Below are 46,698 nucleotides of genomic sequence, written 5' to 3' on the forward strand. Positions count from 1 at the left end.
TCATGGCCGCCGACCCTCCGCCATGAAAAGATTCACAGCCTCGTAGGGTGGGCAACGGCGCACTTGCGCCGCCCACCATCCCGCTTGCAACATTGGACATAGTGGGCACGCTTCGCTTGGCCCACATACGGCGGCGTGCCTATGGATAGAGACCAATTCCTCACCGCCGCATTACAAAATCCCTTCAACGAGATCATCACCGAGGAATTGTCTCGGCTGTCGCTGCCGGACGCGTGGCTGGTCTCCGGCTGCCTCGTGCAGACGGTGTGGAACGTGCTGACTAAGCGCGCGGTCGATTACGGCATCAACGATTACGACGTGTTCTATTTCGATCCCGATACGTCCTGGGAAGCCGAAGATGCCGTCATCCGCACGCTGGCGCAGCGCTTTTCAAGCCGCGGCATCGCGGTCGAGGCGCGCAACCAGGCGCGCGTGCACCTCTGGTACCCGGAGAAACACGGCCTGCCCTACCCGCAGTTGCGTTGCTCGACCGATGGCATCGATCGCTTTCTGACCAAGAATACCCAAATCGGAGTCCGGCGGACGCAGGATGGGTACGAGGTTTACGCACCGAATGGTTTTGATGACGTCGTGGCGATAATCGCGCGGCCCAACCCGGGACCAAATTTCTCTGCAGCCAATTACGCGGCAAAGGCGGCGCGATGGAAGGCGCTGTGGCCGGAGCTCACGGTGTTGCCGGCGGAATGAAGTCGTAGCCGTCACCGTCGTCCCTGCGAACGCAAGGGACCCATAACCACCGATGTTTGTGATTACGAAGGCTGGGGCCACAGCGCGCACATCAATAGAGATTTGTGGTTATGGGTCCCCGCGTTCCGCGGGGACGACGGATGTGTACGCGGCCGCTATCTCACCACGCCCGAGGTAAACCCCGCCTTCCTTCGCGGCGGCTTGATGTCCTTCTTCAGGAAGCAGTGCGCTTCCTTGCCGGCATAGCCCGGCCGCGCGTAGGTCCAGGCGCGGCATTTGTTGTCGGCGGCGCAGGCTGCCTTGCAGGCATCATCGCCGTCGCCGTCCTTGAGGTCGAAATTCTTGTAATCGCCGCCGACGCGGTCGATTGAGGTTTCAACGCTGTCATTGCGGCGCTCGACCACGCCGGCGCCGCGCACGCCGGAAACGCAGCAATCGCCGCTCTTGACTCGAGGCGGCACGCTGCCCTTCAGCCAGCAGACCGCGCCCTTGATCAAGCCGGTCGGATAATTGAAGCTCCAGGCGCGGCAGCGCCGATCGCGCTCGCAGATCAGCGCGCATTCCGCCGGATCGCCCGAGGTCACGGGAGCGCTGAGATAATCGCCGCCGGGACGGTCGAAATTGGCCTGCGCCAGCGCCGGGCGCGCGCATACGGCCGCCGCCAAGAAGGCGAGCGCCACCATACACGCCCTGAGCAGGCGACCTGTCTCCATCTGCGGTTGCTTTCGAATGCGCGCGTTGTCAGCGCGGGGTGACTTTCCTCGAAAAGCCGTCCCGCCCTCAGCCCATTGATTCAGCATGATTTTTCCGAAAGACCGGCAGGCGGCCGTTCGGATCACGCTGGATCGGCTGTCATTTGAGCGCCATCAACCTGTACGGCGGATGAACGGCCCGAAGGCCAGGCAACCCGTTTAATCAGAACGCGTATTCCTGATAGACCGGCTCCACGGAGCCACCCCAATCGCCGTTGAATTTATCCAGCATCTCTTCCGCTGGAGTGCGGCCCGCTTCGAGGATGCGCTCGAGCGGTTCGAGGTGGCGGCTCTCGTCGCGGCCGGAATGGTCGACGCGGTTGCGCCGCCGCAAGCCCGCATGCGACAGCTTCAGGCATTCCTTAGCAATCTCGAACAGATAGCGGTCCTTGATCCTGGCCTTGAAGCCGAAGCGCGGGACGTCGTCGCGCAACGCCTGACGCTCCGCGGCGGTCCAGTGGCTGACCAGATTCCAGGCCGCGTCGAGGCTGTCATTGTCGTACAACAGGCCGACCCAGAACGCCGGGAGCGCCGGCAGGCGGCCCCACGGCACGCCATCGGCGCCGCGCATTTCAAGATAACGCTTCAGGCGGACTTCCGGGAAGATCGTCGACAGATGATTGGCCCAATCTGATATCGTCGGGCGCTCGCCGGGCAACGAATTGTTGCGGCCCTCGAAGAAGGCGCGGAACGACGAGCCGGCGACATCGATATAGGTCTCGCCGCGCTTGACGAAGTACATGGGCACATCGAGCGCGTAGTCGACCCAGCGCTCGAATCCCATGCCGTCCTCGAATACCCACGGCAACATGCCGGCGCGCGCGTTATCCGTGTCGCGCCAGATCTCGGAGCGAAACGACAGGAAGCCGTTGGGCTTGCCCTCGGTGAACGGCGAATTGGCGAACAAAGCGGTCGCCACCGGCTGCAGCGCCAGCGACACCCGCAGCTTCTTGACCATGTCGGCTTCCGAGGAGAAGTCGAGATTGGTCTGCACCGTACAGGTCCGGTACATCATGTCGATGCCGTACTGGCCGACCTTCGGCATGTAGTTGGTCATGATCTTGTAGCGGCCCTTGGGCATCACCGGGATCTGCGACCGCGACCAGGACGGCGTCATGCCAAGCCCGAGAAAGCCGATGCCCAACGGCGTCGCGATCTCGCGGACCTGCGCCAAGTGCGCCATCAGCTCGGACTGGGTCTGGTGCACGTTCTCAAGCGGGGCGCCCGACAATTCGAACTGTCCGCCCGGCTCTAGCGAGATCGCGCCGCCCCCGGTGACGTCATACAGCCCGATGATGTTGCCGTTCTCCATGATCGGCTCCCAGCCGAGCAAAAGCTGCATGCCTTCGAGCAGCGCGCCGATGCCGCGCGCGCCGTCATACGGCACGGGCTGGCGGCCCTCCAGCGTGAACGGGGTCTTCTCATGCTCGGTGCCGATCCGGAACTCGGACGGCGGCTTGATGCCGGCCTCGAACCACGCGACGAGTTCGTCACGCGATTGCAGCGGCGTCATATCGATCTGGTCACGCGCCATGAAAAAATCCGGATATCTGGCGATTCGACCGAACGCGCCGTGTGGCTGAAGGGGTGCGGACGGCGGCGTCCGCACCAACGAAACGTATCAAAGATGTCATCGCGCCGGCACGCCGTCGCGGGCAGCGGCCGCCTTGACGTCGGAGCACGAGCAGCCCAGCCGGTCGAGCAGACCGCAAAGCTTCGTGGCGTCGGCATCTGATAATTTGGAGCCGACGTGCTTTTCGATCGCCGCCGAATAGGCGCCCCACATCTTCTTCTGCAACTCGCGCCCGGCTTCGGTGATCTCTACGAACTGGCCGCGCTTGTCGATCTTGCATTCGCGCCGCGCCGCCAGGCCCTCGTCCACCAGGCGGTCAATCAGCCGCGAGGTGGAGTATTGCGGGATCAGCATCTGCTTTTCCAGCTCTACCGGGCGCATCTCACCGGACGGGGCACGCGACAGTTCCAATAGCGCATCGTACCAGGCCAGCGGCGGAAAGCCCGCTTTCTTCAAATCCTGTTCGACGGCATCGAGCACCCGGCTCTGCACCCGCATCAGGCGGATCCAGGCGGCGGTCGCCTCGGTCGATGGTTTGCGTTTCATGGTCCGGTCCGTATCTGTCAAGGATCAGTGTACCGCACTAAATGCATCTGCATCAATCTTGACTATTCCATGCAGATGCATTTAGTCATCCCGCCAATAATATCGAGGGAAGGAAAAAGCCAATGAAACTGTACTATTCCCCGGGCGCCTGTTCGCTGTCCCCCCATATCGCGCTTCTCGAGGCCGGTCTGCCCTACGATCTGGTGAAGGTCGACCTGCGCGCCAAGAAGCTTGAGAATGGTGACGACTTTTTGAAGGTCAACCCGAAGGGCCAGGTGCCGGTGCTGGCGCTTGATTCGGGCGAACTGGTCACCGAGGGGCCGGTCATCGTCCAGATGATCGCCGACAGGGCGGGCAAGAATCTGGTGCCGCCCCGCGATTCGGACGAGCGCTACAAGCTGCTGGAATGGCTGAACTACATCACGACCGAGCTGCACAAGAATCTCGGACCGATGTTCTCGCCGGCGCTGGCCGACGACGCCAAGGCGTTTTTCAAGGATCGCGCCATGGGCAAGTTCAAATACCTTGAAACGGCGCTGGCCGGGCGCGACTACCTGATGGGCAAGCAATTCACCGTGGCCGACGGCTATCTGTTCACCATGCTGATGTGGGCGACCGACCGCTTGAAGTTCGATCTCTCCGATATGCCGAACCTTCTTGCCTACAAGGCCCGCGTCGCTGCGCGCCCGACGGTGCAGGAGGCGATGACCAAGGAAGGGCTGCTGAAGGCGGCGTGAACGTTCGACAGAGACAAGAGACAAGGGCCGGATCGACGATCCGGCCCTTTTTGTTTTCGTCATTCCGGGGCGATGAAGCATCGAACTACGATGCGCAATTGCGCACCTGAGGTCTGGTCCTTCGGACCATCCCGGAATGACGAAGGAGAGCGTTACGCCGCCTGCTTCTTCGGCGGGAAGCGGCCGTAGAAGGTCTCGCCGCTCGCCGCCATGTCTTCGAGGAGCTTCGGCGGGGTGAAGCGGGAGCCGTACTTGGCTTCCAGCTTGTGACAGAGCTCGACAAACTTCCGCGTGCCCATGAAATCGATATAGGACAGCGTGCCGCCGGTGAACGGCGCGAAGCCGAAGCCCAAGATCGAGCCGACATCGGCCTCGCGCGGGTCGGTGATGACGTGGTCCTCCACCGTGCGCGCGGCCTCCACCGCCTGCACCACCAGGAAGCGCTGCTTCAATTCCTCGATATCAATCGTATCGGGGTCGAGCTGCTTGGGCTGCAGCGCGGAAAGTCCGGGCCACAGGCTCTTCTGACCCTTGCCCTTCTCGGGGTAATCGTAAAAGCCCTTGGCATTCTTGCGCCCCAGGCGGCCCTGCTTCTCGACCAGTTCCACCATCAGCTTCTTCTGGTCGGGGTTGATGGCGTTGGGGCCGAGATCAGCTTCGGTCGCCTTGATGACCTTCAGCCCGAGGTCGAGGGCGACTTCATCCGACAGCGACAGCGGACCGACCGGCATGCCGGCCATCTTGGCGCAGTTCTCGATCATCGCCGGCGGCACGCCTTCGAGGAACATCTCGTTGCCTTCGGCGATGTAACGGCCGACGCAACGGTTGGCGTAGAAGCCGCGGGAATCATTTACGACGATCGGCGTCTTGCCGATCACCCGCACATAGTCGAGCGCGGCGGCGAGCGCGACATCGCCGGTGTTCTTGCCGAGAATGATCTCGACCAGCATCATCTTCTCTACCGGCGAGAAGAAATGGATGCCGATGAACTTGCCCTGATCCTTGAAGCTTTCGGCCAGCGAAGTGATCGGCAGCGTCGAGGTGTTGGACGCGAAGATCGCATCCCCCTTCAGGTATTGCTGCGCCTTGGCGAAGGTTTCCGCCTTGACCTTGCGGTCCTCGAACACCGCCTCGATGACGAGGTCGCAATCCCCTAGCGCGGCGTAGTCCGCTGATGGCGTGATGCGCGCCAGCAGCGCGTCACGGTCGCCTGCTTTGGCGCGGCCCTTGGCGATCTGCTCGTCGATCACCCTCTGCGCATGGGCCTTGCCCTTGTCGGCGCTTTCCTGGTCGCGGTCGATCAGGACGACGTCGAGGCCGGCGCGGGCCGAGACGTAGCCGACGCTGGCGCCCATGAAGCCGGCGCCGATCACGGCGATCTTCTTCACCTTGGTCGGCGGCACGTTCGCAGGCCGCCGCGCGCCCTTGTTCAGTTCCTGCATCGACAGGAATAGGCTGCGGATCATCGCTGCGGCTTCCTTGGAGCGCAGCACTTGTGTGAAGTAGCGCGACTCGACGCGGAGCGCGGCGTCGATCGGCAACTGCAGACCCTCATAGACGCAGCTCATGATGGCGCGCGCCGCCGGATAATTGTCGTAGGTCTCGCGGCGGTAGATCGCATTCCCCGCCGGAAACATCATCATCCCGGCCTTGGAGAACACCGGTCCGCCCGGCAGCTTGAAGCCCTTCTCGTCCCAGGGCGCGACCGCCTTGCCGCCGCCCTTGATCCAGTCCTTCGCCGCCTTGATCAGGTCGGCTGCCGGCACGATGGCGTGGATCAGGTTCAGCGACTTGGCCTTCTCCACGGTGACCGGGTCGCCCTTGAGCAGGATCGTCATCGCATCCTGCGGTGGCACCAGGCGCGGCACGCGCTGGGTGCCGCCGGCACCAGGGAACAGACCGACCTTCACCTCGGGCAGGCCGAGCCGGGTCTTGGGATTTTCAGCCGCAACGCGGTAGTGGCAGGACAGCGTCACCTCAAAACCGCCGCCGAGCGCCAAGCCGTTGATCGCGGCCGCCCACGGCTTGCCGCAGGTTTCGATGCCGCGCAGCACCAGCGAGAAGCGCCGGCTCTGGTCGAACAGCATCTGGTTGGCGGCAACCTCGCCCTTTTCCTTGAAGACTTTCGCGTATTCCTTGTTCATGCCCTCGAGCATGGAAAGATCGGCACCGGCGCAGAACGCTTCCTTGGCGGAGGTGATGACGACGCCCTTTACCGCGGCGTCCGCCGTGGTCTGTTTCAGGATCTCCTCGAGTTCGGTGGTCGAGGTTTCATCGAGCACGTTCATCGAACGTCCGGGGATATCCCAGGTGACGAGCGCAATGCCGTCGGCGTCGGTGTCTAGTTTGAAATTCTTGAAGGCCATGTAGTTGCTCCCTCGGTGCCGGCAGCCGATATCAGGCGCGGCGGTTGACTTGGATTTCGTAGGGTGGGTTAGCGAAGCGTAACCCACCACTTCTCTCGCCGTGGCACGGGTGGGTTACGCCTTCGGCTAACCCACCCTACGGCAGCTAGACTCTTTCGATGATCGTAGCTGTCCCCATGCCGCCGCCGATGCACAACGTCACCAGCGCGGTCGATTTGTTGGTGCGCTCCAACTCGTCGAGTACGGTGCCGAGGATCATGGCGCCCGTTGCCCCTAGCGGATGACCGAGCGCGATCGCACCGCCATTGACGTTGATCTTCGAATTGTCAATCTCGAACGCCTGCATGTAACGCAGCACGACGGAAGCAAAGGCCTCGTTGAGTTCGAACAGGTCGATGTCCGACTTCTTCATGCCGGAACGCTCGAACAGCTTTTCGGTGACATCGACCGGACCGGTCAGCATCATTGCGGGCTCCGAGCCGATATTGGCGAAGGCACGGATTTTTGCGCGCGGCTTCAGGCCGTGCTTGGCGCCTGCTTCCTTGCTGCCGAGCAGCACCGCGCCGGCGCCATCGACGATGCCGGAAGAATTGCCGGCATGGTGGACGTAATTGACGCGCTCGATTTCGGGGTGCGACTGGATCGCGACCGCATCGAAGCCACCCATCTGCCCGACGACGGTGAACGACGGCTGCAGTTGCGCCAGCGACTGCATGGTCGTGGTCGGGCGCATGTGCTCATCCTTGGCGAGGATGGTGAGGCCGTTGACGTCCTTCACCGGAACCACGGACTTGTTGAAGCGACCCTCGTCCCAGGCCTTGGCGGCGCGCTGCTGGCTCTGCACGGCATAGGCGTCGACGTCGTCGCGCGAAAAACCGTATTTGGTGGCGATCAGATCGGCCGAGACGCCCTGCGGCATGAAATAGGACGGCACCGCCATCGACGGGTCCATCGGCCAGGCGCCGCCGGACGCGCCGATGCCGACACGGCTCATCGATTCGGCGCCCCCGCCGATCACGAGTTCATGCTGGCCGGCCATGATCTGGGCGGCGGCAAAATTCACGGCGTCGAGGCCGGAGGCGCAGAACCGGCTGATCTGCACGCCGGGGACACTTTCGCCGAGGCCCGCCTTCAGCGCCGCGAAGCGAGCGATGTCGCTGCCGGCTTCGCCGACCGGATCGACCACGCCGAGGATGACGTCGTCAATAACGTCTTCAGCGAGGTTGTTGCGTTCCTTCAGCGCCTGCAGCGGCACCGTGGCGAGCGCCAGCGCCGTGACCTCGTGGAGCGCGCCATCGGGCTTGCCGCGGCCGCGCGGGGTGCGAACGTGATCGTAGATATATGCCTCAGGCATGACGCCCTCCTGGTATGAGGATCATAATATTATAGGCAGATCGAACGGGAAACGGCGAAAAATCAGAAGGCTTCCGACGCCAGTTCCATGGTGGTCGCGCAACCGGACTGAATGCGCGCAAGATGGACGTGGGTTTCCGGCAGCATCCGCTCCATGAAGAAGCGGCCTGTCACCAGCTTGGTCGTCAGATAGGGCGTGGCGCCATCAGCCGCAATCTTGTCCTGCGCCACCTTCGCCATCCGCGCCCACATGTAGCCGAAGGCGACGAGGCCGAACAATTGCATGTAGTCGGTGGCGGCGGCGCCGGCGTTGTCGGGCTTGGTCAACGCGTTCTGCATCAGCCAACCGGTAGCCTGCTGCAGATGACCGAGCGCGGTCGAGAGCGGCGCGACGAACGGCTTCATCGCTTCGTCGCCGCCGTGCTCCTTGGCAAACGCTCCGACCTCGGCAAAGAATGCCATCACGGCGCGGCCACCATTCCGCGGCAGCTTGCGGCCGACCAGGTCGAGCGCCTGGATGCCGTTGGCACCCTCATAGAGCATGGCGATGCGCGCATCGCGCACGAACTGCTCCATGCCGTGCTCGGCGATATAGCCGTGGCCACCATACATCTGCTGCGCCAGCACCGCGTTGGAGAAGCCGACGTCGGTCATCACGCCCTTCATGACCGGAGTCATCAGGCCCATATGGTCGTCGGCGGCCTCTCGATCCTTCGGATCGGAGGAGCGGTGGGCGACGTCGCTCTTCAGCGCGGTCCACACCACCATGGCGCGCGCCGCCTCGTTGAAGGCGCGGATGGTGAGCAGCACGCGGCGAACATCCGGGTGCACGATGATCGGGTCGGCCGGTTTCTCAGGCTCCTTGGCGCCCGTGAGCGAGCGGCCCTGCAGGCGCTCGCGCGCATAGGCGACGGCGTTCTGATAGGCGACTTCGGACTGCGCCAGCCCCTGCACGGCGACGCCGAGGCGGGCCTCGTTCATCATCACGAACATGCCCTGCATGCCCTTGTTCTCTTCGCCGATCAGCCAGCCGGTGGCGTTGTCGTAGTTCATCACGCAGGTCGAATTGCCGTGGATGCCCATCTTGTGCTCGATCGAGCCGCAGGACACGCCGTTGCGCTGCCCCAGCGAGCCGTCGGCGTTGACGAGGAATTTCGGCACCACGAACAGCGACACGCCCTTGATGCCGGCGGGAGCGCCTTCGATGCGCGCCAGCACCAGATGGATGATGTTCTCGGCGAGGTCATGCTCGCCGGACGAGATGAATATCTTGGTGCCCGTGATCTTGTAGCTGCCGTCGGCCTGCTTCACCGCCTTGCTGCGCAACAGGCCGAGATCGGTGCCGCATTGCGGCTCGGTGAGGTTCATGGTGCCGGTCCACTGACCCGCCACCATCTTCGGCACGAACATGTTCTTCTGTTCAGGCTTGCCGTGCACCAGAAGCGCAGCCGTCGCGCCCATGGTCAGGCCGCCATACATCGAGAACGCCATGTTGGCCGCACTCTGGAATTCGGTGACAACCTGGCTCAACGTCACCGGCAGCCCCTGCCCGCCATATTCCGCCGGCGCCGACAGACCGAGCCAGCCGCCTTCGGTTACCTGCTTGAAGGCTTCCTTGAACCCCTTCGGCGTCGTCACCGAGCCATCGTCATGCCGCTTGCAGCCTTCGAGATCGCCGACACGATTGAGCGGCTGCAACACCTCTTCGGAAAGCTTTGCGGCCTCGCCCAAAATCGCCTCGCGCACATCGGCGGAGGCGTCGGTGAAACCGGGCAAATTGTCGTAGCGGTCGATCTGGAACACGTCGTTGAGTAGGAACGTGACGTCTTCCACGGGGGCTTTGTAGATCGGCATGATGTTCTCCCGGCAGGGGCAGGCTTGAAAACTGGCGGCGGCGCTTGACGTAAAACTGTGCGGCGTTCCGGAAAGCGACCTTATCCGGTTCGCGATGTCCTAGGGAGTGACCAGGCCAGCAAATATCCCGACAGCCATTGCGACATATAAAGACGCCGGGGATGGTGACGACCTTGATCTCTCGCCCCTCGTCACTGCTTGGCGAGTTGCTCCCCCATCAAGCGGTGTAGCAGATTGATTCCCTTCAGCGGACGCACCATCACCTTGAAGTGCGTGATCTTACCGTCATCGCTGAACGTGATGATGTCGACGCCGTTGATCTTGATGCCCTCGATCTCGTTTTCGAATTCGAGGACCGCACCGTTCGGGCTGCGCCATTCGCCTGTGTATTTGAAGCCGGGGCCGCCCAGCACCTTCTCGGCGCTCGCCAGATATTTGAAGGTGATGTCGCGCCCGCGCTGCGGCGTATGAACGACAGGGCTTTCAAACACCGAATCCGGGTGCAACAGATCCCATAACGCTGCCGTGTCATGGGACTTCATGTAGCCGTACCACTTGTCGAGGCCGCTCATGGTCATCATGTCTCCTATGCGGGCGATGACGGGCTGCGCCGGAGAATGGGCTTCTCCGGATCTTATGCGCGTTGACGCATATGCAACTTTATGCATAATGTCAAATTACAATGAAAAGCCGGAGGCCGGCGTTTTGGCGCTTGGTGACGCGATCCTTGCCTGCCTGACCGAACGTCCGATGACGGGCTACGAGCTCGCCAAGACGTTCGACAACTCGATCGGGTTTTTCTGGAAGGCGGACCACCAGCAGATCTACCGGGAACTCACAAAACTTCGCGACCGCGGCCACATCCAGGGCCGCGAGGTGGTGCAGTCCGGCAAGCCGAACAAGCTGGTCTATACCCTCACCCCCGAGGGGCGCGCCGCGCTCCGGCATTGGGCCGCACGGCCGAGCGTTCCGGCTTCGATCAAGGACGACCTCCTGGTGCGGCTCTACGCGCTCGACAGCGTCGACATCGAACCGTTGCGCACAGATCTGATGGCGCGGCTGGAACACCACCGCGACCGCTTCGCCCGCTACGAACGCCTGCTCAGCAAGCGCTTCCCTGACGGCACGGCACCGCCGGCCGATGTCGGAAAATTGCTGGGACTTCGCGTTGGCCTCGCCCACGAGCGCGCCGTGGCGGAATGGTGCGAAGAGGCGATCGAGGCATTGTCGGCCCTGTCTTCCGGCGCGGAGCGGACCAACGTCGTACCGATCGAGGACGTCAAGCGCGAAACCAATAGCTAACGCCGGCTGATTTGGCCGCCTGGTAACTTTTGGGGCCGTCCGTCCCATTCCTTAACCGCTTCTTTACCGTAACGCGAAAAAGTCAGTTCCGAGGCAGGCGACCCGCGCGAAAATACGATTGTCTCTTCAGTGGGACGCGCGGGGAGGCTGATGGCGCGGGTGGGGCGCCGTAGCGGAACCGGACGAGAGCATGAATTCGCGCGTATCGTGGAGTGTTGACGGCATCGATCCATCGGTGCGCGACAGGGCCGAGGCGGCTGCACGCCGCGCCGGCATGTCGCTGAACGAATGGCTGAATTCTACCGTCGGCGAACCGGCCCCGCCCGGTTTCGGCGCGCCCTCCGGTCAGCGGCCGGCGACGCCGGGCCGGCAGATCCCCGACGTGGCCGACATTCACCAGCGGCTGGATTCGATCACAAAGCAGATCGAGCAGATTTCGCGGCCTGCAGTCCGCGGCGAAGCCGCTCATGGCGAGCCGACGGTGGCGCGCCAGCTAAACGAGGCCATTTCGCGCCTCGACGCGCGGCTGTCGCAGATTTCGAATCCCGTGCCGGCGCGTCAGGCGCAGATGCTGGAAAGGCAGCGTCAGACCGATTTGGTCGAGCGTGCCGCGACCCAGGTCTATCGCCCGGCGCCGCCGCTTAGCCCGGCCTCGATGGATTTTGCGATCGCCGAAATCGCCGCGCGCCAGCACGAACTCGATACTCCGCCGCCGCGGCCGATGCCGCCGCGCAATGCCGCGCCGACCGCCCCTGCCGCCCAGCCCCATTCTGCGCAGCCCAAATCTGTGCAGCCAATGACGCAGGCCGCGCCTGCGGGGCCGGACTTTTCTTCGCTCGAACGGCACCTGATCAAGATCACGAGCCAGATCGAGGCGCTGCAGCGTCCCGATCATATCGAACAGTCGATTGCGGCGTTCCGCAGCGAGCTTGCCGAAATCCGTCAGGCCATCACCGAGGCGGTGCCACGCCGGGAGATCGAATCGCTCGAGAACGAAATCCGCTCGCTGTCCCGCCGCATCGACGATAGCCGCCATAACGGCACCGACGGCCAGATGCTGGCCAACATCGAGCGCGCCCTTGGCGAAATCCGCGAAGCGTTGCGCTCGCTGACGCCGGCCGAGCAGCTCACCGGCTATGACGAGGCGATCCACAATCTCGGCGCCAAGCTCGACCTGATCCTGCGCTCGAACGACGATCCGTCGACGGTGCAGCAGCTCGAAAGCGCGATCGCGGCGCTGCGCGGGATCGTCTCCAACGTCGCCTCCAACGACGCGCTGGCCCGCCTCGCCGACGACGTGCACACGCTGTCGGCCAAGGTCGACCAGCTTTCCCGCTTTGACGGCAACAGCGATGCCTTCGGTATTCTCGAACAGCGCCTGGCCGCGCTGACCTCGACGCTGGAGTCCCGGCAGCCGCCGGCCGCAAGCGAGAATTCGGAGTATGTCGAAAACGCGCTGCGCTCGCTGTCGGAGCGGCTCGACCGCATTCCGGCCGGCGACGACAATGCGTCGGCATTTGCCCATCTCGAACAGCGCGTCTCGTATCTCTTGGAGCGCCTGGAAGCCTCCAACGATCGTTCCGCAGCTCCGGCCATCGACCTCGGGCGGGTCGAGGAAGGCCTGCACGATATTCTGCGTTCTCTTGAACGCCAGCACGCCAGCCTGGTCGCACTCGCCGAATCCAACCGCAATTCCGGCAGTGCATCGCAGCCGACTGACTCGGGCATCGTCGACCTGGTCAAGCGCGAACTATCCGACATCCGCTTCAGCCAGTCGGAAACCGATCGCCGCACGCAGGACTCGCTGGAGACCGTTCACAATACGCTCGGCCATGTGGTCGATCGCCTGTCGATGATCGAAGGCGATCTGCGCGGGGTTCGCGGTGCGCCGGCCACGTCCGCCGCTCCGCTTGCAGCGACCGAAATGAGCGAGCAAGCGCCCCGCCCGACCACGCCGCTGATGACCTATCCGCAGCAATCGAAGCCGGAATTGCCGAACCCTGCCGCGCTGCAGGGGAATGCTCCGGAGCCCTTTGCCGCCGCCCCGCGCGAATTCCACGCCGTGCAGCCGGCCGCGCCGGTTGCGCCGCCACTCCCGCCGCGGGCGATCAGCGAAATCCTGGAGCCGCATGCGGCCGCGCCGCGCACCGCGATCGCGCCGGAATTGCCGCCGGATCACCCGCTCGAGCCCGGCACGCGGCCGCCGCCGCGCGTCGCTTCGCCATCCGAACGGATCGCCGCTTCCGAAAACGCGATCAACGAGATTGCTTCCGCACCGAAGGAGCCGGTCAGCTCATCGAGCTTCATTGCCGCTGCGCGCCGCGCCGCGCAGGCCGCAGCCGCCACGCCCCCGCCCGAGAAAGCCGGACGTTCGGCTGCGAAGGCCGCATCGAAGGACAAGGGCGGCGACAAGGCCAAGGCCGGCGACAAGAACGCGTCGAACATTTCCACCAAGATCCGCTCGCTGCTGGTGGGCGCGAGCGTGGTCGTGATCGTGCTCGGCACCTTCAAGATGGCGATGACGCTGCTCGATACCGGCAGCGTCCTGCAACTGCCGATGATGGAACAGTCCAGCGAACCGGCCGCACCGGCGCAGGCCCCCGCACCCTCGGAGAGCAGCGCAAGGCCCGCTCCTGCGATGCCCGCACCGCAGGCGCCCTCGATGATCTCGCCGACGCCGGTCGAGAAGCAATCGAACAATTCTTCGGCGCCGAACACGTTGGACAGCGCGCGGGTCGCAGCTCCGCCGCAGGCCACGGCATCCCCGGTTACGGCCAGCGATATCACCGGCGCGATTCACGCGATGCCGGCCAGCGGCGCCAAGCTTGCGATGATCGCGGTGCCGCCGAGCGAGCGGTTGCCCGATGGTATCGGCGGGCCGGTGCTGCGCGCCGCCGCGCTGAAGGGCGACCCGGCCGCGGCTTACGAGGTCGGTGTGCGCTTTGCCGAAGGCAAGGGCATCGCCCCGAACCTCGACGAGGCCGCCAAATGGTACGACCGCGCGGCACAGGCCGGCGTGGTGCCCGCACTGTTCCGGCTCGGCACCTTCTACGAGAAGGGCATGAGCGTGAAAAAGGACCTGGATATCGCGCGGCGTTACTACCTGCAGGCGGCCGAGCGCGGCAGCGCCAAGGCGATGCATAATCTGGCCGTGCTCGACGCCGATGGCGGCGGCAAGGGTGCCAATTACAAGAGCGCGTCGATCTGGTTCCGCAAAGCCGCCGATCGCGGCGTCGCCGACAGCCAGTTCAACCTCGGCATCCTCTATGCCCGCGGCATCGGCGTCGAACAGAACCTCGCCGAATCCTTCAAATGGTTCAGCCTCGCAGCCGCCCAAGGCGATACGGATGCCGGTCGCAAGCGCGACGATGTTGCCAAGCGCCTCGACGCCCAGTCGCTGGCAGCGGCCAAGCTTGCGATCCAGACCTTCACCGTGGAGCCGCAGCCGGACGATGCCGTTAACGTGGCGTCGCCCGCCGGCGGCTGGGATTCGGCCCCCGCACCTGCCACGGGCAAGCCCGCCGCCAAACCGGCTGCGACCAAGCGCACCGCCGCCGTTCACTAAGCGCTTACCGTCGGCATCGCCGCCATATCCTCGGCCATAAATTCGTATTAGTGCTCTGGCCAGCTTGATCCTGAACGGGTCCGGCTTGCAAAGAGGATCGATTGTCAGCCGGCGACAACCAGGACGGGGAAAATCGTTTACGCAGCTCGCCGACAGGCCCTGCGGTCGCACCACCGCGCCTCCCGGCCGGTCAGGCCCCGGCGCCGCCGCCCCAGCCACCCCGGCGCAAATGGCATTTTTGGACGGTGGCAATCTTCATCCTGCTGGTTGCCGGCGTGTGCATTCGCGCCTACCGGGAGCTGTCGCAGCCGGAGGCCTGGCACTACTGGAAGGACCAGTACGTCTCGCCAAGCCTGACATCGCAGGTGATCGATACGCTCCATCTCGACGGTTCGAGCCGGGGGCGCCGCGCCCTGTTCGTCAGTGGCACGATCGGCCCCGCTGCGGCGAGCTGGTTTCGCAGCAGGCTGGACCAGGCCAACCTCGCACCCGGTGACATCGTCTTGTTGGCCTCCCCCGGCGGTGATTTGAACCAGGCCGTGATCATGGGCGAGATCATCCGGTCGCGGGGGCTAGCGACAGCGGTCGGCAGCGCCGACGATGTGGGCCGCATCAAGCCCGGTTACTGCGCCAGCGCCTGCGTGCTGGCCTATGCCGGAGGCAAGGCTCGCTACGGCGTATTGGGCTCGGCATTGGGCGTTCATCGGTTTGTCACGACCAAACCCGTGAGCGATCCCGTCGCAGAGGCCCAGCGGATATCAGGCGCGGTGTTGGGCTACATGACCAAAATGGGGGTTTCATCCTCGATCGTGGAAGCGATGTCCGAGACCAGGGACATTCGCTGGCTCAGCCCCAAGCAGGCTCTTGCGATGAACCTCGTCACCGACCCGCTCGGAACGCCCTGAGCCTGCCGCTCGCCGAGCGCCGGCCACGTACGGCAAAAATTTGCCTTCCCGGGCATTTTTAGTCCCTCACGCTGCCGAATTCAGTTATGCAAAGGCGCGGGAACCGGCCCTGCGCACGCAAAGGTGCATGCGCGAACCGGATTTCCACTGCCGGCAAATACAAGAGAAACCATGCCCTGAACGGCCCCTCGGCCGTCTCTTGCGGCAAAGCTACAAAAGCAGACGCGCGTGCAGCTCTATCTCCCGATCGCCGACATTCCGGTCAATGTTTTCCTCATCCTGGCGATGGGCGCGGCGGTCGGGTTCGTCTCCGGCATGTTCGGGATCGGCGGCGGCTTTCTGATGACGCCGCTGTTGATCTTCGTCGGCATTGCGCCCGCGGTCGCGGTCGCCTCGGTCGCCAGCCACATCGCGGCGTCCTCGTTCTCCGGCGCGATCTCCTACTGGCGGCGGCGCGCCATCGATCCGGTCCTGGCGGTGGTGCTGCTGAGCGGCGGCAGTTTGGGCACGGCGCTGGGGGTCTGGACCTTCACGCTGCTGCGCTCGCTCGGTCAGCTCGATCTCATGATCGCGACGTCTTACGTGATCCTGCTGACCACCGTCGGCGGCCTGATGTTCTGGGAAGGCCTGCGGGCGCTGCTAAGGGCCCGCCGCGGCGGTCCGGTCACCACGCGCCGCCCGGGCAGCCATGTCTGGATTCATGGCCTGCCGTTGAAGATGCGCTTCAAGCGCTCGAAAATCTATCTGTCCGTCATTCCGGTCGTCGTGATCGGCCTGCTCATTGGCTTCATCGGTGCCGTGATGGGGATCGGCGGCGGTTTCATCCTGGTGCCGCTGTTGATCTATGTGCTGCGGGTGCCGACCTCGACCGTGATCGGCACCTCGATGGTGCTCACCCTGGTCACGATGGTGTTCGCCACCATGCTGCATGCCGTGACCAATCATCTGGTCGATGCGGTGCTGGCGCTGATCCTGATGGTCGGCGGCGTCACCGGCGCCCAGTTCGGTGCCCGCGCCGGGCAGAAAATCCGCGGCGAGCATTTGCGGCTGCTGCTCGGGCTACTGGTTCTCGCCGTGGGCATTCGTTTCGCCGTTGAACTGGTGATCCGGCCCGAGGATCTCTTCACCGTGCGGGAAACAGGAGTGACGGGATGACCGCACGCCTCGCCCGCACGCTCGGATGGCTTGCGCTGGCCGCGGTGCTCGCGGCGTCGCCGGTTCGCGCCGAACGGCTAATCGTTTCGGTGTCGAACCATCGCGTCACCGTGACGCCGAACTATTCCGGCGAGGAGCTGGTGCTGTTCGGTTCGGTCGAGAAGGACGCCAGCACGCCGGCCAATCGCACCTACGATCTCGTGGTGACGGTTGCCGGCCCGCGCGCCGACATGGTGACGCGCCGCAAGGAGCGCCGGTTCGGGATCTGGATCAACACCGACTCCCGGCAGTTCCTCCAGGTGCCGACCTATCTGGCGCTGTTTTCCAACCGCCCGTTCGACGCCATCGCCTCGCCCGAGGTGCAGCGGCGGCAGCAGCTCGGGCTGAACAACGTGCTGCTCACCCAGCGCGTCGGGCCCGACTACGCCGACGTCGTGCCGGACGATGCGTTCCGCAGCGCCTTCGTGCGGCTGCGCAAGCAGCATGGCCTTTATCGCGAGGAGACCTCGGCGGTGACATTCCTGACGCCGACGCTGTTCCGCACCGGCATTCCGCTGCCTGCGGAAGTGCCGATCGGTCTCTATAATGTCGAGATCAAGCTGTTCGCCGAAGGCGCGCTGGTGGCCAAGACCGACACTGCGTTTGAAATCGTGAAAGTCGGCTTTGAACAATTCGTCGCGACTACCGCGCGCCAGAACGGGTTTGTTTATGGGCTCGTCACTGCGTTCATGGCGCTGATGACGGGATGGATGGCGTCGATCGTGTTCCGGAAGGATTAGGCGTCAACGCGTAGGTTGGGTGGAGCGAAGCGATACCCAATATCGGATAGTCAACTCGGCGTGAACATGATGGGTTTCGCGGAGTTTATCATCGGGCCGGCCGAAGGCCGGACCCGCTGGCTCTACCCGTCCTACGATCTCCCGACAAAAAACCCGATTCCCATCGCGACGACGCTGAGCAGCATCGCCGCGGTGGACAGCCATCCGAGCCAATAGAGTGGGCCCTTGATGACGTAGCGGTCCATCACGTCCTTGCGGCGGACCATGAGCATCAGCAGCATCATCACCGGCACGGCGAGCACGCCGTTGATGACTGCGCTCCAGTACAGCGCCGAGATCGGGTTGATCGGCGTGAAGTTCAACGCGATGCCGATGCCGGCCGAAAGCGCCAGCACCGCGTAGAACGCGGCGGCGGCTTTGGGCTTGCGTGCGAGCCCGACCGGCCATCGCCGTCCCTCCCCGACGGCATAGGCGGCGGCGCCGGCGAGCACCGGAATTGCCAGCAGTCCTGTGCCGACGATGCCAAGCGCAAAAATCGTTTCAGCGAACGCGCCGGCTATCGGACGCAGGGCTTCCGCCGCGTCCGCCGAGCTCTGGATATCCGTCTTTCCGGCCGCATGCAGCGTCGCCGCGGCCATTACGATGATCGACAATGCGATCAGGTTGGAGAACGCCATCCCAACGATGGTGTCGGCGCGAATGCGATTGAATTCCTTCTGCGCGCCGTGGTGCTTTTCGACCAGCGGCCGCTTCGCCTTGTCGACGCGCTGATCTTCGGCTTCCTGCGAGGCCTGCCAGAAGAACAGATAGGGCGAGATCGTGGTGCCCAAGATGGCAACGATGGTGGTGAAATAATCGACACTCCAAGCCGGGCGCGGAATGAGAATGCCGGCGAGCGCCTCACCCCACGAAACCTTAGCAAAGGCGAGCGCGGCGACATAGGCGAACAGGCTGAGCGTCAGCCATTTCAGCACTAACACGTAACGCCTGTAATCGAGGAAGATCTGCGCCGCGACCGAGGTCACGCCGAACAGCAATACATAGAAGATGCTGTGGCCGCCGATTAGCAGTTTGGTGGCGTCCGCCATCGCGCCGAGATCGGCGCCAATATTGATGGTGTTGGCAATGAACAGCAGCGCCACCACCACATTGAGCAGCAATGGCGAATAATGCCGGCACACGTTGCCTGCGATACCATGCCCGGTGACGCGGCCGACGCGTGCGGAGATTTCCTGGATCGCAGCCATCAGCGGAAACGTCAGCAGCATGGTCCAGCCGATGCCGTAACCGAGCTGTGCGCCGGCCTGGCTGTAGGTGCCGATTCCCGACGGATCGTCGTCGGACGCGCCAGTGATCAGGCCGGGCCCGAGTGCTCTCAGCGCATCACGGAAGCGAAACGAACGATGTGCCTTGGCCTGCGCTGCCGGATTGTTATTGCCGGTGCCCGTATGCGCGTGGCGCTTCCGATGCGACTTGTTGCGAACTGACATGCCAAGGGTCCAGCCCCAGCGACAACGAACCTAACGGGCACAGGTTCCGGACCACGAGCTTGTCCGTTACCTCCTGGTGGTCCTTCACGCGGCGCATAGCGGCTCGATGATTGTGGCTACGCCCGGCTCCAGAATGCGTAAACGCGGTCCAAACCCCAGCGTATCGAAGGTAGCGCGCAGATCGTCCGCACTCTCGCGGAAATGCTTCCACCCTTCCGTATGCACGGGCACGATCACCGCGTCCGGGAATGCGCGCGCGGTTTCGATCGTATCATTGGTGTCCATCGTGATGTGGAAGGGGCCGCGGGTTTGCGCCGCGCCCGCGAACGGCAGCACCACACCGGCCTTGAACCGCCTCGCCACTTCGGCAACGCCATCGTACCAGACGGTGTCGCCGCTGATGTAGATCGGACGGCTGCCCAGCTTGCTCGACGAAACCACGAAGCCGATCACGTCGCCCGCGAGCGGTTCGATTCCCGCCGGGCCGTGACGCGCCGGCGTCGCGGAGATGATAAGCGAATGACCATTCTTGCCGGTCAGTTCGGTCGAGGCCCACGGCGCAAAGCCTTCGGCATGGCCGCCGAGCCGCTTTGCGCCAACCTCCGTCGTCAGCACTCGCTTGGCGGATTTGAGAAAATCGCGCCCCGAATGATCGAGATTGTCCGAGTGCTGGTCGTGGCTGAGCAGCACGGCATCGACCTCGCCGACATCATGCGCGCTGACGGCGGGACCGACCAGCTTTTCCAGTCTTACGTGCGGCAGTTGATAGGCGCCGGGCTCGTCGAAGGTCGGATCGGTCAGCAGCCGGAAGCCGTCGACTTCGATAAGCGCCGTCGGGCCGCCGATCAGGGTGATGGTAACTGTCATGACTTGCTCCTTCTACTATGGCGTTTTCGAACGAAGCGGATTCCGGTTCGTGTGAGGAATACGCGTCAAAAGCGAAAACTTAGAGCTTCGCTTCTGATTTAATCAGAACCGAAGCTCGGGATTGACCGGCCGCCGCAGCGGGACGTGTCACCAGATAAATGCCGAGGGCTACGGGAACGATGCCGAGCAGGTCGCGGAATTCGACGTGTTCGCCGAGCACGAGAAAGGCAAACAGCATGCCGAGCGGCGGCATCAGGAAGTGATAGGCGCTCGCCGCCGTCGCACCGCAGACCTTCAAGAGGTGAAACCAGAGCAGGTAAGCCAGGATCGATCCGCCGAGCACGAGGAAAGCGAACGCACCGGCGAGCCGGGCGCTCGGCACGATGTCGCCGACACTGGAAAGCGTGAACGCAAACGGCAGCAGCACGACACCCGCGGCGAGATTCTGCACGCCATTGCCGACCCAGAGACTTCCTTTCGGCGCCAGCACCTTGAACAGGATGGTGCCGACGACGATCGAGGCCAACGAGGCCAGCGTGAACAGGATGCCGTGAAAGCTATCCGTGCCGACCGACATGCGGTGCCAGACGATGAAGGCGACGCCGGAGATGCCGAGCAAAAGTCCCGCTACCTTGCGCCAGGTCAGCGCCTCGCCGAGAAACAATGCCGCAAGTACAGCAGTGAATATCGGATTGGCGCTGACAATCAGGCCACCGAGGCCGGCCGATACCGTCTGCAGCCCGGTGTAGCCGAGACCAAGATAGAGCGCGTTGTTGGCGACGCCGAGGATGGCGAAGATTCCGGCGTCGCGCCAGGTCAGCGAGGACCATGCCTCGCCGCGCAGCGCCGTGATGCCGAGGATCATGACTCCCGCGAGCGAAAATCGCGCCGTGAGCAGGATCAGCGGCGGGCAGTCGGTGACGCCGACCTTGCCGGCGACGAAGGCAAAGCTCCAGAGCAGACAGAACAGGCCGATATAAAGCGGTAGCAGATTGAGGCCGGCGCGGGGCACCGCGGCCGAAGGGGCGAGCGACATGGATAGTCTCCTTCACCCACGATCTAGGGCCGCGCCTTGATATTTGGAAATTAAATGATAAACTGACGTCCAGTGGATTTGTAAATGGAGCGTTCACATGCTCGATCTGGAGCTGCTGCGCAGTTTCGTGTCCGTCGTTGACGCCGGCGGCTTTACCCGGGCCAGCGAGCGCGTCCACCGCACGCAATCGACCGTCAGCCAGCAGATCAAGCGGCTGGAAGACGACATCGGCCAGCCGCTGTTGAACCGCAACGGCAAGGACGTGACGCCGACCGAGGCCGGCGAGCGGCTGCTTTCCTATGCGCGGCGGCTATTGTCGCTTGCCGAGGAAGCCCGCGACGTGGTGGCACGGCCGGAAAGCGAAGGGGCGATCAAGCTCGGCATTCCCGAGGACTTCGCCGCCTATCGTCTCGCCAAGTTGCTGGCGACGTTTTCGCGGTCGCGGCCGGGCCTGCGGCTCGACGTGCGCGCCGACCAGAGCACGTATCTGCGGCGCGACATCGAACGCGGCGATCTCGATCTGGCGCTGCTAAAGCGCGACGCCGGCGAGAAAGGCGCGATCGCGGTGTGGCCGGAGAAAGTGCATTGGGTCACCAGCAAAATCCATCCGGTCGATATCGACGCTGGCTCGGTGCCGCTGATCGGCTTTCCCGCCGGCTGCCTTTATCGTTCGCGCGCGATCCATGCGCTGGAAAGCGCCGGGCGCTTCTGGCACATGGCCTATACTTCTTCCGGCCTCGCCGGCATCCAGGCCGCGGTCGCCGCCGGATTGGGATTGAGCATTCTCTCCGACATCGCGATCCAGGCCGGCCATCGCGTGCTCACGGCGAAGGACGGTTTTGCGCCGATCGACAAGACCGAACTGGCGCTGGTGGCCTCGCCCGACGCCAGCCCCGCAACGCTGCGGCTCGCCGACCGCCTCGCCGAGTTCTGCGACAGCGTCGACGCGAAGGCGGCGTAGCGAGCGGCAACGACGGTGCACTCGCTCGCCCCGCCCTTCGCGGGGAGAGGTGAGGGCGCGTGCGCAGCCGGTTGGTCGCTCAATAACATTTTGACGCGGCAATCGCGTGCAGCCGGTTGTCGCCGAGCACATGCGCCATCAGGCCTGGCGTCGGAAAAATCTTCGCAAACGCGGGATCGCGGATGCTCAGGCCCCCGGTATAGGCGCCGAAGGCGGGCATCACGGCGCGCTCGCCGTCACTGGCAAAGCACCTCCGCTCCATCGATCGTCCCCGGGTGGCGACGCGCGCCTTGGGATGCAGATGGCCGGCGATTTCACCCGCCGCCCCCGTCGGCTCATGGCGGAACACGATCGGCCCGATCGCGACTTCGTTCGCCACCGTGCCGCCGAGGTCGCCCGGCAGGGCCGGATCGTGATTGCCCGATATCCAGATCCAGTCGCGCCGCGCCTGCATCGCTGACAGCGCGTCGCGATCCGGCGCGGACAGCCGCTGATGCGCGTCGCGATCGTGAAAACTGTCGCCGAGCGCAATCACCATGCGCGGGTCGTGCCGGGCAATGACGGCGGCGAGCCGGCTCAGCGTCGCCACGGTATCGTAAGGCGGCAGCAGCACGCCGCGCGAGGCGAAGCTGGAGCCTTTTTCCAGATGCAGGTCGGAGACGACGAGCAGGCGCTGCTCCTGCCAGAACAGCGCGCCGGAGAGGTCGGCGCGGAACGTCACGTCGGTAACCATGACCTTCGAGGCGCGCATCTGTTGATCGTCTCCCGAAGACTGCGCCCCTGCCGTCACGTGCCTTCCCGCTTATCCCATCGCCTCTTTGACGAGTTCGTCGGCGGCCTCCGCCAGCAACTCGTCGCCTGCTTCGCCATAAACTGACTCGCGGCCGATTTCCAGCATCACGGGAACGGCGAGCGGCGAAACGTGTTCGAGTTCCCGATGGCTGATTCGGCCGTGAATACGCGAGAGCATATCACCCAGGCGCTTGAGATCGAGCAGGCCTGTTGCGGCATCGGCGCGCGCGGCGCGCAACAGCACGTGGTCGGCCTGATGCTTGCGCAAGACGTCGTAGATCAGATCGGTCGAGAACAGCACCTGGCGGCGGGATTTTTCCTCGCCGGTAAAGCGCCGCGCGATCAGGCCGGAGATGATGGCGCAGGTGCGGAAGGTACGCTTCATCAATGCGGATTCGGCGAGCCACGCCTCGAGGTCGTCGCCCAGCATGTCCGGATCGAACAACGCGTTGAGATCGAGCTTGCCGTGCCGGATCATGAACGACATATCGCCGAGGCCCCATACGGCAAGTGCATACTCGTTGGCGACGAAGCCGAGCGGCCGCACCCGCGCCCGCTCCATCCGCCGTGTCAAGAGCATGCCGAGCGTCTGGTGCGCCAGCCGGCCCTCAAAGGGATAGCAGACGAGGTAATGCTTGTTGCCGCGGGGAAAGGTTTCGATCAACAGCTCACGCACTGCCGGCACGCGGGAAAAATCCCTCTGCAGCGACAGCCAGTCACGCACCTGATCGGGCAAGGCATTCCACGCGCGCCGGTCGTCGAGCAATTTGCGCACGCGCTCGGCGAGATAGGTCGAAAGCGGAAACTTGCCGCCCATATAGGACGGCACTTTCGCGTCCTTGTCGTTGGCGCGCGAGACATAGACCTGATCTTCGGCCAATGCCTCGTAACGGACAACTTCGCCGCCGAACACGAACGTGTCGCCGATGACGAGGCCTTCGATAAAGGCTTCCTCGATTTCGCCCAGCATCCGCCCGCCGCGGCCGAGCGCACCGGTCGAGCCGGACCCGCCGCTGCGCGAGCGCACCAGGCGAACCTTCAGCATGGTCTCTTCGACGATGGTGCCGACGTTGAGGCGATAGCTCTGCCGCACTTTTGGATTGGCGACGCGCCAGCGACCCTGCTTGTCCTGCTTGATGCGCGCAAAGCGTTCGTAGGTCTTCAGCGCATAGCCGCCGGTGGCGACGAAATCGACGACATCGTCGAAATCGGTTCGCGTCAGCAAGGAATAAGGCGCCGACGTCAGCACTTCCTCATAGAGTTCGTCAGAAAAAAACGGCTCGCCGCAAGCGCAGCCGAGCACGTGCTGCGCCAGCACATCGAGCGCGCCAGTGCGTAACGGTGGCGTATCCTGCGCATTCTCCGCAATGGCATCGATCGCGACGCGGCACTCCAGCACCTCGAAACGGTTGGCCGGGATCAGGACTGCGCGCGATGGTTCATCCAGTCGGTGATTGGCGCGCCCGATCCGCTGCATCAGCCGCGAGGCCCCCTTCGGCGCGCCGACATTGATGACGAGATCGATGTCGCCCCAGTCGATGCCGAGATCGAGCGAGGACGTGCAAACCACGCCGCGCAGCTTTCCCGCCGCCATCGCGTCCTCGACCTTGCGGCGCTGGGCGACGTCGAGCGAGCCGTGATGTAGCGCAATGGCAAGGCCGTCGTCGTTCATGCGCCAGAATTCCTGGAACAGCATTTCAGCCTGGCTGCGGGTGTTGACGAAGATCAGCGTGGTCTTGTTGCGCCGGATCAGATCATACATTTCGCCGAGCGCATGGCGCGCGGTATGGCCGGCCCACGGCAGCCGCTCCTGTGTGTCGAGCATCTCGACGATGGGCGCCGCCGCGCCACCGGCCACGACGATATCGGCTGACACGTCCTTGCCGTCGCGCTGCGGCATCAGAAACCGCGCCAGCGATTCCGGCTCGGCTACCGTCGCGGATAGTCCGATCGCGCGCATCTCCGGCGCCAGGCGCCACAACCGCGCCAGGCCAAGCGACAACAGATCGCCGCGTTTCGAGGTGACCAGAGCGTGGAGCTCGTCGAGCACGATGCGCTTGAGGGAGGAGAACAGAAACGGCGCATCGTCCGACGACAGCAGCAGCGCCAGTTGTTCCGGCGTGGTCAGCAGAACATCCGGCGGATAGCGCCGCTGCCGTTGCCGCCGCGACACCGGCGTATCGCCGGTGCGGGTCTCGACCTTGATCGGCAGCCCCATCTCGGCAATCGGCGTTTCCAGATTGCGCGCGATGTCGACCGCGAGCGCTTTCAGCGGCGAGATGTAGAGGGTGTGGAGACCGCCGGTGCGTTTCACGCTGCGGCCGGTGGAGACGATTTTGCCGCTTGCGATATGTGCCCCCTCCCCCACAAGGGGGGAGGGAGGAGCATGCACCGCCGTTGAGGATGCACTCAACTCCACCAATGTCGGCAGAAAGCCCGCCAGCGTCTTGCCGGCGCCGGTCGGCGCGATCAAGAGCGCCGAACGGTCGTCGCGGGCCTTTGCCAGCAGCGCCAATTGATGCTCGCGCGGCGACCAGCCGCGCGCGTCGAACCAGCGCCGGAAGCGGTCGGGCAGCAGCGCAGCCGTTTCAAGCGGCGCGAGGGGCAAGGGATCGGGCGACGGCACGGCAAAGAGGTAAGCCGTTGGAGCGGGTTCGTCGAGGGCCTCGGAAGTCACCTCGCCCCGCTCTTCGCGGCCCTCTCCCTCTCCCCGCGAAGGGCGGGGAGAGGGAGAGGTAGCCCTACTCCGTCACCGGCTTGTCGGAAATATCCCAGTCCTTGCCGTTGAAGATCGAGATGTAGAGCGTCTTCATCGGCGTGTAGTCCTCCGGCGTGTAGCTGTAGTTCACGCCGTCGAGGAAATAGGGCGAATGGAAGCCCGCCAGCGTCGTCGCCTGCTTGAGCACATTGGCGCGAGTGAGTTCATCGCCGCAACGGCGCAGGATCTCTGCCATCGACGCGACCTGGCCATAGCCGGCAAAGGCGATGGTGTTGTCAGGGTCGACATTGGGCAGATATTTCTTGCGCAACTCCTCGAACGCCATCACGTCGGGATCCTTCTCGAAGCGCGGCACGCCGACTTCCTTGGCGTAGCGGATGGCAACGATGCCGGTGGCATTCTCGAAACCGGCGGCACTGAGAATCGAACGGCCGGTCGATCCCGCCGACAACAGGTGCAGCGGCTTCCAGCCGAGTTCAGCCACTTTGCGGATCGACTGCGACGACGCCTTGCCGGTCGAGATATTGTAGAAGACGTCAGCGCCGGATTTAGAGAGATTGATGATCTGCGAATCGATCGTCGGCTCCGTCAGATCGTAGGTCTGCTCCATTATCACTTTGGCCGTGCCGCCGGCATCCGCCAGCACCTTCTTGAAGGGACCGAGAAAATCGCGGCCGAAATCGTCGTTCTGGTAGAGGATGCCGATTTTTGCGTTCGGCTTCACGCTCACGACATGCCGGGCGAGAATGCGCGCTTCGGTCGGATAGAGCGGCAGGCCCGCCATGGTCCACTTGAAGTTCTTCGGGTCGTTCCATTTCGACGCGCCGGTATTGAGCAGCAATTGCGGCACGCCCTTCGAATTGAGATATTTGTGCACGGCAGTCTGCGGCGCGGTGCCGAGCGAGCCGTACAGCGCCAGCACCTCCTCCTGCTCGACCAGCCGCCGCGTAGCCTCGACGCATTTCGGCGCGCTGTAACCATCGTCCATGGAGAAGAATTTCACCTTGCGTCCGTTGATGCCGCCCTTCTCGTTCAGCATCTCGAAATAGGCTTCGCCGACGCGGCCGAGCACACCGTAGAGCGAGCCGGGACCGGAATGCGGCACGGTCTGCCCGATCTTGATTTCGGTGTCGCTCGCACCCGGATCGTATTTTTTCTCGGCGGCCCAGACGAACGGGGCGGGCAGCGTTGATGCAAAAGCGGCAGCGAGCGCGGTCGCGCCGAATTCACGGCGAGTCTGTTTCTTGTTCATTGTGGTTTCTCCCTTATGGGAGCTTTGATCAGGCATTCCGGTGTCCCTGGCAATAGCTGACATGTCGCACGCAATCCCGCCATTCGCGGTGTGCGTAGCGCCTAGACTCAAGTTTTCGCGGCGACGACGACCAGGCCAGGAACCGGCGCATGATCCTCGTTGCGGGCAGATAATTCTTCGAGGCGGGATAACCGCAGGCCGCACCCCTCGACTGCCGCGCGCACGTAAGCCGCGGCGTGCGCGTAGCGGAGGCCGTGCCCGAGCCTGACCCCCTCACCGTCATGGGTTTCCGTGGTGAAGGCGATGAGACCGCCCGGCACCAACACGCGCGCTGCTTCAGCCAGCACGGGAGCGATGTCGGCGATATAAACCATGGCGTCCGCGGCAAGGATCAGGTCGGCGCTGGCCTCCCTCCTCGCGCGCAGGCCCTGCAGCATGTCCGCGACCTCCAGCTCCGCATAGAGGCCAGTGGCGCGCGCCCGCTCGACCATGCGCGGCGACAGATCGACGCCGATGAAATGATCGACTTCCCTGGCAAACGCCGACGCCGCCAGCCCGGTGCCGCAGCCGAGGTCGATCGCGCGCTTGAAGAATGCCGGCTTGCGCTCGGCTGATCGCACCGCCAGCACCACCTTGAACAGCAGGGCCGGGCCGCGATAGCCGAGATCGTCCACCAGCGAGGATTCAAACCGCGGCGCATACTGGTCGAACAGCGTTTGCACATAGGCTTGCGGCATGGCGGTCAATGGTTCGGCGCCGAGCCGCATCAATCGAAGTCCGGCGCCACGGCGGTCGCCGGGATCGCTGGCCTGGGCCTGGCGAAACGCCGAGATCGCCGCGTCATGCTCACCTAGTTGCTCGCGGATATCGGCGAGCGTGAACCAGGCGGAGGTGAAATTCGGCGCCAGTTCAATCGCCTGCATCAGCAGATCGGCGGCGGCCGCAAGATCGCCCTTCAATTGCAGATCGCGCGCGAATTCGAACCGGCGGTCGGCCATCAGATCGCCGGAAGACAGAAACAGGCGGGCAGGCATGGGTTCCGAAGCTTGTCATTGCCCGGGGCTTGACCCGGCAATCCATCATAAAAAGTAGACTGTTCAAAAGATGGATGCGCGGGTCAAGCCCCCGCATGACAGCTAAACATCACACGGCTGAACATCGCGGGGAGACGCCCTATATAAGCCGGATGCGTCCGCATGACATCCTGTTGCCAGTTGCCGCCGGCCTGTGCTGCAAGCCGGGCGGCTTCCATATCGATCCCGTTCGCCCGGTCGAGCGCGCCGTAATTACCCATGGCCATTCCGACCACGCCCGGCCGGGCCATGGCGCCGTGCTCGCCACGCAGGAAACGCTCGACATGATGCGGCTGCGCTATGGCGACAATTTTGCGGGCAGCACGCAGGCCATTCGCTATGGCGAAGAGGTCAGCCTCGGCAACGTCAAGATCAAGTTTCACCCGGCGGGCCACGTACTGGGCTCGGCGCAGATCGCCGTTTCCTACAAGGACCTCTGCATCGTTGCATCCGGCGACTACAAGGACGCGATCGATCCGACCTGTACGCCATTCGAAGTCGTGCCCTGCGACGTCTTCATCACCGAGGCCACCTTCGGCCTTCCGGTGTTCCGCCATGGCGATGCGGCGGACGAAGTGAAAAAGCTACTCGCGTCCGTGGCGCTGTTTCCGGAACGCGCGCATCTGGTCGGGGCCTATTCACTCGGCAAAGCGCAGCGCGTGATCGCGCTGTTGCGCAAGCAAGGCTATGACGCGCCGGTCTATCTGCATGGCGCGATGGAAGGGATCACGCGCTACTATGAGAGCCGCGGCGTTGCGCTCGGCGAGCTGCGGCTGGTGAAGGGCATGAAGAAGGCCGATCTCGCCGGCACCATCACGCTGGCGCCGCCGACGGCTACCTCTGACATTTGGACGCGGCGATTTCCCGATCCGGTCACGGCGTTTGCCTCGGGCTGGATGCGGGTGCGGGCCCGCGCCCGCCAGCGCGGCGTCGAACTGCCGCTGGTGATTTCCGACCACGCCGACTGGGACGGGCTGACCGCCACCATCGCGGCCACCGGGGCCGGCGAGGTCTGGGTCACGCACGGCCAGGAAGACGCGCTGGTGCATTGGTGCAGGGTGCGCGGGCTTGCCGCGCGGCCGCTCGATCTGGTCGGCTACGGTGACGAGGAGGAACACGAGTTGGTGGCGGCCGACGAGGCCGAGACATGAACCGCTTTGCCGAACTGCTTGACCGACTCGCCTACGAGCCCGGCCGCAACAACAAGCTGCGGCTGATCACCGCCTATTTCCGCGACACGCCCGATCCCGACCGCGGCTACGCGCTGGCGGCGCTGACCGGCGCGCTGTCGTTCAAACATGCGAAGCCGGGGCTTGTTCGCGACCTGATCATGGATCGTACCGATCCGGTGTTGTTCGGACTGTCTTACGATTATGTCGGCGACTTATCCGAGACGGTCGCGCTGATGTGGCCCAAGGGCGGAGAAAACTACCGCGAGTCTTTGCTGGGCCACCCCACTCCCCAGCCCTCCCGCGCAAGGGGGGAGGGAGCGCAGCTGCACGCTGGGCTGCCACCGCGAACAAAATCCAGAGCCACAATCGAGACTCTCGCCGTTCCCTCCCCCCTTGCGGGGGCCGAGGCGAGCGAAGCTCGCTCTCGAGGTCAGGGAGAGGGGTATCCCACGGGTGGTCTCAACGTTGACCCGCGACGCCACAACAACCCGCCTCCCCCCACCCTCTGCGAAGTCATCACGACGCTTCGCACGCTCGGCAAGACCGAACTGCCAAGCCAGCTCGCGCGCTGGCTCGATGAGCTCGACGAGACCGGCCGCTGGGCGCTGCTAAAGCTCGTCACCGGCGCGATGCGGATCGGGATTTCGGCGCGGCTGGCGAAGACGGCCGCAGCGGCTTTGGGCGACAAGGACCCCCACGAGATCGAGCTGATCTGGCCGGGGCTCGCCCCGCCCTATCTCGACCTGTTCGCCTGGCTGGAAGGCCACGGCGAAAAGCCGGTCAACCGCGATCCGGCGCCGTTCCGCCCGGTGATGCTGGCGCACGCGATCGAGGATACAGATTTCGCCAGTCTCGATCCGGCCGATTTCATCGCGGAATGGAAATGGGACGGCATTCGCGTGCAGGCAGTAAGCGGTCGCGATGAGCGCGGGCACACGCAGGCGCGGCTCTACTCGCGAACTGGCGAGGACATCACCAACAGCTTTCCCGACCTCCTGCCGTCGCTGCATCTGCCCGGCGCGATCGACGGCGAACTGCTGGTGCTGCGCGATGGCCGCGTGCAGACCTTCAACGTATTGCAGCAGCGGCTCAATCGAAAAGTCGTCTCGCCGAGATTGACCAAGGATTTTCCGATCCACCTGCGCGCCTACGACCTGCTCGGCGACGATGAGAACGACCTGCGCGAATTACCGTTTGTCGAGCGCCGGGCGCATCTCGAGGCGTTCGTCAGGAAGCTGAACGATCCACGCATCGATTTGTCGCCAACGATCGTCTTCGACAGTTGGGATGCGCTGATCGCCGCGCGTGCCGACCCCGCCAGCGCCGGAGCCGGCGAGGATGCCGATGCCGTCGAGGGCGTGATGCTCAAGCGCCGCGACGCGCCCTATCTGCCGGGCCGGCCCAAGGGCCAGTGGTGGAAATGGAAGCGCGATCCGCACATCATCGACGCCGTGCTGATGTATGCGCAGCGCGGCCACGGCAAGCGCTCGTCCTATTATTCGGATTACACGTTCGGCGTCTGGACCTCGGGGGAAGATGGCGAGCAACTGGTGCCGGTCGGCAAGGCCTATTTCGGGTTCACCGATGAAGAACTGTTGCAGATCGACCGTTTCGTCCGCCGCAACACAACCGAAAAGTTCGGCCCGGTCCGCCATGTCGTGCATGAGCCGGACCAGGGGCTGGTGCTGGAAGTGGCATTCGAGGGGTTGGCGCGCTCGCCGCGGCACAAATCCGGCGTTGCGATGCGGTTTCCGCGCATCAGCCGGCTGCGCTGGGACAAGCCGCCGCGCGAGGCCGACCGGCTGGAAACGCTGGAACGGATGTTGAAGGACGTGACGGCCAATTAACATTCCGCAGGCGCAGGGCCATTGACCGATATGAGCGGGTTCCCCATGTGCTCCGCGGTGCCTATAATGCGGACGACCCGCAAGGAGAAACCGATGCCCAACGACGTCCGAGACCTGCCGGCCAGCCATGACGGCCTGTATCGTTTTCTCGGCGGCTCGCCGCTGTCGGTGGCGTTCCGGCTGATCCTGTTGTCGATCCTGGTCGGCGTGGTGCTCGCCGCCATCGGGTTCGATCCCTGGAATATCCTGCACAGCATCCGCATGCTGTTCCAGCGGCTGTGGGATCTCGGGTTCGACGCCGTCAACTGGCTGTGGCGCTACTTCCTGCTCGGCGCTGTGATAGTGGTCCCGATCTGGCTGCTGTCGCGGCTGTTCGGCGCCCCGCGCGGGCGATAGTTACTCGTTGGGCGGTGGCGGCCGATGCAATTGCGATTTGTCGGCTGCGGCGATGCGCTCGGCTCCGGTGGCAGGTACAACACCTGCTTTCACGTCACGGGTAGCCGCGTCAATTTCCTGATCGATTGCGGCGCGTCGTCGCTGCCGGCGCTGAAGCGGCTCGGCATTGCGCGCGACGAGATCGATCTGATCCTGATCACGCATTTCCACGGCGACCATTTTGGCGGCCTGCCGTTCCTGCTGCTGGATGCGCAGTTCACACGACGTTCGCGCCCGCTCGTCATTGCCGGCCCGCAAGGGACCGAGACAAAACTCGCTAGCCTGATGGAAGCGCTGTTCGAGCATTCATCGAAGACAAGACAGCGTTTTGATCTCTCGGTTGTCGCGCTTGAACCGGAGCAAAGCCGCACGTTCGGCGACGTCAAAGTCACGCCCTATCCCGTCGTTCATGGCGAATCCGGTGGGCCATTCCTGGCGTATCGCGTCGAGGCGGAGGGCCGCGTCATCGCCTACAGCGCCGACACCGAGTGGACGGAGACGCTGATCCCGGCGGGGCGCGACGCCGACCTGTTCGTCGCCGAGGCATATTACTTTGACAAGATCGTCAAGAACCATCTGAGCCTGAAAACGCTCGCAGCGCATCTGCCCGAGATCAACCCGAAACGGCTGGTGCTCACGCATATGAGCGACGACATGCTCGGGCGGCTGGGCGAACTGCCCTATACCGCTGCCCATGACGGCATGGTCGTCGAGCTCTAGGTATGCATTCGCCCCTAGCTCCGTCGAAAGTCACCACGGCACAGGTGCTTGCGATCGCGGGTCCCGCGATGGTCGCAAACCTGACCACGCCGCTGATCGGTATCGTCTCGACCACGGCGATCGGGCGGCTCGGCGACGCCACGCTGCTCGGCGGCGTGGCCTTGGCCTCGGTACTGTTCGACTGCATGTTCTGGCTGTTCGGGTTCCTGCGCATGAGCACAGTCGCCTTTACGGCGCAATCGCTCGGCGCCGGCGAGACGACGGAGCTACGCGCCATCCTGGCACGCGGGCTGATCGTGGCGGCACTGGTCGGCGCGGCGCTGATCGCTCTGCAGATCCCGCTCGCCACCGTTCTGCTCAACACCATGGGCGGCAGTGAGAGCGTCACGCTCGCAGCGAAAACCTACTTCGTCATCCGGATCTGGTCGGCGCCGCTGGCGCTCGGCAATTATGTGGTGCTGGGATGGCTGGTCGGGCAGGCCCGGGCCAAGCTGGCGCTCGGCACGCAGATCACGATCAATCTCATCAACGTGGCGGCGACCGTCGTGCTGGTGCTGGCGCTCGACTTCGGAATTGCCGGTGCTGCAATCGCCGCGCTGATCGCGGAAGCCGCAGGCCTGATGCTCGGATTGCAGATCGCCCGCCGGCTTTCGAAAGGGCAATTCGGGGTTTCCCGCGCGATGCTGTTCGATCCGGCCAAGCTGATGCGCATGCTCTCGGTCAACCGCGACATCATGATCCGCACCGCGTCGCTGATCGCGGCGTTTTTGTTCTTCACCGCACAGGGGGCGCGCGCCGGCGACCTGACGCTCGCCGCCAATGCCGTGCTGAACAATTTTCTGCTGTTCGGCGCCTTTTTCCTCGATGGCCTCGCCAACGCCGCCGAGCAGCTCTGCGGCCGGGCCTATGGCGCCCGCAACAAGGCGGCCTTCGCAGGCGCCGTCAAGCTCGTCGTCATGTGGGGCTTTGGCTTCGCGCTCGCGGTCGCCGCCTTCTTCCTGCTGTTCGGGCCCGCGTTTGTCGACATGATGACGGCAAGCGTGGAGGTGCGGCGCATCGCGCGCGACTATTTGCCGTTCGTGATTTTTGCGCCGTTGCTCGGCGTGTTCGCCTTTGCCTTTGACGGGATCTACATCGGGGCCACCTGGGCGCGCGACATGCGCAATCTGATGGTGGCTTCGCTGGTGATCTTCCTCACCGCGTGGTTTGCGCTGCGCTCGTTTGGCAATGCCGGACTGTGGGGCGCGCTACTGGTTCATTACGCCGCGCGCGGTGGGTTAGAGGCGCTGCGGTATCCGGCGCTGTTGAGGAAGTCGTTTGGATGAGAAGCGCGACCTCGCCCGGCGCTTGCGGGGAGAAGGTCGGGCTGAGGGCCAGGGAGGCGCTTGCGCGAAGAGCCTACCTCACCGGCCAGTCCTCGGCGGTAATCGTCGCTGCATCCGCGCCCACGATCTCCGACAGCGAATCACGCCCCGTGCGCAGCAAGGTCGAGGCGAGATCGTTTTTGATGTCGTCGACGAGACCAAGTCCCTTGTAGACCAGCGACGAATAGATCTGGATCAGGCTGGCGCCGGCGCGGATTTTGGTCAGCGCCGCGCCGCCGGAGTCGATGCCGCCGACGCCGATCAACGGAAACGCGCCCTCGGTGCGGACATAGGTCTCCGCCACCATGCGGGTCGATAGTCGAAACAGCGGCCGTCCGGACAGTCCGCCCTGCTCTTTCGCACGGGCCTGTTCGCGCAGTATCGAAGGGCGCGCCAGCGTGGTGTTGGCGACGATCATGCCGTCGACGCGGCGCGAGCGCGCGATGTGCACGACGTCGTCGAGTTCGGCGAGGCTGAGATCGGGCGCGATCTTCAGCAGCACCGGCGAATCCCCGGCATTCTTCCGCACCCGTTCGCGCGCATCGATCACCTTGGCGAGCAGTTCGTCGAGCGCTGCCGCTTGCTGCAAATTGCGCAGGCCCGGCGTGTTCGGCGAGGAGACGTTGACGGTGAAATAGCTCGCGACCGGAGCAAAGGTCTCGATCAGCTTGACATAATCGGCCACACGGTCGGAGGAATCCTTGTTCGCCCCGACATTGACGCCGATAATGCCGCCATGGTGGGCGCGCGCCGCCAGCCGGCGCAATGCGGCTTCGGCGCCGTCATTGTTGAAGCCCATGCGGTTGATCACGGCTTCATCCCGCTCGAGCCGAAACAGCCGCGGCCGCGGATTGCCGCCCTGCGGCTTCGGGGTCACCGTGCCGATCTCGACAAAGCCGAAGCCGAGCCGCAACAGCGCGTCGGGCACTTCCGCGCTCTTGTCGAAGCCCGCGGCCATGCCGATCGGATTGGGAAAATTCAAGCCGAAGGCGCGTACCGCCAGTTTGTGGTCGTCGGCGCGCGGCCTGACCGACGGCAGTAGCCGCAGGCCCTGGATCGCCATGCGATGCGCGTCCTCCGGATCGAACCAGCGCAACAGCGGCAGCGAGAAGGCGTCGAAAGCGCGGATCACGGGAGTAGCTCCGGAATGTCGTGCGTGCCATCGGATCGCGCGCGCATGTTGAGAATGCCGGTCACCGCGCCGAGATCGAGTTCGCCGTAGAGATGCGGAAACAGCTCGTCGTTGCGCGAACGCTCCCAGCGCAACGCATCCCCCAGCGCGTCGGCGTCGACCGCGACCAGGAACAGTGCGGTCTGGCCGAAATAATGCTTGCGCGCGGTCTCGGCGACCTGGGACGCGGTCGAAAAATGAATGAAGCCGTCGCGCAGATCGTCGCTACTTCCCCGGTAGACGCCCTGCCGTTCGGCCTCGCGCCAAGCCGAGGCGGGAGTGATTTTATAGATCGTGGGCACGGCTTTCCGGACTTCCTGCTTGTCGTTGAGTCTCTTGGGATTTTCCCGGAAATGGCCGGGTTGGCGGCCGACCGTAAAGGCGGCTCGCGCCTAACTCAAGCGCTGCGGTTACAGACTTCGGCTGGAAGAATTTGCGCGAGCCGGCCAAATGAGGCAATAATTCCTAGATCGCTTCAGGGATTTTCGATGGCCAGACAGGCCAAGGCGCAACGCATTCTGACCCACAGCCAGATCTGGACCGCGCTCGACCGGCTGGCGGAACGTGCCGGCATGTCACCCTCGGGTCTTGCCAAGCGCGCCGGCCTCGATCCCACCACGTTCAACAAATCCAAACGCATCGCCGCCGATGGCCGCGAACGCTGGCCGTCAATGGAATCAGTTTCCAAAGCGCTGGCCGCGACCAATTCGTCGGTCGAGACCTTCGTGCAATTGATCGGCGATGGCACGCGCAGCCAACAGTCGGTGCCGCTGCTCGCCCTGGCGCAGGCCGGCGGCGGTCATTTCGACGATTCCGGCTTTCCCGCCGGCAAGGGCTGGGGCGAGGTGGCGCTGCCGTCGACGAGCGACGAGCATGCCTACGCGCTGGAAATCTCGGGCGACGCGATGAGGCCGACCTATCGCGACGGTGACATCATCGTGGTGTCGCCGGGCACGCCGATCCGGCGCGGCGATCGCGTGGTGCTCAAGACGTCAGACGGCGAACTGATGGTCAAGGAATTGAAGCGCCGGACCACCAAGACCCTGGAACTGCAGTCGCTCAATCCAGCGCATGCCGATCGCACGCTTGAGGCCGACGACGTCGCCTGGATCGCCAGGATCGTGTGGGCGAGCCAGTAGGGCGGTGTCATCCCTGCGAACGCATACGAACGCAGGGACGACGGAGAGCCGGGGCGCGTAACTTACGTCGCGTAATCAGGCTCTTTGCGGTCCAGCATCCGCTTCAAGGCATCGAAATGCCGCTGGGCGGGAGTCGGTCCCTTGTAGAGATGATCGTCCTTGTAGTCGCGCTTGGTCTTTTCCACCACAGGCGCAGGGAGCTGTTTCAGCTTCTGCCCGGTCCACATCGCATAGATCTGCACCTGGGCGGCGCGCTCGACGTAATACAGCATGTCGTATGCTTCGGCGACGGTCGCGCCGACGGTGGAGATGCCGTGATTGGCCATGAATAGCACGGTCTTGTCACCGATAACTTTAGCGAGCCGCGCGCCTTCGGCCGGATCGAGCGCCGGGCCGGTATATTCGTCGTCATAGGCGATGGCGCCCGACAGTCCGACCTCGGTCTGGCCGATTTCCTTGATGCGGGGGTCTTCCAGCCGCGTCAGGGCGCTGGCGTGCGGCATGTGGGTGTGAAACACCGCTTTCGCCTGCGGCAGCGCCTTGTGGATCGGCGCGTGGATGCAATAGCAGGACCGCTCCACCTCGCCTTCGCCGCTTTTGACCTCGCCGTCGTCGATGCCGACTTCCATGAAGCAGGAGGCCGTGACTTCGGACCAGTGCGTGCCGAACGGGATCTGGTAGTAGCGGTCGCTCTTACCCGGCACCACGAATGTCAGATGGTTGAAGATGCCTTCGGAAAATCCCTGGATGAAGGCCAGCCGGTGCGCGGCCGCGAGATCGACCCGCGCCTGCCATTCCTCGGCGCTGTACTCGCTGAGCGACTTCGGCGAAACCTGGAACTGCATGAGCTTTCTCCCTAATGCGCTTATTTGCTGGCCCCTCGGTGGAGCTTTGACGGCTGTTATGCGCAGTAGTGTAGCGCAATCCGGCGCCGCCATGGCTGAAATTGCGGCGGACCTGCCATCCCGGTTTGCGGGTCCGAGCCGCAGCCAGGCCCTCCGGTGCCGTCCCGGCCTTGAGCCTGCGTTCGCAGGGACGACCGAGACAGCTACGCACTCCTTGCGAGCGCGCCGTCGATCATCGCCACCGCATTCCCAGCGCCGTACACCGCGACGAACGAGCCGAAGCGCGGGCCCTTCTCCTGGCCGAGCAGCACCTGGTAGAGCATGTTGAACCAGTCGAGGGAGACACCGGGCCGGCCGTCCTTGCCCTTCTTGACAGGATCGAGGAACGGCTCGCGGCGGCCGATCTCATAGACCACGTTCTGGATGTCTTCGGCGCTCGATCCCGCCGGCATGTTCGACAGCGCGTCGCGCAGATCCTGCAGCGCGGCGCGCTCGCTGTCGGTCGGCTCGCGGAACTTCTTGGTCGGCGCCACGAAGTCGCGATAGTAGTTGATGGCGTAGCCGACCATCGCGTCCAGCTTCGGGTGCGTTTGCGGCGTGACGCCCGGACGATAGCGGCCGATAAAGCCCCATAGCGTTTCGGCGTTCTCCGCATTTGACGACGACACCAAGGTCAGCAGGAGCTGGAAGGTGACGGGCATGTCCGCCTTCGGCGGCTTGCCGGAATGGATGTGCCAGACCGGATTGGCGAGCTGCTGCTTGGCATCCTGCCGCGTGAAGCCGTCGAGGAACTGCTGATAGTCGTCGACATTGCGCGGGATGACGTCGAAATAGAGCCGCTTCGCCGCCTTCGGTTCGCGATACATGAACAGCGACAGCGATTCCGGCGAGGCGTAACGCAGCCATTCGTCGATGGTGAGCCCGTTGCCCTTCGACTTCGAAATCTTCTGGCCCTTTTCGTCGAGGAACAGCTCGTAGTTGAAGCCCTCCGGCGGCGTGCCGCCGAGCGCCGAGCAGATCTTGCCCGACAACTTCACGGAGTCGATCAGGTCCTTGCCGGCCATTTCGTAGTCGACGCCAAGCGCAAACCAGCGCATCGCCCAGTCAGGCTTCCATTGCAGCTTGCAATGCCCGCCGGTGACGGGGACCGTGACGCGCTCCTTGGTCGCGGGATCGTCATAGGAGACGGTGCCGGCCTTCACATCGTGCTCGATGATCGGGACATACAACACCATCCCGGTGCGCGGGCAGATCGGCAGGAACGGCGAATAAGTCGCCGCGCGTTCCTCGCGCAAGCTGGGCAGCATGATCTTCATGACGGCGTCGAGCCGTTCCAGCATGCGCAGCAGCGCGGCGTCGAACCTGCCCGACGTGTAGTAGTCGGTCGACGAGGCGAATTCATAGTCGAAGCCGAAGGTATCGAGGAACGCGCGCAGCCGCGCATTGTTGTGCGCGCCGAACGACGGGTACTCGTTGGAGAACGGATCTGGTATCCGCGACAACGGCTTGCCGAGATGTGACGCCAGCATCTCCTTGTTCGGCACATTGTCCGGCACCTTGCGCAGGCCGTCCATGTCGTCGGAGAATGCGAGCAGCCGGGTCTTGATCTTGTCCTCGGTCAGCACGCGAAAGGCGTGGCGGACCATAGTGGTGCGCGCGACCTCGCCGAAGGTGCCGATATGGGGCAGGCCCGAGGGACCGTAGCCGGTCTCGAACAGCACCTCGTCCTTCGGATTTTTCTTCAGCCGCGCGACAATGGTCTTGGCCTGCTCGAACGGCCAGGCGTTGGATTGTTCGGCGAGCGCACGCAAATCGCTCGGGCTAAAGGCATGGTCGATGACGGACATCAGAATGGCTCTCTCCGGGGGCCGGGAAACGGCTGGTTATAGCCGTCATTGCGAGCGAAGCGAAGCAATCCATAACGGCTTGCTGAGACATGGATTGCTTCGTCGCTTCGCTCCTCGCAATGACGGGAAGCGGTCAAAACGGACTGATCGAAAAATACCGCAGCCACAGATCGGTGAAGCGGCCTTTTTCCCAGATTCGGAACAGCGCCCAGTTCAGCGACGTCCGCAGCAGATCATTGCCCTTGCGCACCGCGATCCCGATGCCTTCGCCGAAATAGCGGCTCTCGACGAAGGGCCCGCCGGAAAAGGCGCAGCATTCCGCGGAATCGGTGCCGTTAATCCAGAACGCCAGCGAGATCGCATCGCCGAAGATGAAGTCGACCTCGCTCCGCCTGAGCGCCAGCCGCAGCGCGTCGTCGTTGGGATAGGATTTGATCTCGGCGTCGGTGAACATCGCCTTCAGATAGGCCTCGTGCGAAGTGCCGGCGATGACGCCGACCTTCTTGCCTTCGAGATATTCCGGGCGGATCTCCGGCATCACGGCGTCGCGCCGCGACACGAAGCGCGCCGGCGCGCGGTAATAGGGATCGGTGAAGTCGAGCCGGGCGCGCAGGGCCGGCGTCACAGCCATGGAAGCGATAATGGCGTCGCCGCGATTGCTAGTGATGGCGTCGACCAACGTCTCGAACCGGCGCATCTGGATGGTGCAGGAAATCTTGATCTCGTCGCACAGCGCGCGCGCTAGATCGACGTTGAAGCCGGCGGGATTGCCGTCGGGACCGGTAAAGTTGAACGGCGGGTAATCGGTCTCGGTCAGGAACCGGATCACCGTGAGGCGCGACATGTCGGGCCGGTCCGGGCGCCGCCGCGGGTCCCAGAAGCCGGGCACCGCCTGCGGGGCCGCCTCGACCGCGGTGCGGGGTTGGGTTTGCGCCTGCGCCGCATTACCGCCGACAGCCGTCAACGCGCACGCGATCGACAGCCCGACCAGCCACGTGCTGATGGTTCGATGCAGTCCTGCATTGGTTAACTGGACGTTAAGATATGACATCTTCGGCAATGGCTTTGCGGAATTTCACGGCCTTATAGACCATCCGGCCCGCGATGCGAGGCCGTTTTCGCTCCTCGGCCAGCTTGCCGCTCAGAGATACCGTTTCAAATCCTTCGCGGCTTCCTCGGGCGTCCGTTTCAGGTTGAAGGGCGCTACGAAATTGCCATCGCGATCCATCAGATAGACCAGCGCGGTGTGATCCATGGTGTAATCGCCGTCCTTGAGCGGGACTTTTTTTGCATAGACCCGGTAGGCCGAGAGCACCTTTGCGATCGCCTCCGGATTGCCGGTCAGCCCCTTCAAATGCGGGTCGAAGCTGGAGAGATAGTCCTTCATCGCGGCCGTCGTGTCGCGCTCGGGATCGACGGAGACGAACCAGGCGTTGACGCGATCGGCATCGCTGCCCATTGCCTTCAGCACTTCCGATATCTCGAACAGCGCGGTCGGACAGACATCTGGGCAATGGGTGAAGCCGAAGAAGATCAGTGTCGGCTTGCCCTTTAAATTCTGCTCGGTGACGGTCTGGCCGGCCTGGTCGGTCAGTTGAAACGGTCCGCCGATCGCGGCCGGCGCCGTGACGGTTCGCAAGCCGCCCATTGCCCACAGCATGATCGTCAGCCCGACCGCGAGGCTCGCGGCGAAGGCAGCGATAATCACCAGCGGGCGAATGGTCCGGTCCATGTCAGGAATTCCTTATTGCCCGGTCAGAAGCAGGCCGAGATGCCGGCGGCGATCATTTCGAAAAACACCGTGGTGCCGTAATGGAACCACAATGCAGCCGCGCCGAGCACGGCCACCGCACCGAGGCCGGCAGCGCTCCAGACGATGACGGACGCGACCCTGCCCTGACGCGGGGCTGCCGCCATCATTCGGACTTGCGTGGAAATCGGCTGAACCATGGGGTTCAGATAGGGCCAGTTCCCGATGCAGGCAAGCGGAATGGCCGCGCCCGACATCACGTCACGCGGAGGGCAAGTCGGGCGAGAGGTACACAAAAAAGCAAATGGCCGGAACAAGTCCGGCCACCGCGTTACTTTTGGCGAAACGCCCGCTCGGTTCAGCGCGAAGCGGGCTTGTTCGAGGACGCCTGGGCGTCGAGATAGCAGGGCCTGTACATCGCCTGAAGCTGCTTGCCACGCAGGAAGAGCATGCGCTGGGTCAGGCCGCCACGCGCCGCGATCCACCTCCGTACCGGCGGCGGATACATCGAATACAGCATCTGGGTTGCTTCAGGGTTGGTGATGGCACGGCCGTTGGCGCCGAAATCCCAGGCGGCATGGAAGCCGAGATTGGCGTGCGAGGTAACGCAGATCCGATCATGGGGAACCGCGCCGAGCACGATGGTGCAGGCCGAGGCGCACAGGCCGTCAATGATCACGGTTTCGCCCGAGGTGCGCAGGCCCTGGTATTTGTCGACATAGGTGCCGATCCGGCCGCCGCGATCGTCGGCTATCCGCACCACTGCCTGGCTCGCCCCCACTCCTGCCAGCAGCAGTACCGCGGCAAGCAACCCCGTCACCAGCTTCATATCCCGCCCCAGGTCCAAAAATGTCGAAACCGAATCTGATCGTCTTCGTGATGCAAGGCGTAGCGTCGTTTGAGATCGTGATTTTGTCTAGGCAGCCACAGCTAGTCAAAACAAATTCAAATTAAGTGTTGCTTGGCCGCTGCACCCGCCGCGCGCAAAGGTCCCAAACTGGAACAAACGACTCTTGCCGAGGTGGCGATGCGTTACAGCAGAGTCCGATTGCCGTTGACCGCGCGCGAGGACGCGGGCTTGAATCAAAACGGCACGGGGGAGGAAACGATGGCTGACGATGCAGACGTAATTGTGGTCGGCGGTGGCTTGGCGGGGCTGGTCGCGGCGACGGAGATCGCTGATGCCGGCAAGCGCGTCATTGTCGTCGACCAGGAAGGCGAACAAAGCCTTGGCGGACAAGCCTTTTGGTCGTTCGGTGGATTGTTTCTGGTCGACTCTCCCGAACAGCGCCGGCTCGGCATTAAGGATTCGTTTGATCTCGCATTGCAGGATTGGATGGGCACCGCGGGCTTCGACCGCGACGACGACCATTGGCCGAAGCGATGGGCGGAAGCCTATGTCGCGTTCGCGGCCGGCGAGAAGCGGGACTGGCTGCGTGCGATGGGCCACCGTATTTTTCCGGTGGTCGGCTGGGCCGAGCGCGGCGGCTATGACGCGATGGGCCACGGCAATTCGGTGCCGCGCTTTCACGTCACCTGGGGCACTGGCCCCGGTATCGTCGAGCCGTTCGAACGCCGCGCGCGCGAAGCGCAAAAAAATGGCCGGTTAACGTTCAAGTTCCGCCACCGCGTCGACACACTCATGATGACGAACGGCGCGGTCGAGGGAGTCGGCGGCTCGGTGCTCGAGCCCGATAGCGTCGAGCGCGGCAAGAGTTCCTCGCGCCAGGTCGTCGGCGATTTCACGCTGCGTGCGCAGGCCGTGATCGTCGCTTCCGGCGGCATTGGCGGCAATCACGACATGGTCCGGCAGAACTGGCCGAAGCGGCTGGGCGCGCCGCCGAAGTTCATGATCTCCGGCGTGCCCGAACATGTCGACGGCCGCATGATCGGCATCACCGAGGCCGCTGGCGCGCGGCTGATCAACCGCGACCGGATGTGGCACTATGTCGAGGGCATCCGGAACTGGAACCCGATCTGGCCGCGCCACGGCATCCGTATCCTGCCCGGCCCTTCCTCGATGTGGTTCGACGCCGCGGGCAAGCGTCTGCCCGCGCCGCTCTTCCCCGGCTCCGACACGCTCGGCCAGCTGCAATACATCATGTCGACCGGCTACGATTACTCCTGGTTCATCCTGACCCAGAGCATCATCAAAAAGGAGTTCGCGCTCTCCGGCTCCGAGCAGAATCCCGACCTCACGGGCAAGAGCTGGCGCATGACGATCAAGCGCGCCACCAACAAGGGGGCGCCGGCGCCGGTGGAAGCGTTCAAGCAGAACGGCGCCGATTTCATCGTGCGCGACAATCTCGGCGACCTCGTCAGCGCGATGAACGCCCTCGCCGGCAGCGACCTGCTCAAGCACGATCACATCAAGGCGCAGATCGAGGCGCGCGACCGCGAGATCACCAACCCCTACGTCAAGGACGCGCAGGTGATGAACCTGCACAATGCGCGCCGCTACATCGGCGACAAATTGATCCGCACCGCAAAGCCGCATCGGATTCTCGACCCCGAGCACGGCCCGCTGATCGCGGTCAAGCTCCACATATTGACGCGCAAGACGCTGGGCGGTTTCGAAACCGATCTTGACTCGCGCGTGTTCGGCACCAACGGCGAGATCATCAGGGGCCTGTACGCCGCCGGCGAAGCCGCCGGATTCGGTGGCGGCGGCATGCATGGCTACCGCTCGCTGGAAGGCACCTTCCTCGGCGGCTGTCTGTTCTCGGGGAGGAATGCGGGACGCGCGGCGGCAAAGGCGGCTTCCTGATTTCTCGCCGCGATGGCCGGGCTTGTCCCGGCATGGCGGCTCCAAGCTCAATGCAAATAACGCAGTGGCGCACAGGACACGAGCGCGCTAAGTAACCGCCGCCCCTATCAGGAGAACAATATGACTATCCAGCGCTTCGAAACCGGACCTCGCATGAGCCAGGCCGTCGTCCACGGCAACACCGTTTATCTCGCCGGCGTCGTTGCCGGCAAGGCCGCCGGCAAAAGCGTGACCGAGCAGACTCAGGACATTCTCTCGATCATCGACGGCCATCTCGCCAAGGCCGGCACCGACAAGTCGAAGCTCTTGTCGGCCACGATCTACATCACCGACATGAAGACCTTTCCCGAGATGAACGCCGTGTGGGACGGCTGGGTCTCGGCCGGCAACACGCCGGCGCGTGCCACCGTCGAGGCCAAGCTCGCCGCCCCGCAGTACAACGTCGAGATCATGGTCGTCGCGGCGAAGTAATGTCAGCCAGCCGCTAACCGTCTTGCTGCCCCGGATTGCAGGCGCAATCCGGGGCATTTTCATCTGCCTCTCACGCGCTGATCCGTGTGCCCGTGACATCGCCGATATCAGCCTGAAGCCACCGCGCGATCCGGCGCCAGGAATGGCGCAAGGCCCTGCGTCCCATGAAAAGGCCGAGGTGACCGCATGGCTCGGAGGCCCGTTCCAGCCATGCAGGCGGCGTGCCCAAAAGCCGCGCGGTTGCGAACGCCTGATCGGGCGGGACGACGATGTCGTTCTCCCCCGCCAGCAGGAAGACCGGCACGCGCACCTCGGCAGGATCGATCCTGCGGCCGAGCGCGACGAAACGCCCCTCAGCGATCTGGTTCTCGCGGAAAACCCGGCCGGTCACCTCGAGATAATAGGCTCCCGGCAGATCCAGCGTCTCGCGGTCCCAGCGCTTGAAGCGGTCCAGCAGCATGCGGGCCTCGTCCGATCCATCGCGAAGATTCCTTTGCAGCACGGCTTCGACGTCATGCTGGCTGAACGGCGGGTTCCAGAACTGCAGCATGTGCTCGCCGCTCACGATTCCCTCGCCCTGCTGCACCATCTGCTCGAAAGCCGCCTGCGGAAGTGCGGCGACCATCTTCGAGAGTTCGGACGGCGTGGAAACATCGACCGGCGCACCGGCGAGCACTAGCCGTCGCACCTTGCCGGGAAAGCGAACTGCATAGACCAGCGACAGCCATCCGCCCTGGCACAGGCCGACAAGATCGACCGGCGCGCCGATCTCGTCGATCGCCACATTGAGTTCGGCCAGATAATTATCGATCGACAGATGGCGCATTTCCAACGTGGCCGAGCGCCAGTCCGTGATATAGATGCGGTTCATGCCGTCGCGTTGCAGCGCCCCTACCAGACTGTGGCCCGGCGCGAAGTCCGTGACCAGTGCGCCGTGCAGCGCATAAGGCGCGCAAACCAGCACCGGCTGCCCCGCATTGCCTCGCGAAAACGCCCGCAGCCGCATCGAGGGAAGTTGCAGCGCCACAACGTTTGGCGTGGTCCAGGCGAGCGGCATCTGCTCCGGCGCGTGGGAAGGCGCAGGCTTGGGATCAGCGAACCATTGCGCGTAGCTGTCGAGCGCCAACCGCGTGGCCTCCAGCGGCCATAGCCACACCTGCTGCGCCCAATCGGCGCCCGCATGCTGCTCCGGCGTCTCCGGCTTCTTGGGTTTCTCTGCCACGCCCGTTCCCCGATTGATCGTCCCACCATGGTGAGGACGGCAAGAGCTGAGGTCGCATGCTTTTACGCCAGATCCAGCGCAGGCCCTAGCCCGATCGATCGTCGGAAATAGGTCAGCACCGCATCCGCAAGGCGCATGATTGCCAAAATCGAAATCCTTGACCTCTGAGGTAATCGATTGGCGCGTCGGATTTTTCGATAGTCGGTCAGCCGGCCTATTCGGCCGGAACGAAGGAGAGCATGATGACCGACATCAACAAAATCGCCCGCAGCTACATCGATCTGTGGAACGAGCGGACGCCAAGCCGCCGCCGCGAAATTCTCAGCCAGAACTGGACCAGCGACGCCCGGTATATCGACCCGCTGATGTCGGGCGATGGGCATGACGGCGTGGACGCGCTGATCGCGGGCGTGCAGCAAAAATTTCCGGATTTCAGGTTCAGGCTGATCGGCGAGCCCAGTGGCTTTGGCGACCACGTCCGCTTCTCCTGGGGCCTCGGCCCCGACGGTGGCGACAGCCCGATCAAGGGCACGGATTTCGCAGTCCTCAGCGACGGCCGCATCCGCAGCATCACCGGCTTCCTCGACCAGGTGCCGGCGGGGGCGTAGCCGACCGACCGTCATCTCACACAGCCCGCCACTTACGAAGCTGTCATCCCCGCGAAGGCGGGGATCCAGTACGCCGCGGCTTATCGGTTCAATCACTGCTGTCTCTGGAATACTGGGTCACCCGCCTTCGCGAGGGCTTTGCGGAAGTCGGTCATTTTGTTCTGGCTTCGGAATGGCGAGCCAGAGCAAGGATTCTGGTTATTTCCCCGAAGGGATTGGGGGACGTGGGCCGGTTCAGATGGCCTGGGATGTCATTCTTGCCCATCGTTGGAGGTTGATTGCCACGGCAGCGAGCTGGAATGCGGTGGCGTTACGGAGGAGGCCCCGATATCGGGCACGCGTAAAACCGTAGACACGCTTGATCAGGGCAAAGAGCGGCTCCACCGGAGCGCGACGATGCCTGAGGACCGCATTCCGACGCACGGCCCATGCTCCCAAACGATGCCAGCGGCCGTTCCTGCGCATGATGCCATCACGGATACCCATCGCCTTCAGTCGCGCTCGGCGAACCTGGCTGTCGTAAGCTTTATCGGCATAAACCGTGTCCTCGTCTCCGCAGATCAGGGCATCGGCTACCACGGTGTCGTTGACGTTGGCGGGCGTGAAGTCGAGGCGGCGAATGATGCGGCTGTCCTGGTCCATCGCCACATGCATCTTGTAGCCGAAGAAGTACTTGTTCTCTTTCCGCGTCCAAGTGGCGTCAGGGTCGTGCGGGCTTTTGACCAGTTTGCTGGCGGGCCGTCCGTCAGTATCCGGTGGCAATGCGCCATCCGGTGGTTCCGGCGGGTTGACGGCCGAGCGCACCAGCGAGGCATCGATCAGCGTGCCACGCTTCAAAACGAAGCCGGACTTCTCGATCTGCGCTGTGATCAGGCCAAAGGCGCGTTCAGCCAGACCGCTCTTGGCCAGTTGCTCCCGGAAGCGCCAGAGCGTGGAATGATCCGGCACCGGCTCGCTCAGCGACAGCCCCAGAAATCGCCGGAACGACAGCCGGTCCAGCAACGCCTCCTCAAGCCCGGGATCGGACAGCCCATACCATTGCTGCAGCAGCAATGCCTTGAACAGCGCAAGCGCTGGATAGCCTGGTGCCCCCATCGATCCGCTGCGCAAGCCACTCAGCAAGGCCTCGACCGCTGGCCAGTCCACCAATTCCGCCATCCGCTGCAACGCTGCGTTGGCCCGCGCGGCTTCGTTCACCAGACCGTCCGTAAAGCTCAACTGCCCGATCTGCCGCTCCGCCATTAGCCTCTCCCGCGAATCTCTCCCCTAAAGAGAATCATTCGCGCACGACTTATGCAAAGCCCTCGCCTTCGCGGGTGACGACAGTTGAATATGCGTTCGCGATCTCGCGACATTAGCTGCCCGAGGTTGGCCTAAGAATCTCCCGCCCCCTGGAAATACAGAGGGCGCAGGGAAGACCGGGTGCTGGCTGCACCCGCGGTCTCGTGTGCAAAGTGCGCATAAGGAAACGCACACGAGCATACAGGTACAGCGGGAGCGTCCCGGCCTTCCCTGCGCAATGGCTTTACGGCTTACTTCGTGCTCTTGTGTCCGC

41 protein-coding genes are annotated in these 46,698 nt (G+C 63.9%); 17 read left to right on the forward strand and 24 right to left on the reverse strand.

Annotated features, from left to right (window positions below; genetic code table 11):
• Window positions 1–141 precede the first annotated feature (141 nt).
• Window positions 142–708: a nucleotidyltransferase family protein gene (locus tag CQ13_RS28815; RefSeq protein ID WP_057846209.1), complete on the forward strand. Its 567-nt coding sequence runs from the start codon at window positions 142–144 to the stop codon at window positions 706–708.
• 155 nt (window positions 709–863) lie between these two features.
• Here CQ13_RS28815 and CQ13_RS28820 read toward each other — a convergent pair whose 3' ends face one another.
• From CQ13_RS28820 to CQ13_RS28830, 3 genes are all read right to left on the reverse strand, one after another.
• Window positions 864–1,391 carry a PAN domain-containing protein gene (locus tag CQ13_RS28820; RefSeq protein WP_156433975.1) on the reverse strand — a complete coding sequence of 176 codons (528 nt, stop codon included), beginning with the start codon at window positions 1,389–1,391 and terminating at the stop codon, window positions 864–866.
• Between the two features lie 232 nt (window positions 1,392–1,623).
• Window positions 1,624–2,994: a glutamate--cysteine ligase gene (locus CQ13_RS28825; protein ID WP_057846211.1), complete on the reverse strand. Its 1,371-nt coding sequence runs from the start codon at window positions 2,992–2,994 to the stop codon at window positions 1,624–1,626.
• Window positions 2,995–3,090: 96 nt separating this feature from the next.
• Window positions 3,091–3,579: a MarR family winged helix-turn-helix transcriptional regulator gene (locus CQ13_RS28830; RefSeq protein WP_057846212.1), complete on the reverse strand. Its 489-nt coding sequence runs from the start codon at window positions 3,577–3,579 to the stop codon at window positions 3,091–3,093.
• 122 nt (window positions 3,580–3,701) lie between these two features.
• On the opposite strand from CQ13_RS28830, the gene gstA reads away from it, so the two are divergent.
• Window positions 3,702–4,316: a glutathione transferase GstA gene (gene gstA, locus CQ13_RS28835; protein ID WP_057846213.1), complete on the forward strand. Its 615-nt coding sequence runs from the start codon at window positions 3,702–3,704 to the stop codon at window positions 4,314–4,316.
• Window positions 4,317–4,468: 152 nt separating this feature from the next.
• On the opposite strand, the gene CQ13_RS28840 is transcribed toward gstA, so the two are convergent.
• From CQ13_RS28840 to CQ13_RS28855, 4 genes are all read right to left on the reverse strand, one after another.
• Window positions 4,469–6,682: an FAD-dependent oxidoreductase gene (locus tag CQ13_RS28840; RefSeq protein WP_057846214.1), complete on the reverse strand. Its 2,214-nt coding sequence runs from the start codon at window positions 6,680–6,682 to the stop codon at window positions 4,469–4,471.
• A gap of 145 nt (window positions 6,683–6,827) precedes the next feature.
• The gene (locus CQ13_RS28845) at window positions 6,828–8,036 is read right to left on the reverse strand and encodes an acetyl-CoA C-acetyltransferase (protein WP_057846215.1); all 1,209 of its coding nucleotides are present in this window, start codon (window positions 8,034–8,036) and stop codon (window positions 6,828–6,830) included.
• Between the two features lie 62 nt (window positions 8,037–8,098).
• Window positions 8,099–9,889 carry an acyl-CoA dehydrogenase C-terminal domain-containing protein gene (locus tag CQ13_RS28850; RefSeq protein WP_057846216.1) on the reverse strand — a complete coding sequence of 597 codons (1,791 nt, stop codon included), beginning with the start codon at window positions 9,887–9,889 and terminating at the stop codon, window positions 8,099–8,101.
• Between the two features lie 191 nt (window positions 9,890–10,080).
• Window positions 10,081–10,467 carry a nuclear transport factor 2 family protein gene (locus CQ13_RS28855; protein WP_057846241.1) on the reverse strand — a complete coding sequence of 129 codons (387 nt, stop codon included), beginning with the start codon at window positions 10,465–10,467 and terminating at the stop codon, window positions 10,081–10,083.
• 127 nt (window positions 10,468–10,594) lie between these two features.
• On the opposite strand from CQ13_RS28855, the gene CQ13_RS28860 reads away from it, so the two are divergent.
• The 5 genes from CQ13_RS28860 (at window position 10,595) to CQ13_RS28880 (ending at window position 17,595) form a co-directional block, all read left to right on the forward strand.
• Window positions 10,595–11,191, forward strand: a complete 597-nt coding sequence (locus tag CQ13_RS28860) for a PadR family transcriptional regulator (protein WP_057846242.1) — start codon at window positions 10,595–10,597, stop codon at window positions 11,189–11,191.
• A 190-nt stretch (window positions 11,192–11,381) separates the two neighbouring features.
• On the forward strand, window positions 11,382–14,756 hold the full coding sequence (locus CQ13_RS28865) for a tetratricopeptide repeat protein (RefSeq protein ID WP_057846217.1): 3,375 nt from the start codon (window positions 11,382–11,384) through the stop codon (window positions 14,754–14,756).
• A gap of 101 nt (window positions 14,757–14,857) precedes the next feature.
• Complete coding sequence (locus CQ13_RS28870) at window positions 14,858–15,661, forward strand: COG3904 family protein (RefSeq protein ID WP_057846218.1); 804 nt, start codon at window positions 14,858–14,860, stop codon at window positions 15,659–15,661.
• 228 nt (window positions 15,662–15,889) lie between these two features.
• Window positions 15,890–16,816 (forward strand): sulfite exporter TauE/SafE family protein, encoded by a 927-nt coding sequence (locus tag CQ13_RS28875; protein WP_057846219.1) that lies wholly within the window; start codon window positions 15,890–15,892, stop codon window positions 16,814–16,816.
• Complete coding sequence (locus tag CQ13_RS28880) at window positions 16,813–17,595, forward strand: TIGR02186 family protein (RefSeq protein ID WP_057846220.1); 783 nt, start codon at window positions 16,813–16,815, stop codon at window positions 17,593–17,595. Before CQ13_RS28875 ends, CQ13_RS28880 begins: the two co-directional genes overlap by 4 nt.
• 131 nt (window positions 17,596–17,726) lie before the next feature.
• On the opposite strand, the gene CQ13_RS28885 is transcribed toward CQ13_RS28880, so the two are convergent.
• From CQ13_RS28885 to CQ13_RS28895, 3 genes are all read right to left on the reverse strand, one after another.
• Complete coding sequence (locus CQ13_RS28885) at window positions 17,727–19,085, reverse strand: NRAMP family divalent metal transporter (RefSeq protein ID WP_057846221.1); 1,359 nt, start codon at window positions 19,083–19,085, stop codon at window positions 17,727–17,729.
• Window positions 19,086–19,169: 84 nt separating this feature from the next.
• Window positions 19,170–19,952, reverse strand: a complete 783-nt coding sequence (locus CQ13_RS28890; protein WP_057846222.1) for an MBL fold metallo-hydrolase — start codon at window positions 19,950–19,952, stop codon at window positions 19,170–19,172.
• Between the two features lie 79 nt (window positions 19,953–20,031).
• Window positions 20,032–20,988 (reverse strand): DMT family transporter, encoded by a 957-nt coding sequence (locus CQ13_RS28895; protein ID WP_057846223.1) that lies wholly within the window; start codon window positions 20,986–20,988, stop codon window positions 20,032–20,034.
• Between the two features lie 97 nt (window positions 20,989–21,085).
• On the opposite strand from CQ13_RS28895, the gene CQ13_RS28900 reads away from it, so the two are divergent.
• Window positions 21,086–21,949 carry a LysR family transcriptional regulator gene (locus CQ13_RS28900; protein WP_057846224.1) on the forward strand — a complete coding sequence of 288 codons (864 nt, stop codon included), beginning with the start codon at window positions 21,086–21,088 and terminating at the stop codon, window positions 21,947–21,949.
• Between the two features lie 79 nt (window positions 21,950–22,028).
• On the opposite strand, the gene pdeM is transcribed toward CQ13_RS28900, so the two are convergent.
• From pdeM to CQ13_RS28920, 4 genes are all read right to left on the reverse strand, one after another.
• A complete protein-coding gene (gene pdeM / locus CQ13_RS28905) occupies window positions 22,029–22,700 on the reverse strand; it encodes a ligase-associated DNA damage response endonuclease PdeM (protein WP_057846225.1) in 672 nt (223 codons plus the stop codon).
• A 51-nt stretch (window positions 22,701–22,751) separates the two neighbouring features.
• The gene (locus tag CQ13_RS28910) at window positions 22,752–25,367 is read right to left on the reverse strand and encodes a ligase-associated DNA damage response DEXH box helicase (RefSeq protein WP_197427477.1); all 2,616 of its coding nucleotides are present in this window, start codon (window positions 25,365–25,367) and stop codon (window positions 22,752–22,754) included.
• Between the two features lie 115 nt (window positions 25,368–25,482).
• Window positions 25,483–26,712 carry an ABC transporter substrate-binding protein gene (locus CQ13_RS28915; protein WP_057846227.1) on the reverse strand — a complete coding sequence of 410 codons (1,230 nt, stop codon included), beginning with the start codon at window positions 26,710–26,712 and terminating at the stop codon, window positions 25,483–25,485.
• Between the two features lie 107 nt (window positions 26,713–26,819).
• Window positions 26,820–27,746: a class I SAM-dependent DNA methyltransferase gene (locus CQ13_RS28920; RefSeq protein WP_057846228.1), complete on the reverse strand. Its 927-nt coding sequence runs from the start codon at window positions 27,744–27,746 to the stop codon at window positions 26,820–26,822.
• Between the two features lie 152 nt (window positions 27,747–27,898).
• Here CQ13_RS28920 and CQ13_RS28925 point away from each other — a divergent pair, with 152 nt between their 5' ends.
• From CQ13_RS28925 to CQ13_RS28945, 5 genes are all read left to right on the forward strand, one after another.
• The gene (locus tag CQ13_RS28925; RefSeq protein ID WP_057846229.1) at window positions 27,899–28,936 is read left to right on the forward strand and encodes a ligase-associated DNA damage response exonuclease; all 1,038 of its coding nucleotides are present in this window, start codon (window positions 27,899–27,901) and stop codon (window positions 28,934–28,936) included.
• Entirely contained in the window at window positions 28,933–30,804 is a 1,872-nt protein-coding gene (locus tag CQ13_RS28930; RefSeq protein ID WP_057846230.1) for a cisplatin damage response ATP-dependent DNA ligase, read from the forward strand. The genes CQ13_RS28925 and CQ13_RS28930 overlap by 4 nt, the downstream gene beginning before the upstream one ends.
• 93 nt (window positions 30,805–30,897) lie before the next feature.
• Entirely contained in the window at window positions 30,898–31,200 is a 303-nt protein-coding gene (locus CQ13_RS28935; protein WP_057846243.1) for a DUF6460 domain-containing protein, read from the forward strand.
• 24 nt (window positions 31,201–31,224) lie between these two features.
• Window positions 31,225–31,959: an MBL fold metallo-hydrolase gene (locus CQ13_RS28940; protein WP_057846231.1), complete on the forward strand. Its 735-nt coding sequence runs from the start codon at window positions 31,225–31,227 to the stop codon at window positions 31,957–31,959.
• Window positions 31,960–31,961: 2 nt separating this feature from the next.
• Complete coding sequence (locus tag CQ13_RS28945) at window positions 31,962–33,284, forward strand: MATE family efflux transporter (RefSeq protein WP_057846232.1); 1,323 nt, start codon at window positions 31,962–31,964, stop codon at window positions 33,282–33,284.
• 73 nt (window positions 33,285–33,357) lie between these two features.
• Here CQ13_RS28945 and CQ13_RS28950 read toward each other — a convergent pair whose 3' ends face one another.
• Window positions 33,358–34,455, reverse strand: a complete 1,098-nt coding sequence (locus CQ13_RS28950; RefSeq protein ID WP_057846233.1) for a quinone-dependent dihydroorotate dehydrogenase — start codon at window positions 34,453–34,455, stop codon at window positions 33,358–33,360.
• Window positions 34,452–34,796 (reverse strand): DUF952 domain-containing protein, encoded by a 345-nt coding sequence (locus CQ13_RS28955; RefSeq protein ID WP_057846234.1) that lies wholly within the window; start codon window positions 34,794–34,796, stop codon window positions 34,452–34,454. The genes CQ13_RS28950 and CQ13_RS28955 overlap by 4 nt, the downstream gene beginning before the upstream one ends.
• Window positions 34,797–34,982: 186 nt before the next feature.
• On the opposite strand from CQ13_RS28955, the gene CQ13_RS28960 reads away from it, so the two are divergent.
• Window positions 34,983–35,633 carry a S24 family peptidase gene (locus CQ13_RS28960; protein ID WP_197427476.1) on the forward strand — a complete coding sequence of 217 codons (651 nt, stop codon included), beginning with the start codon at window positions 34,983–34,985 and terminating at the stop codon, window positions 35,631–35,633.
• Between the two features lie 62 nt (window positions 35,634–35,695).
• Here CQ13_RS28960 and CQ13_RS28965 read toward each other — a convergent pair whose 3' ends face one another.
• The 6 genes from CQ13_RS28965 to CQ13_RS28990 form a co-directional block, all read right to left on the reverse strand.
• Entirely contained in the window at window positions 35,696–36,478 is a 783-nt protein-coding gene (locus CQ13_RS28965; protein ID WP_057846235.1) for a class II aldolase/adducin family protein, read from the reverse strand.
• Between the two features lie 203 nt (window positions 36,479–36,681).
• Complete coding sequence (locus CQ13_RS28970; protein WP_057846236.1) at window positions 36,682–38,325, reverse strand: lysine--tRNA ligase; 1,644 nt, start codon at window positions 38,323–38,325, stop codon at window positions 36,682–36,684.
• Window positions 38,326–38,458: 133 nt separating this feature from the next.
• Window positions 38,459–39,376: a transporter substrate-binding domain-containing protein gene (locus tag CQ13_RS28975; protein ID WP_057846237.1), complete on the reverse strand. Its 918-nt coding sequence runs from the start codon at window positions 39,374–39,376 to the stop codon at window positions 38,459–38,461.
• Between the two features lie 90 nt (window positions 39,377–39,466).
• Entirely contained in the window at window positions 39,467–40,057 is a 591-nt protein-coding gene (locus CQ13_RS28980; protein ID WP_057846238.1) for an SCO family protein, read from the reverse strand.
• A gap of 23 nt (window positions 40,058–40,080) precedes the next feature.
• Window positions 40,081–40,332, reverse strand: coding sequence for a hypothetical protein (locus CQ13_RS28985; protein ID WP_245309397.1), 252 nt, complete (start codon window positions 40,330–40,332; stop codon window positions 40,081–40,083).
• Window positions 40,333–40,433: 101 nt separating this feature from the next.
• Window positions 40,434–40,904 carry a hypothetical protein gene (locus CQ13_RS28990; protein WP_057846239.1) on the reverse strand — a complete coding sequence of 157 codons (471 nt, stop codon included), beginning with the start codon at window positions 40,902–40,904 and terminating at the stop codon, window positions 40,434–40,436.
• Window positions 40,905–41,183: 279 nt separating this feature from the next.
• On the opposite strand from CQ13_RS28990, the gene CQ13_RS28995 reads away from it, so the two are divergent.
• Window positions 41,184–42,842, forward strand: a complete 1,659-nt coding sequence (locus CQ13_RS28995) for an FAD-binding dehydrogenase (RefSeq protein ID WP_057846246.1) — start codon at window positions 41,184–41,186, stop codon at window positions 42,840–42,842.
• 120 nt (window positions 42,843–42,962) lie between these two features.
• Window positions 42,963–43,313 (forward strand): RidA family protein, encoded by a 351-nt coding sequence (locus tag CQ13_RS29000; protein ID WP_028347975.1) that lies wholly within the window; start codon window positions 42,963–42,965, stop codon window positions 43,311–43,313.
• Between the two features lie 70 nt (window positions 43,314–43,383).
• On the opposite strand, the gene CQ13_RS29005 is transcribed toward CQ13_RS29000, so the two are convergent.
• A complete protein-coding gene (locus CQ13_RS29005; RefSeq protein WP_430649720.1) occupies window positions 43,384–44,535 on the reverse strand; it encodes an alpha/beta fold hydrolase in 1,152 nt (383 codons plus the stop codon).
• Between the two features lie 242 nt (window positions 44,536–44,777).
• Between CQ13_RS29005 and CQ13_RS29010 the strand changes: the two genes are divergently transcribed.
• Window positions 44,778–45,143 (forward strand): nuclear transport factor 2 family protein, encoded by a 366-nt coding sequence (locus CQ13_RS29010; RefSeq protein ID WP_057846248.1) that lies wholly within the window; start codon window positions 44,778–44,780, stop codon window positions 45,141–45,143.
• Between the two features lie 234 nt (window positions 45,144–45,377).
• On the opposite strand, the gene CQ13_RS29015 is transcribed toward CQ13_RS29010, so the two are convergent.
• Window positions 45,378–46,385: an IS5 family transposase gene (locus tag CQ13_RS29015; RefSeq protein ID WP_057846240.1), complete on the reverse strand. Its 1,008-nt coding sequence runs from the start codon at window positions 46,383–46,385 to the stop codon at window positions 45,378–45,380.
• Window positions 46,386–46,698 lie beyond the last annotated feature (313 nt).

This window comes from Bradyrhizobium retamae, from assembly GCF_001440415.1.
GTDB lineage: Bacteria > Pseudomonadota > Alphaproteobacteria > Rhizobiales > Xanthobacteraceae > Bradyrhizobium > Bradyrhizobium retamae.

Bases quoted from the DNA above. Each gene is read 5' to 3' on its own strand.
- CQ13_RS28815 (WP_057846209.1), top strand. From the start codon at position 142: ATGGATAGAGACCAATTCCTCACCGCCGCATTACAAAATCCCTTCAAC.
- CQ13_RS28820 (WP_156433975.1), bottom strand. From the start codon at position 1,391: ATGGTGGCGCTCGCCTTCTTGGCGGCGGCCGTATGCGCGCGCCCGGCG.
- CQ13_RS28825 (WP_057846211.1), bottom strand. From the start codon at position 2,994: ATGGCGCGTGACCAGATCGATATGACGCCGCTGCAATCGCGTGACGAA.
- CQ13_RS28830 (WP_057846212.1), bottom strand. From the start codon at position 3,579: ATGAAACGCAAACCATCGACCGAGGCGACCGCCGCCTGGATCCGCCTG.
- gstA (WP_057846213.1), top strand. From the start codon at position 3,702: ATGAAACTGTACTATTCCCCGGGCGCCTGTTCGCTGTCCCCCCATATC.
- CQ13_RS28840 (WP_057846214.1), bottom strand. From the start codon at position 6,682: ATGGCCTTCAAGAATTTCAAACTAGACACCGACGCCGACGGCATTGCG.
- CQ13_RS28845 (WP_057846215.1), bottom strand. From the start codon at position 8,036: ATGCCTGAGGCATATATCTACGATCACGTTCGCACCCCGCGCGGCCGC.
- CQ13_RS28850 (WP_057846216.1), bottom strand. From the start codon at position 9,889: ATGCCGATCTACAAAGCCCCCGTGGAAGACGTCACGTTCCTACTCAAC.
- CQ13_RS28855 (WP_057846241.1), bottom strand. From the start codon at position 10,467: ATGACCATGAGCGGCCTCGACAAGTGGTACGGCTACATGAAGTCCCAT.
- CQ13_RS28865 (WP_057846217.1), top strand. From the start codon at position 11,382: ATGAATTCGCGCGTATCGTGGAGTGTTGACGGCATCGATCCATCGGTG.
- CQ13_RS28880 (WP_057846220.1), top strand. From the start codon at position 16,813: ATGACCGCACGCCTCGCCCGCACGCTCGGATGGCTTGCGCTGGCCGCG.
- CQ13_RS28885 (WP_057846221.1), bottom strand. From the start codon at position 19,085: ATGTCAGTTCGCAACAAGTCGCATCGGAAGCGCCACGCGCATACGGGC.
- CQ13_RS28890 (WP_057846222.1), bottom strand. From the start codon at position 19,952: ATGACAGTTACCATCACCCTGATCGGCGGCCCGACGGCGCTTATCGAA.
- CQ13_RS28895 (WP_057846223.1), bottom strand. From the start codon at position 20,988: ATGTCGCTCGCCCCTTCGGCCGCGGTGCCCCGCGCCGGCCTCAATCTG.
- CQ13_RS28900 (WP_057846224.1), top strand. From the start codon at position 21,086: ATGCTCGATCTGGAGCTGCTGCGCAGTTTCGTGTCCGTCGTTGACGCC.
- pdeM (WP_057846225.1), bottom strand. From the start codon at position 22,700: ATGCGCGCCTCGAAGGTCATGGTTACCGACGTGACGTTCCGCGCCGAC.
- CQ13_RS28915 (WP_057846227.1), bottom strand. From the start codon at position 26,712: ATGAACAAGAAACAGACTCGCCGTGAATTCGGCGCGACCGCGCTCGCT.
- CQ13_RS28920 (WP_057846228.1), bottom strand. From the start codon at position 27,746: ATGCCTGCCCGCCTGTTTCTGTCTTCCGGCGATCTGATGGCCGACCGC.
- CQ13_RS28925 (WP_057846229.1), top strand. From the start codon at position 27,899: ATGCGTCCGCATGACATCCTGTTGCCAGTTGCCGCCGGCCTGTGCTGC.
- CQ13_RS28930 (WP_057846230.1), top strand. From the start codon at position 28,933: ATGAACCGCTTTGCCGAACTGCTTGACCGACTCGCCTACGAGCCCGGC.
- CQ13_RS28935 (WP_057846243.1), top strand. From the start codon at position 30,898: ATGCCCAACGACGTCCGAGACCTGCCGGCCAGCCATGACGGCCTGTAT.
- CQ13_RS28940 (WP_057846231.1), top strand. From the start codon at position 31,225: ATGCAATTGCGATTTGTCGGCTGCGGCGATGCGCTCGGCTCCGGTGGC.
- CQ13_RS28945 (WP_057846232.1), top strand. From the start codon at position 31,962: ATGCATTCGCCCCTAGCTCCGTCGAAAGTCACCACGGCACAGGTGCTT.
- CQ13_RS28960 (WP_197427476.1), top strand. From the start codon at position 34,983: ATGGCCAGACAGGCCAAGGCGCAACGCATTCTGACCCACAGCCAGATC.
- CQ13_RS28965 (WP_057846235.1), bottom strand. From the start codon at position 36,478: ATGCAGTTCCAGGTTTCGCCGAAGTCGCTCAGCGAGTACAGCGCCGAG.
- CQ13_RS28970 (WP_057846236.1), bottom strand. From the start codon at position 38,325: ATGTCCGTCATCGACCATGCCTTTAGCCCGAGCGATTTGCGTGCGCTC.
- CQ13_RS28975 (WP_057846237.1), bottom strand. From the start codon at position 39,376: ATGTCATATCTTAACGTCCAGTTAACCAATGCAGGACTGCATCGAACC.
- CQ13_RS28980 (WP_057846238.1), bottom strand. From the start codon at position 40,057: ATGGACCGGACCATTCGCCCGCTGGTGATTATCGCTGCCTTCGCCGCG.
- CQ13_RS28985 (WP_245309397.1), bottom strand. From the start codon at position 40,332: ATGTCGGGCGCGGCCATTCCGCTTGCCTGCATCGGGAACTGGCCCTAT.
- CQ13_RS28990 (WP_057846239.1), bottom strand. From the start codon at position 40,904: ATGAAGCTGGTGACGGGGTTGCTTGCCGCGGTACTGCTGCTGGCAGGA.
- CQ13_RS28995 (WP_057846246.1), top strand. From the start codon at position 41,184: ATGGCTGACGATGCAGACGTAATTGTGGTCGGCGGTGGCTTGGCGGGG.
- CQ13_RS29000 (WP_028347975.1), top strand. From the start codon at position 42,963: ATGACTATCCAGCGCTTCGAAACCGGACCTCGCATGAGCCAGGCCGTC.
- CQ13_RS29010 (WP_057846248.1), top strand. From the start codon at position 44,778: ATGACCGACATCAACAAAATCGCCCGCAGCTACATCGATCTGTGGAAC.
- CQ13_RS29015 (WP_057846240.1), bottom strand. From the start codon at position 46,385: ATGGCGGAGCGGCAGATCGGGCAGTTGAGCTTTACGGACGGTCTGGTG.